The sequence below is a fragment of the Burkholderia sp. COPS genome (assembly GCF_019425585.1).
In the GTDB taxonomy this organism is placed as follows: domain Bacteria; phylum Pseudomonadota; class Gammaproteobacteria; order Burkholderiales; family Burkholderiaceae; genus Burkholderia; species Burkholderia cepacia.
Genome location: NZ_WIXR01000015.1, coordinates 1 through 57671, shown reverse-complemented (window position 1 = coordinate 57671; position 57671 = coordinate 1). Strand labels below are relative to the sequence as shown.

General features: G+C 66.9%; 46 protein-coding genes and 2 tRNA genes (1 of these 48 running past the window's edge). 17 read left to right on the top strand and 31 right to left on the bottom strand.

The genetic code is table 11. The annotated features are described in order from the left end of the window. From recJ to FOZ70_RS13325, 4 genes are all read left to right on the top strand, one after another. Window positions 1-139 carry the 3' portion of a single-stranded-DNA-specific exonuclease RecJ gene (gene recJ / locus FOZ70_RS13340; RefSeq protein ID WP_021157680.1) on the top strand. It extends 1559 nt beyond the left edge of the window, so the window shows 139 of its 1698 coding nt (coding positions 1560-1698); its start codon lies beyond the left edge, outside the window; its stop codon occupies window positions 137-139. A gap of 152 nt (window positions 140-291) precedes the next feature. Next, window positions 292-1396, top strand: a protein-coding gene (prfB, locus tag FOZ70_RS13335; RefSeq protein ID WP_099318679.1) for a peptide chain release factor 2 whose coding sequence is annotated in 2 segments (ribosomal slippage) — window positions 292-372 and window positions 374-1396 — 1104 coding nt in all. Because the reading frame shifts where the segments join, the coding sequence is not laid out codon by codon here. Window positions 1397-1480: 84 nt separating this feature from the next. After that, a complete protein-coding gene (lysS, locus tag FOZ70_RS13330) occupies window positions 1481-3007 on the top strand; it encodes a lysine--tRNA ligase (protein ID WP_021157678.1) in 1527 nt (508 codons plus the stop codon). Window positions 3008-3355: 348 nt separating this feature from the next. Continuing rightward, the gene (locus tag FOZ70_RS13325) at window positions 3356-4099 is read left to right on the top strand and encodes a glycine zipper 2TM domain-containing protein (RefSeq protein WP_021157677.1); all 744 of its coding nucleotides are present in this window, start codon (window positions 3356-3358) and stop codon (window positions 4097-4099) included. Between the two features lie 139 nt (window positions 4100-4238). Here the strand turns inward: FOZ70_RS13325 and iscX are convergent, their stop codons facing one another. From iscX to FOZ70_RS13265, 12 genes are all read right to left on the bottom strand, one after another. Further along, window positions 4239-4448 carry a Fe-S cluster assembly protein IscX gene (gene iscX / locus FOZ70_RS13320; RefSeq protein WP_021157676.1) on the bottom strand — a complete coding sequence of 70 codons (210 nt, stop codon included), beginning with the start codon at window positions 4446-4448 and terminating at the stop codon, window positions 4239-4241. A gap of 19 nt (window positions 4449-4467) precedes the next feature. Beyond that, on the bottom strand, window positions 4468-4809 hold the full coding sequence (gene fdx / locus FOZ70_RS13315) for an ISC system 2Fe-2S type ferredoxin (protein ID WP_011352558.1): 342 nt from the start codon (window positions 4807-4809) through the stop codon (window positions 4468-4470). Window positions 4810-4897: 88 nt separating this feature from the next. After that, window positions 4898-6766 carry a Fe-S protein assembly chaperone HscA gene (gene hscA, locus FOZ70_RS13310; protein ID WP_021157675.1) on the bottom strand — a complete coding sequence of 623 codons (1869 nt, stop codon included), beginning with the start codon at window positions 6764-6766 and terminating at the stop codon, window positions 4898-4900. A 54-nt stretch (window positions 6767-6820) separates the two neighbouring features. Then, window positions 6821-7348, bottom strand: coding sequence for a Fe-S protein assembly co-chaperone HscB (hscB, locus tag FOZ70_RS13305; RefSeq protein ID WP_042973645.1), 528 nt, complete (start codon window positions 7346-7348; stop codon window positions 6821-6823). A gap of 94 nt (window positions 7349-7442) precedes the next feature. Next, entirely contained in the window at window positions 7443-7766 is a 324-nt protein-coding gene (iscA, locus tag FOZ70_RS13300; RefSeq protein ID WP_012492710.1) for an iron-sulfur cluster assembly protein IscA, read from the bottom strand. Between the two features lie 65 nt (window positions 7767-7831). Continuing rightward, on the bottom strand, window positions 7832-8239 hold the full coding sequence (gene iscU / locus FOZ70_RS13295; RefSeq protein ID WP_006481982.1) for a Fe-S cluster assembly scaffold IscU: 408 nt from the start codon (window positions 8237-8239) through the stop codon (window positions 7832-7834). A 68-nt stretch (window positions 8240-8307) separates the two neighbouring features. After that, entirely contained in the window at window positions 8308-9531 is a 1224-nt protein-coding gene (locus FOZ70_RS13290; protein ID WP_021157672.1) for an IscS subfamily cysteine desulfurase, read from the bottom strand. A 65-nt stretch (window positions 9532-9596) separates the two neighbouring features. Then, window positions 9597-10136 carry a Fe-S cluster assembly transcriptional regulator IscR gene (gene iscR, locus FOZ70_RS13285; protein ID WP_009691731.1) on the bottom strand — a complete coding sequence of 180 codons (540 nt, stop codon included), beginning with the start codon at window positions 10134-10136 and terminating at the stop codon, window positions 9597-9599. A gap of 114 nt (window positions 10137-10250) precedes the next feature. Beyond that, complete coding sequence (locus tag FOZ70_RS13280; protein ID WP_219706068.1) at window positions 10251-10733, bottom strand: low molecular weight protein-tyrosine-phosphatase; 483 nt, start codon at window positions 10731-10733, stop codon at window positions 10251-10253. Window positions 10734-10834: 101 nt separating this feature from the next. After that, complete coding sequence (locus FOZ70_RS13275; protein ID WP_027786967.1) at window positions 10835-11062, bottom strand: hypothetical protein; 228 nt, start codon at window positions 11060-11062, stop codon at window positions 10835-10837. A 129-nt stretch (window positions 11063-11191) separates the two neighbouring features. Continuing rightward, window positions 11192-12601, bottom strand: a complete 1410-nt coding sequence (locus FOZ70_RS13270; protein WP_219706067.1) for a lactate utilization protein B — start codon at window positions 12599-12601, stop codon at window positions 11192-11194. 34 nt (window positions 12602-12635) lie between these two features. Beyond that, a complete protein-coding gene (locus FOZ70_RS13265; RefSeq protein ID WP_021157667.1) occupies window positions 12636-13358 on the bottom strand; it encodes a (Fe-S)-binding protein in 723 nt (240 codons plus the stop codon). 183 nt (window positions 13359-13541) lie between these two features. On the opposite strand from FOZ70_RS13265, the gene FOZ70_RS13260 reads away from it, so the two are divergent. Continuing rightward, window positions 13542-14351 (top strand): IclR family transcriptional regulator, encoded by an 810-nt coding sequence (locus tag FOZ70_RS13260; RefSeq protein ID WP_027786965.1) that lies wholly within the window; start codon window positions 13542-13544, stop codon window positions 14349-14351. Window positions 14352-14444: 93 nt separating this feature from the next. Here FOZ70_RS13260 and pbpG read toward each other — a convergent pair whose 3' ends face one another. Next, window positions 14445-15614, bottom strand: coding sequence for a D-alanyl-D-alanine endopeptidase (pbpG, locus tag FOZ70_RS13255; protein ID WP_021157665.1), 1170 nt, complete (start codon window positions 15612-15614; stop codon window positions 14445-14447). Window positions 15615-16267: 653 nt separating this feature from the next. Here pbpG and FOZ70_RS13250 point away from each other — a divergent pair. Then, complete coding sequence (locus FOZ70_RS13250; protein ID WP_006481973.1) at window positions 16268-16834, top strand: phasin family protein; 567 nt, start codon at window positions 16268-16270, stop codon at window positions 16832-16834. Window positions 16835-17032: 198 nt separating this feature from the next. Here the strand turns inward: FOZ70_RS13250 and lpdA are convergent, their stop codons facing one another. From lpdA to aceE, 3 genes are all read right to left on the bottom strand, one after another. After that, window positions 17033-18793, bottom strand: coding sequence for a dihydrolipoyl dehydrogenase (lpdA, locus tag FOZ70_RS13245; protein ID WP_059489161.1), 1761 nt, complete (start codon window positions 18791-18793; stop codon window positions 17033-17035). Window positions 18794-19078: 285 nt separating this feature from the next. Next, window positions 19079-20731 (bottom strand): dihydrolipoyllysine-residue acetyltransferase, encoded by a 1653-nt coding sequence (gene aceF, locus FOZ70_RS13240; protein WP_059493300.1) that lies wholly within the window; start codon window positions 20729-20731, stop codon window positions 19079-19081. Window positions 20732-20799: 68 nt separating this feature from the next. Beyond that, the gene (gene aceE, locus FOZ70_RS13235; protein WP_021157662.1) at window positions 20800-23496 is read right to left on the bottom strand and encodes a pyruvate dehydrogenase (acetyl-transferring), homodimeric type; all 2697 of its coding nucleotides are present in this window, start codon (window positions 23494-23496) and stop codon (window positions 20800-20802) included. Window positions 23497-23769: 273 nt separating this feature from the next. On the opposite strand from aceE, the gene fixL reads away from it, so the two are divergent. The 4 genes from fixL to FOZ70_RS13215 all read left to right on the top strand — a co-directional run bounded on the left by fixL (window position 23770) and on the right by FOZ70_RS13215 (window position 30337). Continuing rightward, on the top strand, window positions 23770-26286 hold the full coding sequence (fixL, locus tag FOZ70_RS13230) for an oxygen sensor histidine kinase FixL (RefSeq protein ID WP_042973631.1): 2517 nt from the start codon (window positions 23770-23772) through the stop codon (window positions 26284-26286). Then, window positions 26283-26921, top strand: coding sequence for an oxygen response regulator transcription factor FixJ (gene fixJ, locus FOZ70_RS13225; protein WP_219706065.1), 639 nt, complete (start codon window positions 26283-26285; stop codon window positions 26919-26921). Before fixL ends, fixJ begins: the two co-directional genes overlap by 4 nt. Before the next feature lie 244 nt (window positions 26922-27165). Next, on the top strand, window positions 27166-28026 hold the full coding sequence (gene folD, locus FOZ70_RS13220) for a bifunctional methylenetetrahydrofolate dehydrogenase/methenyltetrahydrofolate cyclohydrolase FolD (RefSeq protein ID WP_048024084.1): 861 nt from the start codon (window positions 27166-27168) through the stop codon (window positions 28024-28026). Window positions 28027-28249: 223 nt separating this feature from the next. Continuing rightward, window positions 28250-30337 carry a M3 family metallopeptidase gene (locus tag FOZ70_RS13215; RefSeq protein WP_021157659.1) on the top strand — a complete coding sequence of 696 codons (2088 nt, stop codon included), beginning with the start codon at window positions 28250-28252 and terminating at the stop codon, window positions 30335-30337. 60 nt (window positions 30338-30397) lie between these two features. Here FOZ70_RS13215 and dinB read toward each other — a convergent pair whose 3' ends face one another. After that, window positions 30398-31591, bottom strand: coding sequence for a DNA polymerase IV (gene dinB / locus FOZ70_RS13210; protein WP_021157658.1), 1194 nt, complete (start codon window positions 31589-31591; stop codon window positions 30398-30400). Between the two features lie 136 nt (window positions 31592-31727). On the opposite strand from dinB, the gene FOZ70_RS13205 reads away from it, so the two are divergent. After that, window positions 31728-32420, top strand: coding sequence for an aspartate/glutamate racemase family protein (locus FOZ70_RS13205; RefSeq protein WP_059707086.1), 693 nt, complete (start codon window positions 31728-31730; stop codon window positions 32418-32420). A 98-nt stretch (window positions 32421-32518) separates the two neighbouring features. Here the strand turns inward: FOZ70_RS13205 and FOZ70_RS13200 are convergent. After that, window positions 32519-32595: transfer RNA gene (locus FOZ70_RS13200), tRNA-Met, on the bottom strand. A gap of 183 nt (window positions 32596-32778) precedes the next feature. Here FOZ70_RS13200 and xth point away from each other — a divergent pair. Then, entirely contained in the window at window positions 32779-33555 is a 777-nt protein-coding gene (gene xth, locus FOZ70_RS13195; RefSeq protein WP_021157656.1) for an exodeoxyribonuclease III, read from the top strand. A 19-nt stretch (window positions 33556-33574) separates the two neighbouring features. On the opposite strand, the gene FOZ70_RS13190 is transcribed toward xth, so the two are convergent. From FOZ70_RS13190 to glnA, 4 genes are all read right to left on the bottom strand, one after another. Beyond that, a complete protein-coding gene (locus FOZ70_RS13190; protein ID WP_219706064.1) occupies window positions 33575-35683 on the bottom strand; it encodes a prolyl oligopeptidase family serine peptidase in 2109 nt (702 codons plus the stop codon). Window positions 35684-35772: 89 nt separating this feature from the next. Then, entirely contained in the window at window positions 35773-37290 is a 1518-nt protein-coding gene (ntrC, locus tag FOZ70_RS13185) for a nitrogen regulation protein NR(I) (RefSeq protein WP_021157654.1), read from the bottom strand. Between the two features lie 46 nt (window positions 37291-37336). Further along, window positions 37337-38479: a nitrogen regulation protein NR(II) gene (gene glnL / locus FOZ70_RS13180; protein WP_021157653.1), complete on the bottom strand. Its 1143-nt coding sequence runs from the start codon at window positions 38477-38479 to the stop codon at window positions 37337-37339. 160 nt (window positions 38480-38639) lie between these two features. Then, window positions 38640-40055, bottom strand: a complete 1416-nt coding sequence (gene glnA / locus FOZ70_RS13175) for a type I glutamate--ammonia ligase (RefSeq protein WP_017331833.1) — start codon at window positions 40053-40055, stop codon at window positions 38640-38642. 407 nt (window positions 40056-40462) lie between these two features. On the opposite strand from glnA, the gene FOZ70_RS13170 reads away from it, so the two are divergent. Further along, window positions 40463-40927 carry a rhodanese-like domain-containing protein gene (locus FOZ70_RS13170; protein WP_021157651.1) on the top strand — a complete coding sequence of 155 codons (465 nt, stop codon included), beginning with the start codon at window positions 40463-40465 and terminating at the stop codon, window positions 40925-40927. Between the two features lie 115 nt (window positions 40928-41042). Here the strand turns inward: FOZ70_RS13170 and FOZ70_RS13165 are convergent, their stop codons facing one another. The 5 genes from FOZ70_RS13165 to hrpA form a co-directional block, all read right to left on the bottom strand. After that, entirely contained in the window at window positions 41043-41858 is an 816-nt protein-coding gene (locus FOZ70_RS13165) for a molybdopterin-binding protein (RefSeq protein WP_059707090.1), read from the bottom strand. Continuing rightward, window positions 41855-42682, bottom strand: coding sequence for an EI24 domain-containing protein (locus tag FOZ70_RS13160; protein ID WP_059707092.1), 828 nt, complete (start codon window positions 42680-42682; stop codon window positions 41855-41857). The genes FOZ70_RS13165 and FOZ70_RS13160 overlap by 4 nt, the downstream gene beginning before the upstream one ends. 111 nt (window positions 42683-42793) lie before the next feature. Then, on the bottom strand, window positions 42794-43768 hold the full coding sequence (locus FOZ70_RS13155) for a sterol desaturase family protein (protein ID WP_021157648.1): 975 nt from the start codon (window positions 43766-43768) through the stop codon (window positions 42794-42796). 16 nt (window positions 43769-43784) lie between these two features. Beyond that, a complete protein-coding gene (locus tag FOZ70_RS13150) occupies window positions 43785-44774 on the bottom strand; it encodes a beta-propeller fold lactonase family protein (protein ID WP_021157647.1) in 990 nt (329 codons plus the stop codon). 181 nt (window positions 44775-44955) lie between these two features. Further along, window positions 44956-49164 (bottom strand): ATP-dependent RNA helicase HrpA, encoded by a 4209-nt coding sequence (gene hrpA, locus FOZ70_RS13145; protein ID WP_219706062.1) that lies wholly within the window; start codon window positions 49162-49164, stop codon window positions 44956-44958. 23 nt (window positions 49165-49187) lie between these two features. On the opposite strand from hrpA, the gene argA reads away from it, so the two are divergent. Next, entirely contained in the window at window positions 49188-50567 is a 1380-nt protein-coding gene (argA, locus tag FOZ70_RS13140) for an amino-acid N-acetyltransferase (RefSeq protein ID WP_048024097.1), read from the top strand. A gap of 50 nt (window positions 50568-50617) precedes the next feature. Continuing rightward, on the top strand, window positions 50618-50893 hold the full coding sequence (locus FOZ70_RS13135; RefSeq protein WP_006478357.1) for an oxidative damage protection protein: 276 nt from the start codon (window positions 50618-50620) through the stop codon (window positions 50891-50893). 139 nt (window positions 50894-51032) lie between these two features. Here FOZ70_RS13135 and FOZ70_RS13130 read toward each other — a convergent pair whose 3' ends face one another. The 3 genes from FOZ70_RS13130 to FOZ70_RS13120 all read right to left on the bottom strand — a co-directional run bounded on the left by FOZ70_RS13130 (window position 51033) and on the right by FOZ70_RS13120 (window position 55494). After that, window positions 51033-52460 (bottom strand): MFS transporter, encoded by a 1428-nt coding sequence (locus FOZ70_RS13130; protein WP_219706059.1) that lies wholly within the window; start codon window positions 52458-52460, stop codon window positions 51033-51035. Window positions 52461-52549: 89 nt separating this feature from the next. Further along, complete coding sequence (locus FOZ70_RS13125) at window positions 52550-53746, bottom strand: CaiB/BaiF CoA-transferase family protein (RefSeq protein WP_060074627.1); 1197 nt, start codon at window positions 53744-53746, stop codon at window positions 52550-52552. Then, entirely contained in the window at window positions 53743-55494 is a 1752-nt protein-coding gene (locus FOZ70_RS13120; protein WP_219706057.1) for an acyl-CoA dehydrogenase family protein, read from the bottom strand. Before FOZ70_RS13120 ends, FOZ70_RS13125 begins: the two co-directional genes overlap by 4 nt. A 174-nt stretch (window positions 55495-55668) precedes the next feature. On the opposite strand from FOZ70_RS13120, the gene FOZ70_RS13115 reads away from it, so the two are divergent. Together FOZ70_RS13115 and FOZ70_RS13110 are read left to right on the top strand one after the other, a co-directional pair. Further along, window positions 55669-56571, top strand: a complete 903-nt coding sequence (locus tag FOZ70_RS13115; protein WP_219706055.1) for a LysR family transcriptional regulator — start codon at window positions 55669-55671, stop codon at window positions 56569-56571. Between the two features lie 99 nt (window positions 56572-56670). Further along, a tRNA-Val gene (locus tag FOZ70_RS13110) sits at window positions 56671-56745 on the top strand. A gap of 129 nt (window positions 56746-56874) precedes the next feature. Here the strand turns inward: FOZ70_RS13110 and FOZ70_RS13105 are convergent. Further along, window positions 56875-57671, bottom strand: a 797-nt coding sequence (locus FOZ70_RS13105) for an aminotransferase class III-fold pyridoxal phosphate-dependent enzyme (RefSeq protein ID WP_219706053.1), incomplete at its 5' end; no start/stop codon positions are given.

The window sequence follows — 57671 nt, the reverse complement described above, 5'->3', positions numbered from 1 at the left end:
CCGCCAACGCTTCAACGCGATCTGGTTCAACCACACGGAGCCCCTGCCGGAAAGCGCGCTGGTCGCGTACCGGCTCGTCGCCGACACGTGGAACGGCGTCACGCGCGTCCAGCTGATCGTCGAACACGCGGCCGGCTGAGCGCGGGCCGCCCGGCCCGCGGCGCCCGCCGATGCATGCGCGCCGCGCCGGACAGGGCCGCGGTGCGCGTGCGAGCACCGTTTGCGTCACCGGGCAACCCTGCCGATCGGCTATAATTCCGCTTTTTTACGAAGCAAGAATAGCGAGCGATCATGGAAGCGGAACGTCTCAACGCGATCGAAAGCTCCCTGCTCGACCTGCGCAATCGCGCGGGCGAGCTCCGGGGGTATCTTTGACTACGACGCCAAAGCTGCGCGTCTGACCGAAGTCAACAAGGAACTCGAAGACCCGAACGTCTGGAACGATTCGAAGAACGCCCAGGCGCTCGGTCGCGAGAAGAAGCTGCTCGAAGGCGTCGTCACGACGCTCACCGCGCTTGATGGCGACCTGCGCGACGCGCTCGACCTGTTCGAGCTGGCCCGCGAGGAAGGCGACGAAGACACCCTCATCGCGTCGGAAGAAGACGCCGCGAAGCTCGAGGCACGCGTCGGCGACATCGAGTTCCGCCGGATGTTCTCGAACCCGGCCGACCCGAACAACTGCTTCATCGACATTCAGGCCGGCGCCGGCGGTACCGAGGCGTGCGACTGGGCATCGATGCTGCTGCGCCAGTACCTGCGCTACTGCGAGCGCAAGGGCTTCAAGGCCGAAGTGCTCGAAGAGTCCGACGGCGACGTCGCCGGCATCAAGAACGCGACGGTCAAGGTCTCGGGCGAATACGCATACGGCTTCCTGCGCACCGAAACGGGCATCCACCGCCTCGTGCGCAAGTCGCCGTTCGATTCGTCGGGCGGCCGCCACACGTCGTTCTCGTCGGTGTTCGTCTATCCGGAAATCGACGACTCGATCGAGGTCGAGATCAACCCGGCCGACCTGCGCATCGACACGTACCGCGCATCGGGCGCGGGCGGCCAGCACATCAACAAGACCGACTCCGCGGTGCGGATCACGCACATGCCGACCGGTATCGTCGTGCAGTGCCAGAACGACCGCTCGCAGCACCGCAACCGCGCCGAAGCGATGGCAATGCTGAAGTCGCGCCTGTACGAAGTCGAGATGCGCAAGCGCCAGGCCGAACAGGACAAGCTCGAATCGAGCAAGACCGATGTGGGCTGGGGCCATCAGATCCGCTCGTACGTGCTCGACCAGAGCCGCGTGAAGGACCTGCGCACGAACGTCGAAATGAGCAACACGAGAGCCGTCCTCGACGGTGACCTCGACGACTTCATCAGCGCGAGCCTCAAACAGGGCGTGTAAGCGCCGCGGCGCGGCCTGGCCAGGCCGCGCCCCCTTGCCCTTCCCCCGTTTGCGTTGCCGCACCCACTCCGAATTCCGACCATCATGACCGAACCGACCCAAACGCAGCCCGCCGTCACCGCGGACGAAAACCAGATCATCGCGGAGCGCCGCGAGAAGCTGCGCGCCCTGCGCGAGCAAGGCGTCGCCTACCCGAACGATTTCCGGCCCGAGCACCACGCAGCCGACCTGCAGGCGAAATTCGCCGACTCGGACAAGGCCGCGCTCGAAGCGAACCCGGTCGAGGTGTCGGTGGCCGGCCGCATGATGCTCAAGCGCGTGATGGGCAAGGCGAGCTTCGCGACGGTGCAGGACGGGTCGGGCCAGATTCAGTTCTTCGTAACGCCGAACGACGTCGGCGCGGAAACCTACGACGCATTCAAGAAGTGGGACCTCGGCGACATCGTCGCCGCGCGTGGCGTGCTGTTCCGCACCAACAAGGGTGAGCTGTCGGTCCAGTGCAAGGAGCTGCGCCTGCTGTCGAAGGCGCTGCGCCCGCTGCCGGACAAGTTCCACGGCCTGTCCGACCAGGAAATGCGCTACCGCCAGCGCTACGTCGACCTGATCGTCACGCCGGAAACGCGCGACACGTTCCGCGCCCGCACGAAGACGATCGCGTCGATCCGCAAGTTCATGGACAACGCCGAGTTCATGGAAGTCGAAACGCCGATGCTGCACCCGATCCCGGGCGGCGCAGCGGCGAAGCCGTTCGTCACGCATCACAATGCGCTCGACATGCAGATGTTCCTGCGCATCGCGCCGGAACTGTACCTGAAGCGCCTGATCGTCGGCGGCTTCGAACGCGTGTTCGAGATCAACCGTAACTTCCGGAACGAAGGCGTGTCGCCGCGTCACAACCCGGAATTCACGATGATGGAGTTCTACGCCGCGTACACCGACTACCGCTGGCTGATGGACTTCACCGAGCAACTGATCCGCCAGGCGGCAATCGATGCGCTCGGCACCGCGACGATCCAGTACCAGGGCCGCGAGCTCGACCTCGCGAAACCGTTCCATCGCCTGACGATCACGCAGGCGATCCAGAAGTACGCACCGGACTACACCGACGGCCAGCTGTCGGACGACGCGTTCCTGCGCACCGAACTGAAGCGCTTCGGCGTCGACGTGTCGCAGCCGGCGTTCCTGAACGCGGGTACCGGCGCACTGCAGCTCGCGCTGTTCGAGGAAACGGCCGAAGCGCAGCTGTGGGAGCCGACCTTCATCATCGATTACCCGGTCGAAGTGTCGCCGCTCGCACGCGCATCGGATACGGTGCCGGGCATCACCGAGCGTTTCGAGCTGTTCATGACCGGCCGCGAAATCGCGAACGGCTTCTCGGAGCTGAACGATCCGGAAGACCAGGCCGCACGCTTCAAGAAGCAGGTCGAGCAGAAGGACGCAGGTGACGAGGAAGCGATGTTCTTCGACGCCGACTACATCCGCGCGCTCGAATACGGGATGCCTCCGACCGGCGGCTGCGGGATCGGCATCGACCGTCTCGTGATGCTGCTGACCGACAGCCCGACGATCCGCGACGTGCTGCTGTTCCCGCACCTGCGCCGCGAAGACTGATCGCCGCGCCCGCGTGTGCGCCGCGCCCTGCGGCGCGCACGCGTCAGCTTTGTAACGACGCGTAAATCCCTTCAGACGGCGTTCGCCGGCTCTCGATCCTCCCCTGTTTTATTCCCCCGTCGCGACGGCCTTCTCCGGGTTTTCCCTGCCATGGTCGCCAGCGCCCCGCTGCAATTCGTTACACCTTGATACGGCGCGCCGCTTGCCGGTGGACGACACTCCGTTTGCGTCACCACGCATGACCACGGGCCCAGAACGAAGCGCAGGAACGCCAAGTCTGCTCGAGCCCGCAGCGTGGGATCAGGCCCGGCGCCGCAGTGCCGATCCGGATCGACATCGGAGAAAAAAATGGACAACCAGAATCAGACCACGCCGCAAAAGCAACGCCTTCACCCGCTTATCGCCACCGCCGCCGGCGCCGTCATCGTCGCCAGCCTCGCGGCGACGGCTGCGATCACGGGCATCTTCCCGAAGGCCAGCAGCAGCAACGCACAGAACGGCCAGACCCAGGCCGCGCTGATCGCATCGCAGCCGGCCGTCGATACGGCCGCGGCCGCCAGCGCCGCGCTGGCCGCGCAAGCCCAGCAGCAGGCAGCCGAACAGGCCGCCGCGCAGCAGAAGGCGGCCGAACAGAAGGCTGCCATCGCGCAGGCCGAGCCGAAGCCCGCGCCGCGCCCGGCTGCACCGCACCGCCGTCATACAACGGCACCGCAGCCGCCGCAATACGCGCAGCAGCCGTCGGCGCCGGCCCAGACCTACTGCCAGAGCTGCGGCACGGTCGTCGCGATCACGCAGACGCGCACGCCGGGCCAGAGCTCGGGGATCGGCGCCGTGGGCGGAGCCGCCGCCGGCGGCCTGCTCGGCAACCAGTTCGGCCACGGTAACGGCCGCACCGCGATGACGATCATCGGCGCGCTGGGCGGTGGTCTCGCCGGCAACCAGGTCGAAAAGCAGGTGCGCGCGGAAACCGACTATCAGGTGCAAGTGCAGATGGAGAGCGGCGCGACGCGCACGTTCACGTACCACAACCCGCCGCCTTTCGGCCAGGGCCAGCGCGTGCGGATCGAGAACGGCACGCTGGTCGGCGCGTGATCGCCTGATCGCATCGGTGCCCCCTGCCCGCGTGTCGTGCGCGGGCAAGCGGCCTGAAAACGAAAACGGCTCGTGAGCGATTGCTCACGAGCCGTTTTTTCATGACCGGCCGTCTGCGCCGTTGCGGCGCACGCGGTGTTCAGTCTTCGTCGTCGAAATCCGATTCGTCGATCCAGTGGGCCTGGATCGCTTCGAGGATCTTCTCGCCCGAATGCTTGGGATCGTCGTCGAAACCGTCGAGTTCGAGCACCCACTGGCGCAGGTCGACGAAGTTGATCCGCTGCGGGTCGATGTCGGGGTGCTTGTCCGCCAGCGCAATGGCTATTTCACGCGAATCGGTCCATTTCATCGCCTGCCTCCGGTTCCTGTCAGTGATTTTCCTTCGCGTGGTTGATCGAGTACTTCGGAATCTCGACCACCAGGTCCGAATCTTCCTTCACGATCGCCTGGCACGACAGGCGCGACGTCGGCTCGAGGCCCCACGCCTTGTCCAGCAGATCGTCCTCGTCCTCCTCGGACGGTGTCAGATCGTTGAAGCCTTCGCGGATCACCACGTGGCAGGTCGTGCACGCGCACGACTTCTCGCATGCATGCTCGATCTCGATCCCGTGTTCGAGCAGGTTGTCGCAGATACTCTTGCCGGGCGTCGCGTCGATCACCGCGCCGTCCGGGCACAGTTCGACGTGAGGCAGCACCACCAGTTGAGGCATGTCCGTTCCGTCAGTCAGGGTGCGGCGCCAGGCGCCGCACGGTTCAATATCGCGCGGGCCGTTACCGGCCGATGCGCAGTTCGTGAGTTCAGATCTCGTCGAGCCGGCGGCCCGACAACGCGCGCTTGATGCTCTTGTCCATCCGGCGCGCCGCGAATTCGTCGGTGCCGTCGGCCAGCGCCTTGGTCGCGGTTTCGATCGCGTCCGTGTCGTCGCCCTGCGCGATCGTGCGCAGCGCCGCGGCCAACGCATCGACCTGCGCGCGCTCGTCCGTGTCGAGCAGCTCGCCGTCGGCCGCCAGCGCAGCCTGCGTCGCCTCGAGCATCCGCTCGGCCTCGACCTGCGCTTCGCGCAGCGCGCGGGCGCGCATGTCGATTTCGGCAGTCTTGAAACTGTCCTCGAGCATCTTCGCGATGTCGTCGTCGGCGAGACCGTACGACGGCTTCACGACGACCGACGCCTCGACGCCCGAATGCTGCTCACGCGCGAACACCGACAGCAGCCCGTCCGCATCGACCTGGTAGGTCACGCGAATGCGCGCCGCACCGGCCGTCATCGGCGGAATGCCGCGCAGCTCGAAGCGCGCGAGCGAGCGGCAGTCGGCGACGAGCTCGCGCTCGCCCTGCACGACGTGGATCGCCATCGCGGTCTGGCCGTCCTTGAAGGTCGTGAATTCCTGTGCGCGCGCGATCGGAATCGTCGAGTTGCGCGGGATGATCTTCTCGACGAGGCCGCCCATCGTCTCGACACCGAGCGACAGCGGAATCACGTCGAGCAGCAGCCAGTCGTCGCCGGTGCCGCGATTGCCTGCGAGCAGGTCGGCCTGGATCGCCGCACCGAGCGCGACGACCTGGTCCGGATCGAGGTTCACGAGCGGCGGCTGGCCGAAATACTTCGCGACCGCGTCGCGGATCACCGGCATGCGCGTCGCGCCGCCGACGAGCACGACGCCCTTGATGTCGGCCGGCGTGACCTGCGCGTCGCGCAGCGCCTTGCGGGTCGGCGTGAGCGTGCGCTGCACGAGCGGCTCGACGAGCGACGCGAACGTATCGTGCGAGATCGTCTGCACGAGATGCGCACCGCCCGACAGCGTGACGTCGAGCGACGCCTGCGGCGCGGACGACAGCGCTTCCTTCAGCACGCGCACACGGTCGAGCAGCAGGCGCACGTCCTCGGGCGCGAGCGTCTTCGCATCGATGCCGGCCTGCGCGAGCACGTGACCGAACAGCGCGTGGTCGAAATCGTCGCCGCCGAGCGCGGAATCGCCGCCCGCGGCCAGCACTTCGAACACACCTTTCGTCAGCTTCAGGATCGACAGGTCGAACGTGCCGCCGCCGAGGTCATACACCGCGTAGAGGCCTTCGGCCCCGTTGTCGAGGCCATAGGCAATCGCCGCGGCGGTCGGTTCGTTCAGCAGGCGCAACACGTTGAGGCCCGCGAGGCGCGCGGCGTCCTTGGTCGCCTGGCGCTGTGCGTCGTCGAAATACGCGGGCACCGTGATCACCGCGCCGACGAGGTCGTCGCCAAGCGAATCTTCCGCGCGATAGCGCAGCGTCGCGAGAATCTCGGCCGACACTTCGACCGGGCTCTTCACGCCGTCGACGGTGCGGATCTGCACCATGCCCGGCGCGTCGACGAATTCGTACGGCGCGTTCGCCGCGCCTTCGACCTCGGCCTTGCCGCGGCCCATGAAGCGCTTGACCGACACGATCGTGTTACGCGGATCGGTCGCGGCCTGCTCCTTCGCTTCGTGGCCGATACGCCGGCCGCCCTTCTCGAGATAGCGGACCACCGACGGCAGCAGCACACGGCCCGCTTCGTCCGGCAGCACCTCCGGCACGCTGTTACGCACGGCCGCGACGAGCGAATTCGTCGTGCCGAGATCGATCCCGACGGCGAGTCGCCGCTGATGCGGCGCCGGCGCCATGCCCGGTTCGGAAATTTGCAGTAAAGCCATCTTGGTTCGTTCGGGCGCTCGGCCCGTTTGCTGCGCGTGCCGCGAGGCACGCGGTTAAGTTTCGAGGCGTTCGATCTGCGCGCCCACTTCCGACGCGACCCGTTCGATGAACATCAGCTGGCGCACGGCCTCGGCGGCCGCCTGATCCGCGCCGCTGTCGAGCAGCGTGCCGAGACGCTCCACACGCACGCGCCGCTCTTCGCGCAACTCGGCGAGCAGCGCGTCGAGCGCGTCGACATTGCGGGCGGCCGCGGCATCCTCGATGCCCTCGCGCCACTCCATCTGCTGCATCAGGAACGCGGGCTCCATCGCGGTGTTGTTTTCCGCACCGATGTCGACACCACGCAGGGACAGCAGATACGACGCGCGCTTCAGCGGATCGCGCAGCGTGCGGTACGCCTCGTTCGCGCGGGTTGCCCATTGCATCGCGATGCGTTTCTGCGCATCGCCGGCCGCCGCGAAGCGGTCCGGATGCACCTGCGTCTGCACCGTCCGATAGGCGGCGTCGAGCGCCGTCTCGTCGAGCGCGAATTGCGCCGGCAGGTGAAACAGGTCGAAGTGGCTGTCTTTCAGCGAGACCATCGTCGCGTTCAATTCCGGTTCGTCGCACGGCAAACGCCGCACATTAAAAAGGCGGCCCGTGCCGCCTCTTGCCCGCATCGCGCGGAGATCCGCGTCACACGCGGAACGATTCGCCGCAACCGCACTCGTCCTTCACGTTCGGGTTGTTGAACTTGAACCCTTCGTTCAGGCCTTCGCGGGCGAAGTCGAGCTCGGTGCCGTCGATGTACGCAAGACTCTTCGGATCGACGATCACCTTCACGCCATGGCTCTCGAACACCTGATCCTCGGGAGCCAGCTCGTCGACATACTCGAGCTTGTACGCGAGCCCCGAGCACCCGGTCGTGCGAACGCCAAGCCGCAGGCCCATACCCTTGCCGCGACGGACGAGGTATTTCTGGACGTGCTGTGCTGCTTTTTCGGTCAGTGTAATTGCCATGATGTCCTTGCCGCGGCGCGCCACCGGGGCCCGCCGCGTTTCCTTCTCTAGCCGCTCGATGCCGCTCAGGCTGCTGCCTGATCGCCTTCCTTGGTGTCGTGGCGCTTCTTGTAGTCGGCCACGGCTGCCTTGATTGCGTCTTCCGCGAGGATCGAGCAGTGAATCTTCACCGGCGGCAGCGCGAGTTCTTCGGCGATCTGCGTGTTCTTGATCGACAGTGCTTCGTCGAGCGTCTTGCCCTTCACCCACTCGGTGACGAGCGAGCTCGACGCGATCGCCGAACCGCAACCATACGTCTTGAACTTCGCGTCTTCGATCACGCCGTCCGCGCCGACGCGGATCTGCAGCTTCATCACGTCGCCGCAGGCCGGCGCGCCGACCATGCCCGTGCCGACCGTGTCGTCGTCCTTCGCGAACGAACCGACGTTGCGCGGGTTTTCGTAGTGATCCAGAACCTTGTTGCTGTAAGACATGACTCAGACTCCTTGACTCGTTACGTCTGCGTGCGCGAATCCGCCCGCGGGTATGTTCAATCCGGCGCTCAGTGTGCGGCCCATTCGATCGTCGACAGATCGATGCCTTCCTGGTGCATTTCCCAGAGCGGCGACAGTTCGCGCAGTTTCGCGATCTTGCTGTTCAGCAGGTTGATCACGAAGTCGACTTCCTGCTCCGTCGTGAAACGGCCGACCGTAAAGCGGATCGAGCTGTGCGCCAGCTCGTCGTTGCGGCCGAGCGCACGCAGCACGTACGACGGCTCCAGCGACGCCGACGTGCACGCGGAGCCCGACGACACCGCGACGTCCTTGATCGCCATGATCAGCGACTCGCCTTCGACGAAGTTGAAACTGATGTTGAGGTTGTGCGGGACACGGCGTTCCATGTCGCCGTTCACGTACGTTTCCTCGATCTGCGACAGGCCGCGCAGCAGCTTGTCTCGCAGCATGCGGACGCGCTCGTTTTCCGTCGCCATTTCTTCACGTGCGATGCGGAACGCTTCGCCCATGCCGACGATCTGGTGCGTCGGCAGCGTGCCCGAACGCATCCCGCGCTCGTGGCCGCCGCCGTGCATCTGCGCTTCGATGCGCACACGCGGCTTGCGGCGCACGTACAGCGCGCCGATGCCCTTCGGGCCGTACGTCTTGTGTGCCGAGAACGACATCAGGTCGACCTTCAGCTTCGCGAGATCGATCCCGACCTTGCCGGTCGACTGTGCGGCGTCGACGTGGAACACGATGCCCTTCTCGCGGCAGATCTCGCCGATCGTCTCGATGTCCTGGATTACGCCGATCTCGTTGTTCACGTGCATCACCGACACGAGGATCGTGTCCGGACGCAGCGCGGCCTTGAACACGTCGAGGTCGATCAGGCCGTCATCCTTGACGTCGAGGTAGGTGACTTCGAAGCCATCGCGCTCGAGCTCGCGGCACGTGTCGAGCACGGCCTTGTGCTCGGTCTTCACCGTGACGATGTGCTTGCCCTTGCCCTTGTAGAAGTTCGCGGCACCCTTGATCGCGAGGTTGTCCGACTCCGTTGCGCCGGACGTCCAGATGATCTCGCGCGGATCCGCGTTCACGAGCGCGGCCACCTGTTCGCGCGCTTCCTCGACCGCACGCTCGGCATCCCAGCCGTACGCGTGGCTGCGCGATGCCGGGTTGCCGAACTGCTCGCGCAGGTACGGCACCATCTTGTCGACCACACGCGGGTCGACCGGTGTCGTCGCGCTGTAATCCATGTAGATGGGCAGGTGGAGAGTCTCTTGGGTCATCTGTCGCTCCGGGAATTCTGTGCAGGGACTATGTGCGTTATGGGGTATGGCGGGCGCCTTCGCGCTCACGAACTCGCGATGTTGAACACCGAATTGGGACCGAGCGGCATCGTGCGCACCGGTTCGGCCGGTGCAGCGACGGGCTCCGGCGTGCGGCGATCGCGCAGCACCGCAGGGGCGCCCTCGCGTGCGCGCTGCTGATCGACGAGATCCTGCAGCGACACGGAGTCGAGGTATTCGACCATCTTCTGGTTCAGCGTCGACCACAGCTCGTGCGTCATGCAATGGCCGTCGGGTTGCTTCGAGCCGTCGCACGTGCCTTTGCCGCCGCACTGCGTGGCGTCGAGCGGTTCATCGACCGCGATGATGATGTCGGCAACGGTGACGTCCTGCGCGCGACGCGCGAGGTTGTAGCCGCCGCCCGGGCCGCGCACGGATTCGACGATTTCATGCCTGCGCAGCTTGCCGAACAGCTGTTCGAGATACGAGAGCGAAATCCGCTGGCGCTGGCTGATGCCTGCAAGCGTCACCGGGCCCTGCTCCTGGCGCAGTGCCAAGTCAATCATCGCCGTGACGGCGAAACGGCCTTTGGTGGTGAGTCTCATGGTGTCTAGGGGACTGCAATCTTGACGATTTTGGTCAAGTATAAATATTTGACGTTTTTAGTCAAGTATCCATGTCTTTGAAAGGGTATTCGCAGACCGCTGAATACCGCGCGATCAGCGCTCCGTGCGAGCCCGGAGCGTCTCGAGCAGGCCCGCGCACGCGCGCTCGACCTGGTCGAGCACCTGCTCGAAACCCTGCGCGCCGCCGAAATACGGATCGGCCACTTCGGTTTCAGTCGAATCCGGCGCGAATTCCATCAGCAGGCGCACCTTGCCCAGATGCTGCGGCGGACAGCGGCGGCGCAACTCCGCGAGATTCGCGTCGTCCATCGCGAGCAGCAGGTCGAAGCGCTCGAAATCCGCCGCGCTCACCTGTCGTGCGCGCAGCGCCGACAGGTCGTAGCCGCGGCCGCGAGCGGCCGCCTGCGCACGCGTATCGGGCGGCTCGCCGACATGCCAGTCGCCGGTGCCGGCCGAATCGATCGCGATCCGGTCCGCCAGCGCGGCCGCATCGACCTGATGACGCATCACGCCTTCCGCGGTGGGCGAACGGCAGATGTTGCCGAGACAGACGAAACAGATCGAAACGCGGGTCATCGCACTATCGGAAAGCCGCGGCGAACCGCGCGGGAGAAGAACACGCCATTATACAAAGGCGACCGGAATCGCGCCGTCCGGCAAAGCGACGGCGCCGTGCATTACAGCGCCTTCGGCGCGACGAGCGCGACGTCGCCGGATGCCGCCGGCAGCGGCTTCGCCGCGTCGTCGACCAGCCCGAACGACACCGCACGCGCCAGTTCGGCAGATGCCTGGTGAACTGCGAGCGGGCCACGCGACGGCGCATCGGCCATCGCATGCAGATAGGCAGCCGCAGCCAGCGGAACGACGATTGCCAGCGGCCAGTACATCGATATTGTCTTTTTCATGATGCGGACCTCCTTGACCTCGTACCCCGAAACCCAATTCCGGGGACTACACACGAGATTCTATAGGCCGCATCTATCGAGATAAATATCCAAATAGCGAACGCAGTGTTGTCGCCGGATGAACAGTCGTCAGCCGAGGTGGCTTTGCGACGCCGCGTACAGTTCGCGGAACGTGCGCCCGGTCGGGGTCGGCATGTCGCGCGTGTCCATCCAGCCGCCCATCATCGGCAGGCGCCGCAGCGTGCCGCCGGCGCCCAGCCGCTCGAGGATGCGCACCGCGACCTTCGTCGTCAGCGCGTACAGCATCGGCCGCCGCGCGACGAAACCCCATGCAGCGAGCGCCGCCCGCTCGCGCCACGGCCGCAGGTGCCGCTCGACCTGCTTCTCGCGCAGCGTGCGCAACAGGTGCGACAACGGAATCCCGGCCGGGCAGACGCTGTCGCATTCCCCGCAAAGCGTCGCGGCCTGCGGCAGATCCAGCGCGCGATCGAGCCCGACGTAACTCGGCGTCAGCACGGAACCCATCGGCCCCGGGTAGACCCAGCCGTACGCATGGCCGCCGACCTTCTGGTAAACCGGGCAATGGTTCATGCATGCGCCGCAGCGGATGCAACGCAGCATCTCCTGGAACTCGCCGCCGATCAGCCCCGTGCGGCCGCCGTCGACGAGCACCACGTAATTGTGCTCGGGGCCGTCCTCGTCGCCCGGCCCGCGCGGCCCGGTCAGCAGCGAGAAATAGTTCGACGTCTTCTGCCCCGTCGCGGAACGCGGCAGCAGGCGCATCGCGGTCGCGAGGTCCTCGAGGGTCGGCAGCACCTTCTCGATGCCCGTCACTGCCACATGCACGCGCGGCATCACCGTGCACATCCCCTCGTTCCCTTCGTTCGTCACGATCGCGACCGACCCGGTCTCGGCGATCACGAAGTTGCCGCCGGTCACGCCCATGTCGGCCGACATGAAATGCGGGCGCAGCACCTCGCGCGCCTCCCGCGTCATGTCCGGAATCTCGGTGAGCCGCTCGCGGTGGTGCGTGCGCGCGAACAGGTCGGCGATCTCGTCCTTGTCCTTGTGGACGACGGGCGCGATGATGTGGCTCGGCGGCTCGTTGTCGTTGATCTGCAGGATGTATTCGCCGAGGTCCGTCTCGATCGATTGCACGCCCATTTCCGCGAGCACCGCGTTCAGGCGCATTTCCTCCGACACCATCGACTTGGTCTTGATGACCTTCTTCACGTCGTGACGGCGCGCGATGTCGGCCACGAGCCGCGCGGCGTCCGCCGTCGTCTCGGCGAACAGCACGGTCGTGCCGCGCCGCGTCGCCTCCTGCTCGAAGGCCTCGAGCCAAACGTCGAGATTCTCCAGCGCGCGGTTGCGGCGCGCCTTGAGCGCGGCCCGCGTGGCCGGGAAGTCGATCGCGGTCATCGCGTCGGCACGCGCGGACACGAACTTCGTCGACAGCTTCTTCAGGTTCTGCTGCAGGCGCTGGTCGGCCAGCTTCTGGCCGGCGCGCGCCTTGAAATGCATCGATTGGACTTGCATCGCGGTATCGGGGAAAAGTGAGCGGAACCGGGCGTCAGACGTCGCCCGCCAGCACCTGCGCGACGTGCAGCACGCGCGTGTCGCGGTCGCCGGTGCGGCGCAACCGCCCTTCGATGTTCAGCATGCAGCCGAGATCGCCGAGCACGACGGCGCCCGCGCCCGACGCGCGCACGTTCGCGCACTTCTCGTCCGCGATGGCCGCCGAGATGTCGCCGTACTTCACCGCAAACGTGCCGCCGAAGCCGCAGCAGTGCTCGCAGTCCTTCATCTCGGTAACCGCGATGCCGCGCTGCGCGAGCAGCGCGCGCGGCTGCGCCTTTACGCCGAGTTCGCGCAGGCCCGAGCATGAATCGTGATAGGTGACGGGCCCCGTGAATTCACCCGGCGCGAGCGAGACCTTCGCGACATTCGCCAGGAAATCGGTCAGTTCGTAGACCTTCTGCTGGAACCGCGTGTAGCGCCCCATCAGCTCGGGGTCGTCGCGGAACAGGTCGCCGTAGTGCGCGCGGATCATCCCGCCGCACGAACCCGACGGCGCGACGACGTAATCGAACTGCTCGAACTCGCGCAGCGTCTTTTCCGCGAGATCGCGGGCGAGCGCGCGGTCGCCCGAGTTGTAGGCCGGCTGGCCGCAGCAAGTCTGCGCGGGCGGCACGATCACCTCGTAGCCGGCGTCGCGAATCAGCTTGAGCGCCGAAAAACCGATTTCCGGACGCATCAGATCGACCAGGCAGGTCACGAACAAACCGACTCGCATACGCGCTCCTTCGAGAAAACGGCTCTCATTATCCGCCGTTTGGCCGGCGAGACCAACGCCGGCTCGCGCGCGAGCCCGCACTGCGCGAAACGAGGACTTCCTCGAACGGCGTTCGCTTTTTTCACGATACGAGATACAATCGTTGCAACACCGCTTGCCGCGTCAACCGATTTCTCCCCCGACATGAGCCAACCCACCCCGGATTCCAAAACGTCGATCCAGGTGATCGAACGCATGATGCGGTTGCTGGACGCGCTCGCCGCGCACAGTGACCCCGTGAGCCTGAAGGAACTTGCGCAGCGCACGGAGCTGCACCCGTCTACGGCGCACCGCATCCTCAACGACATGGTGACCTGCCGCCTCGTCGACCGCTCCGATCCCGGCACGTATCGCCTCGGCATGCGGCTGCTGGAGCTCGGCAACCTCGTGAAGGCACGCCTGTCGGTACGCGACGCGGCGCTGATGCCGATGCGCGAGCTGCACCGCCTCACCGGGCAGACCGTGAACCTGTCGGTGCGCCAGGGCGACGAGATCGTCTACATCGAGCGCGCGTATTCGGAGCGCTCGGGGATGCAGGTCGTCCGTGCGATCGGTGGCCGCGCGCCGCTGCACCTCACGTCGGTCGGCAAGCTGTTCCTTGCAGCCGACGAAACGTCGCGCGTGCGCGCCTATGCGACGCGCACGGGGCTGTCCGGCCATACGCAGAACAGCATCACCGACATCGCGAAGCTCGAGCGCGAGCTGACGATCGTCCGCCAGCAATCGTGCGCACGCGACAACGAGGAACTGGAGCTCGGCGTGCGCTGCATCGCGGCCGGGATCTACGACGATTCGGGCAAGCTCGTCGCGGGCCTGTCGCTGTCGGCGCCGGCCGATCGCCTTCAGGATGCGTGGCTCGGCCAGTTGAGCCGTACTGCCCTCACCATTTCGGAATCGCTCGGCTACCGGCCGGCGCCCACGAAGGATGCGGACGGGCTGCAGCGGCAGGCGTAAGCCGCTCCGCGCGCCCGCAGTAAAAAAGCCCCGCGATTGCGGGGCTTTTTTTCGGCCATCGGCGCGGCGGCGAATCGTCACGCCGCCGTGCGATCAGGTCCCGCCGTTCGGCGTGTTGGCCGCCGTCAGGCGCTCGCCGCCGCCTGCATCGAGCCAGTTGCGCAGGCGCGCAGCGTCGGCGAAGCGCGAATACTTGCCGAACGAATCGAGCAGCACCATCACCATCGGCCGGCCGTGGATCGTCGCCTGCATCACGAGGCATTCGCCCGCTTCGTTGATGAAGCCCGTCTTCTGCAGACCGATGTCCCACGAGCCGTTGCCGCGGATCAGCGCGTTCGTGCTGTTGTAGGCGAGATTGCGCTTGCCCGTGTACACCTCGTAGCTGCGATCGGTCGAGAACTGACGGATCATCGGGTACTGGTACGCCGCATTGACCATCTTCACCAGATCGCGCGCGCTCGACACGTTCGAGCTCGACAGGCCGGTCGAATTCTCGAAATGGGTATCGGTCATGCCGAGCGACTTCGCCTTCGCGTTCATCGCGGCGATGAACGCCGGACGACCGCCCGGGTAATAACGCGACAACGCGGCGGCCGCGCGGTTTTCCGACGCCATCAGCGCGATGTGCAGCATGTCTTCACGCGACAGCACCGAGCCGACCGACAGGCGCGAGCCCGTGCCCTTCTCGTAGTCGCGGTCTTCGTCGGTGACTTCGATCTGGTCGGCCATCGGCGCCTTCGAGTCGAGCACGACCATCGCCGTCATCAGCTTCGAGATCGACGCGATCGGCACGACGGCGTGCGAATTCTTGTCGAACAGCGGCTCGCCGGTGTTCTGGTCGACGACGTACGCGACGCTCGAACGCAGCGCGAGCGCGTCCGGCGTATCGTGCAGGCCGAACGCCTGGCCGACGCTCTGCCGGCGCGGCTGGAACGCGACCTTGCGAACCGCGCCGTGATGGCCGGCACGCACGCTGTTCGCCGCGAGCGTCACGCGCTTGCGCGACGCCTTTGCGCGCGGCGCATCGGCCGCGGCGACCTTGGCGGATTTGTCGGAGGTGGCCTTGGCCGACTTCTTCTTCGCGGACGAAGCAGGAGCGACAGCCTTTTTCTTGGCGGCTTGTTGGGTCTTCGCAGTGGCGGCAAAGGCGTCAGCGGGCGTGACGGACGCGGTGGTCGCCAGCAAGGCGACAGCGACCGACACAGCCGTGCCGAGCGTCATGCTCTGCAACAATCTGCGCGGTGAAAACGATTCGGCTTTCATTGGGGTCTGGACAAAGCGGGCGGGAGGTTTCCGCAAGTGTAGTTAAAGCTGAAAAAAAGAGCAATATTAGGCACTTACCGATCGTCGTTAAACCGGAATGTAAGGGTTGGCCAACCTCTGACCAATGAACCCTCCCGCTCCCATCGAAAAAATTCATGGGATGCGCTGCCCGACAGTACCCGTCTCCCGATTACACACGGTTAATTGAGATAACGTCACTTCGGAGGCGATTTAAAGCGGGGAAACTACGTATCCGGCGCTCGGGGTGCCTTGGGAGCCGGTCTCGGCCGTGGCGGCGGCACGTCGCCACGGTACGCGCATCGAAACGGCGCGATTTCGACAGGAACAGAAGGATAACGTTCCATGACCCTGTCAGGTTTACCTGTGCATGATCATGGTGCGCCGCGTGCGCCCCGCGCCCGTGCGCACCATCTGGGAGACGCGCATGAAACCGATTCCGAACGGGCACGATAACTTGTTGTTTTATCGATAATTTGTCGCGATTGTGCAACGCACAAAAAATACTTGACATCCGTTTTCGCTGCCCTAAAATAGGCCTCATTGCTGCGTTGCACAAAGCACGCGCATCCGAGGTTCCCCGTCGTAGTGCCCTTTACCCTGCGATCGACGCGATCGCTTTTCAGGAGCTGGACATGTCCTTGCTGACCCCCGAGCAAATCGCCGCTGCACAGAAAGCCAACCTCGAAAGCCTGTTCGGTCTGACGACCAAGGCGTTCGAAGGCGTCGAGAAGCTGATCGAACTCAACCTGCAGGTCGTGAAGTCGACGCTGGCCGAAGGCCAGGAAAACGCACAGCGCCTGCTGTCGGTGAAGGACGCACAGGAACTGATCGCACTGCAAGCCAGCCTGTCGCAGCCGGTCGCGGAAAAGGTGCTGTCGTACGGCCGTCACCTGTACGAAATCGCATCGTCGACGCAAGCCGAGTTCGCGAAGGTTGCAGAAGCGCAATTCGAAGAGCAGAACAAGAAGGTCCAGGCACTCGTCGACAACGTCGCGAAGAACGCCCCGGCCGGTTCGGAAACGGCTGTCGCCGCACTGAAGTCGGCACTGAACGCTGCGAACACCACGTACGAAACGGTTCAGAAGGCCACGAAGCAAGCCGTCGAAATCGCTGAAACGAACTTCAACGCTGCTGCTGCCGTCGCAACGAAGGCTGCTACCGCCGCTGCCGCACGTCGTTCGAGCAAGCCGGCCGCGTAAGCGTCCCCTGCTCCTGAAAGAGCCGCGCACTGCGCGGCTTTTTCGTTTCTGGCGCCGCACCACGCCGGACTCGCCAAGCCGCCTGCCTTGCCCGAACGGTCGTTTGAGCATCGGCCGCCAGCAAAAGAAAACGCCGCCGCCCGGATTGCCCGGGAGGCGGCGTTTTTTGTGGCCGGCAACATGCCGGCTCCGCTCGCGTTACTTCTTGCGCTGCGGCGGCAGGTCCGTGCACACGCCTTCGTACAGTTCGGCGGCCATGCCGACCGATTCGCCGAGCGTCGGGTGCGGATGGATCGTCTTGCCGATGTCTTCCGCGTCCGCGCCCATCTCGACGGCGAGGCACACTTCGCTGATCAGGTCGCCCGCGTTCAGGCCGACGATCGCGCCGCCGATCACCCGATGGGTTTCCTCGTCGAAGATCAGCTTCGTGAAGCCTTCGTCGCGGCCGTTCGCGATCGCGCGGCCCGATGCGGCCCACGGGAACACGGCCTTGCCGTACTTGATGCCTTCGGCCTTGCACTGGTCTTCCGTCTTGCCGGCCCACGCCACTTCCGGATCGGTGTACGCCACCGACGGGATCTGCAGTGCGTCGAAGTACGCCTTCTCGCCGTGCGCGGCTTCCGCTGCGACGTGGCCTTCATGCACGGCCTTGTGCGCGAGCATCGGCTGGCCGACGATGTCGCCGATCGCGAAGATGTGCGGGACGTTCGTGCGCATCTGCTTGTCGACGTCGATGAAGCCGCGATCCGTGACGGCAACGCCCGCCTTGTCGGCGCCGATCTTCTTGCCGTTCGGGCTGCGGCCCACCGCGACGAGCACGAGGTCGTAGCGCTGCGCTTCCGCAGGCGCCTTCTCGCCCTCGAACTTCACGTAGATGCCGTCTTCCTTCGCTTCCGCGCCGACCGTCTTGGTCTTCAGCATCACGTTGCCGAAGCGCTTCGCGTTGTACTTTTCCCAGACCTTCACGAGATCGCGGTCCGCGCCCATCATCAGGCCGTCCATCATTTCGACCACGTCGATCTCGGCGCCGAGCGTCGAGTACACCGTCGCCATTTCGAGGCCGATGATGCCGCCGCCGATCACGAGCATGCGCTTCGGCAGCTGGCGCAGTTCGAGTGCCCCGGTCGAATCGACGACGCGCGGGTCTTCCGGCATGAACGGCAGCTTCACGGCCTGCGAGCCCGCCGCGATGATCGCCTGCTTGAACTTGACGACCTTCTTGCCGTTTTCGCCCTGCACTTCCATGTGGAACGGATCGACGAATGCGCCGACGCCCGTGACTACTTCGACCTTGCGCGCCTTGGCCATGCCGGCGAGGCCCGTCGTCAGTTTCTTGACGACGCCGCCCTTGAAGTCGCGCAGCTTGTCGAGATCGACTTCCGGCTTGCCGAACGTGATGCCGTGCGACGCGAGCGCCGCGGCTTCCTCGACGACGAGCGACGTATGCAGCAGTGCTTTCGACGGGATGCAGCCGACGTTCAGGCACACGCCGCCGAGCGTCGAGTAGCGTTCGACGAGCACGGTCTTCATGCCGAGGTCCGCTGCGCGGAACGCGGCCGAGTAGCCGCCGGGGCCGGCGCCGAGCACGAGCATGTCGCATTCGATGTCGGCGGCACCGCTGTAGCTGCCGGCTTGCGGCGCGGGTGCCGGGGCGGCCGGTGCCGGAGCAGCCGCTGCGGGCTTGGCCGGTTCGGGTGCTTTCGCGGGCGCGGCGGCGCCTGCGGATGCTTCGACGATGGCGATGACGGTGCCTTGCGAGACTTTCTCGCCGGCCTTGACCTTGACTTCCTTGACGGTGCCGGCGACGTCGCTGGGCACTTCCATGGAGGCTTTGTCGGATTCGAGCGTGATGAGCGTCTGCTCTTTTTCGATCACGTCGCCGGGTTTCACGTTGACTTCGATGACATCGACGCCGCTGAAATCGCCGATATCCGGAACCTTGACTTCGATGAGACTCATGACTGTCCCCTTCTTGATTAGCTGCAGACAGAGGGGGAGAAACTCGCGGAAGAACCCACTACTGCGACTACGGCCTGACAAGAGAACGCGACGCTGGGCAGGACCACCTTTGCCGTCCGCCCAAGGACGCGCCTTTCTTTTGGTTACTTTTCTTTGGAAGACAAAGAAAAGTGACCGCCGCCCCGCGCAGGGGCGACGCTAATAGACCGTTAGCGCAACAGGTTCAACGACAAGAGCGTGGAGAACCAACCAAAAACCACGCCCCCGCGAGCCCCACCCCGCTCATCAAAGGATGATGCGACGGAAATCCGCGAGCAACGCGCCGAGATACGCATTGAACCGCGCGGCTTCCGCGCCATCGATCACGCGATGGTCATACGACAGCGACAGCGGCAGCGTCAGACGCGGCACGAACTGCTTGCCGTCCCACACCGGCTTCATCTGGCCGCGCGACAACCCGAGGATCGCGACTTCCGGCGCATTGATGATCGGCGTGAAGTGGGTGCCGCCGATCCCGCCGAGCGACGAGATCGAGAAGCAACCGCCCTGCATCTGGTCCGGCTTCAGCTTGCCGTCGCGTGCGGCCTTCGACAGCTCGGCCATTTCCTTCGCGATATCGACGAGCCCCTTCTTGTCCGCATCGCGGATCACCGGTACGACGAGGCCGTTCGGCGTGTCCGCGGCAAAACCGATGTGGTAGTACTGCTTGAACACCAGGTTGTCGCCGTCGAGGCTCGCGTTGAAGGTCGGGAATTTCTTCAGCGCGGCGACGACCGCCTTGATCACGAACGCGAGCATCGTGAACTTCACGCCCGCCTTTTCGTGCTCCTTGTTCAGCTGCACGCGCAGCGCTTCGAGCTCGGTGATGTCCGCTTCGTCGTTGTTCGTGACGTGCGGGATCATCACCCAGTTGCGATGCAGGTTCGCGCCCGAGATTTTCTTGATGCGCGACAGCGGCTTCGCCTCGAACGGGCCGAACTTCGAGAAGTCGACCTTCGGCCACGGCAGCAGGTTCAGCTCGCCGCCGCCTGCCGGCGCGGCTGCCGCGCCCGGTGCCGCGCGCTGACCGGTCATCACGCCCTTCACGAAGCCCGTGACGTCTTCCTTCGTGATGCGGCCCTTCGGACCCGAGCCCTGCACGCGCGCGACTTCGACGCCGAGTTCGCGCGCGAACTTGCGTACCGACGGCGATGCGTGGCTGGCGCGGTATTCGCCCGACGGTGCCGCGGCCGGAGCCGGCGCAGCAGCGGCCGGTGCGGCCTTCGCGGGTGCCGGTGCGGGTGCTGCCGGCGCTGGCGCCGGCGCTGCAGCGGCGGGCGCCGGTGCGCTCGCCTGCGGTGCGGCAGCCGCTGCACCTGCGGCTTCGAGCAGCACGATCAGCGTGCCTTCCGACACCGAATCGCCCACCTTGACCTTGATTTCCTTCACGACGCCCGCTGCCGGGCTCGGCACGTCCATCGTCGCCTTGTCCGACTCGAGCGTGACGAGCGACTGTTCCTTCTCGACCGTGTCGCCGACCTTCACGCCGATCTCGATCACCGGCACGTCCTTGTAGTCGCCGATGTCCGGTACCTTCACTTCGAGCGTGCCGCCGGCGGCTGCCGGTGCGGCAGCCGGTGCCGCTGCGGCCGGCGCAGGCGCGGCCGCCGGAGCCGGTGCTGCGGCCGGCGCGGCCGCGCCGTTGGCCTGCGCCGCGGCGCCGCCTTCGAGCAGGATGATCAGCGAGCCTTCCGACACGGAATCGCCCACCTTGACCTTGATTTCCTTCACGACGCCGCCTACCGGGCTCGGCACGTCCATCGTCGCCTTGTCCGACTCGAGCGTGACGAGCGACTGCTCCGGCTCGACCGTGTCGCCGACCTTCACGCCGATCTCGATCACCGGCACGTCCTTGTAATCGCCGATATCCGGCACCTTCACTTCGATCGCTTGACTCATCTGTTTCTGTCTCCATGGCCGCGCGCGCTTCTCGCGGAAGCGGCGCGCGGCATCACACGGCGTGTGCGTTAAACGGTCATCGGGTTGGGCTTCGACGGATCGAGGTTGTACTTGGCGATCGCGTCCGCGACCACCTTGCGCTCGATCGTGCCTTCGTCGGCCAGCGCGTTGAGCGCGGCGACGGTGACCCAGTGACGGTCGACTTCGAAGAAGTGACGCAGCTTCTCGCGGGTATCCGAGCGGCCGAAACCGTCGGTGCCCAGCACGACGAAGCGGCGATCGATCTGGCCGCGGATCTGGTCGACCAGCGCGCGGACGTAGTCGGTCGACGCGATGACCGGGCCCTGCGTGTCCTTCAGGCACTTCTGCACGTGCGACAGGCGACGCTCCTCGGTCGGATGGAGCAGGTTCCAGCGCTCGACCTGGTGGCCTTCACGCGCCAGCTCGGTGAAGCTCGGCACGCTCCACAGGTCGGCGGCGACGCCCCAGTCATTCTTCAGCAGGTCGGCGGCAGCGATCACTTCGTTGAAGATCGTGCCCGCGCCGAGCAGCTGGACGCGCGGCGCCTTCTTGTCGGCGTCGGCCTTCCTGAACGCGTACATGCCCTTGATGATGTCGGCCGCCACGTGCTCGCCCTGCGGAATCGCCGGGTGCTCGTAGTTCTCGTTCATCACCGTGATGTAGTAGTACACGTCTTCCTGGTCCTGCACCATGCGGCGCAGGCCGTCCTGGACGATCACCGCGAGTTCGTAGCCGAAGGTCGGGTCGTAGCTCACGCAGTTCGGCACCGATGCCGCCCACAGGAGCGAGTGGCCGTCTTCGTGCTGCAGGCCTTCGCCGTTCAGCGTCGTGCGGCCCGCGGTCCCGCCGAGCAGGAAGCCGCGCGAACGCATGTCGCCCGCGGCCCATGCCAGATCGCCGATCCGCTGGAAGCCGAACATCGAATAGAAGATGTAGAACGGCACCATGATCTCGCCGTGCGTCGAATACGACGTCGCCGCCGCGATCCAGTCGCACATGCCGCCCGCTTCGTTGATGCCTTCCTGCAGGATCTGGCCGGTCTGCGATTCCTTGTAGAACATCAGCTGGTCGGAATCTTCCGGCACGTACTTCTGGCCTTCCTGGTTCCAGATACCGATCTGGCGGAACAGGCCTTCCATGCCGAACGTACGCGATTCGTCCGGGACGATCGGCACGACGCGCTTGCCGAGCGCCTTGTCCTTCAGCAGGATGTTCAGGATCCGCACGAACGCCATCGTCGTCGAGATCTCGCGGCCCTCGCCCGTGCCCTTCAGCAGCGGTTCGAACGCGTCGAGCGCCGGCACCGGCAGCGACGTCGCCTTCTCGCGGCGATGCGGCAGGTAGCCGCCGAGATCCATGCGCTGCTTGCGCATGTATTCGAGTTCCTTCGAGCCTTCCTCGAACTTCAGGTACGGCACGTCGGCGATCTGCTCGTCGGTGATCGGCAGGCGGAACTGGTCACGGAACTTCTTCAGTTGCTCGACCGGCAGCTTCTTCTGCTGGTGCGTGATGTTCATCGCCTGGCCCGACTCGCCCATCCCGTAGCCCTTGATGGTCTTCGCGAGAATGACGGTCGGCGCACCCTTCGTGTTCGTGGCTTCGTGGAAAGCCGCGTAGATCTTGTGCGGATCGTGGCCGCCGCGGTTCAGCGCCCAGATGTCGTCGTCGGACCAGTCGGCGACGAGCGCCTTCAGTTCAGGCGTGTTGAAGAAGTGCTCGCGCACGAACGCGCCCGACTCCGACTTGTACGTCTGGTACTCGCCGTCGACGACTTCCATCATGCGGCGCATCAGCGCGCCCGTCTTGTCGCGCGCGAACAGCGCGTCCCAGCGGCTGCCCCAGATGACCTTGATCACGTTCCAGCCGGCACCGCGGAATTCCGATTCCAGTTCCTGGATGATCTTGCCGTTGCCGCGCACCGGGCCGTCGAGACGCTGCAGGTTGCAGTTGATCACGAACACGAGGTTGTCGAGCTTTTCGCGGCTCGCCATCCCGATCGCGCCGAGCGATTCCGGCTCGTCCGTCTCGCCGTCGCCGAGGAATGCCCACACCTTGCGGCCTTCCGTCTTCGCGATGCCGCGCGCTTCCAGATACTTCATGAAACGTGCCTGGTAGATCGCCATGATCGGGCCGAGGCCCATCGACACGGTCGGGAACTGCCAGAAGTCCGGCATCAGCCACGGGTGCGGGTACGACGAAATGCCGTTGCCGTCGACTTCCTGGCGGAAGTTGTCGAGCTGCTCTTCCTTCAGGCGGCCGAGCAGGAATGCGCGCGAGTAGACGCCCGGCGACGAGTGGCCCTGCACGAACACGAGATCGCCGCCGTGCTGCTCGGACGCTGCGTGCCAGAAGTGGTTGTAGCCGACGTCATAGAGCGTCGCGGCCGACGCGAACGACGCGATATGGCCGCCGACGTTCGTGTCCTTGCCGGCACGCAGCACCATCGCCAGCGCGTTCCAGCGCGTGTACGAACGGATGCGGTGCTCGATGTCCTGGTCGCCCGGGATCTTCGCCTGGGCTTCGACCGGGATCGTGTTGATGTACGGGGTATTGGCGGAGAACGGCAGGTGTTCGCCGTGCATGCGGGCGAACTCGATCTGCTTTTCGATCAGGTAATGCGCGCGGCCGGTGCCCACGGAGGAGATCACGCCATCGAGCGACTCCAGCCACTCGACGGTTTCTTGCGGGTCGTCGTCACGTTCGGCGGCGACATATTTCATCACTTCGTTCGGTACAGCGGACATTCTCGTCTCCTGGGTCCTGGAATGTGAGGATCGCTCTCGTGCAGACGACGCGACGCGACCGGCTGCGGGCAAGCTCCAGCGGATTGTAATGAGCGTGCGCGGGCCTGCGCAACAAAATTTTCGAATTGTGAGATCTTTTCTCGCAATACGAAATATTGCTGCGCTGCACCCATATTTCGGGGCTCTCCGGCGCGTCCCGGCGGAACAAATCCGTTTCCGTTCAACATATCCGGTATAGGTTTTCCATGTATTGCGCTGCGCTACAATCCTGCCATGTTGACCGATCGGCTTTTCGCACGCTCGGCGCGACCGTCGGGCCCGCCGGCGGAGTCGCAGCCGTCCCGTTGGCACCACGGACCGTGGTGGTCCAATTCCTATTTGCTGACGCCACTGCTGTCGATCCTCGTGTTCCTGGTGGTGATGAGCCTCATCCTGTGGAGCCTCAACCGCCGCGAACAGCAGCAGCAGGAAGACACCCTCTTCCGGAACGTCGCGTGGGCGCAGCAGCAGATCCGCCTGTCGATGACGGGCGCGCAGGAACAGCTCCAGGCAGTATCGCGCGACCTCGCGTCCGGCCGTCTCGACCAGAACGCGTTCCAGATGGCCGTCGCGGACGTGATGCAGACGCACCCGGAAATCCTCTACCTGAACTGGTACACATCGCCCGGCGTACAGCGCTGGCCGACCGTGCATCCGCCGCTGCTCGGCCAGCGGCTCGCGAAGCCCGGCGAAGCGCAGATGCAGGACGCCGTGCGCGGCGCGTACGACGAGGCGCGCAGCACGCGGCGCCAGGCCTATTCGCCGCTGATCTACGACGACTTCGGCAACGGCTTCATCACGCTGCAGACGCCCGTCATGCGCGGCGACCGCGAGTACCTCGGCTCGATCGCCGCGGTGTTCTCGGTCGAAGGCATCCTGAAGCACGACATTCCGCAGGAACTGTCGTCGAAGTACAAGATCTCGATCACCGACGCGAACAACCGCGAGCTGTCGTCCACGTCGACACGCCCGCGCCTGCCGCGCGACTCGCACTACGACCTGCCGCTCGATCCGCCCGGCCAGGGGCTGACCGTGCGCGTGTACGCATTCCCGCAGCTCACGAACCTCACCAACAACACGCTCGTGTGGCTCGTGGCGGGCCTGTCGTGCTTCGTGCTGTGGAGCCTCTGGAGCCTGTGGAAGCACACGCGCCAGCGCTTCGAGGCGCAGCAGGCGCTGTACGCGGAGGCGTTCTTCCGCCGCGCGATGGAGAATTCGGTGTTGATCGGCATGCGCGTGCTCGACATGCACGGCCGCATCACGCACGTGAACCCCGCGTTCTGCCGGATGACGGGCTGGGACGAAACCGACCTCGTCGGCAAGGTCGCGCCGTTCCCGTACTGGCCGCGCGACGCTTACCCGGAAATGCAGCGCCAGCTCGACATGACGCTGCGCGGCAAGGCGCCGAGCTCGGGCTTCGAGCTGCGCGTGCGGCGCAAGAACGGCACGCTGTTCCATGCGCGCCTGTACGTGTCGCCGCTGATCGACAGTTCGGGCCGCCAGACCGGCTGGATGTCGTCGATGACCGACATCACCGAGCCGAAGCGCGCGCGCGAGGAACTCGCGGCCGCGCACGAGCGCTTCACGACGGTGCTCGAAAGCCTCGACGCCGCGGTGTCGGTGCTGGCCGCCGACGAAGCCGAGCTGCTGTTCGCGAACCGCTACTACCGCCACCTGTTCGGCATTCGCCCGGACGGCCATCTCGAGCTGTCGGGCGGCGGCTTCGACCGCGCGCAGGCATCGTCCGACTCGATCGACATGGTCGACGCGTTCGCGGGCCTGCCGGCCGCCGCGCTGACGAGCAGCACGGCCGATGCGCAGGAGGTGTACGTCGAGAGCATCCAGAAGTGGTTCGAGGTGCGCCGCCAGTACATCCAGTGGGTGGACGGCCACCTCGCGCAGATGCAGATCGCGACCGACATCACGACCCGCAAGAAGGCGCAGGAGCTCGCGCACCAGCAGGAAGAGAAGCTGCAGTTCACGAGCCGATTGATGACGATGGGTGAAATGGCGTCGTCGATTGCTCACGAATTGAACCAGCCGCTCGCCGCGATCAACAACTACTGCTCGGGCACGCTCGCGCTCGTCAAGAGTGGCCGCGGCACGCCCGAGACGCTGCAGCCCGCGCTGGAAAAGACCGCGCAGCAGGCGCTGCGCGCCGGGATGATCGTCAAGCGGATCCGCGAATTCGTGAAGCGCAGCGAGCCGAAGCGCCAGCCGGCCCGGGTCGCGGACATCGTCGCCGACGCGGTCGGGCTCGCTGAAATCGAGGCCAGGAAGCGCAGGATCCGGATCGTCACGGAAATCCTCGCAAGAATGCCTATTATTTATGTCGACCCCGTGCTGATCGAGCAGGTGCTCGTGAACCTGATGAAGAACGCGGCCGAGGCGATGGCCGACGTGAAGCCGGCGTCGGCGGACGGCGTGATCCGCGTCATCGCCGACATCGAGGCGGGATTCGTCGACATCCGCGTGATCGACCAGGGCCCGGGCGTCGACGAAGCGACCGCCGAGCGCCTGTTCGAACCGTTTTACAGCACCAAGTCCGATGGCATGGGCATGGGGCTGAACATCTGCCGTTCGATCATCGAATCGCATCGGGGGCGTCTGTGGGTGGTCAACAACGTCGAGCCGGATGGCCGCATTTCCGGCGCGACGTTCCACTGCAGCCTGCCCATTGGGGAACCCGCTGATCTCGGCCAAGGGGGGCGCGAGGCATCGGCATCACATACCGTTACGGGAGAACTATGAATAGCCCTGTCACCACCACTCAGGAAACCGTCTTCGTCGTCGACGACGACGAGGCCGTACGGGACTCGCTGCGCTGGCTGCTGGAGGCGAACGGCTATCGCGTGCAATGCTTCTCGAGCGCCGAGCAGTTCCTCGATGCGTACCAGCCGGCGCAGCAGGTCGGCCAGATCGCGTGCCTGATCCTCGACGTGCGGATGTCGGGCATGAGCGGTCTCGAGCTGCAGGAACGCCTGATCGCCGACAATGCCGCGCTGCCGATCATCTTCGTCACGGGTCACGGCGACGTGCCGATGGCCGTGTCGACGATGAAAAAGGGTGCGATGGACTTTATCGAGAAACCGTTCGACGAAGCCGAGCTGCGCAAGCTCGTCGAGCGGATGCTCGACAAGGCCCGAAGCGAAAGCAAGAGCGTCCAGGAGCAGCGTGCCGCGAGCGAACGCCTGTCGAAGCTGACCGCGCGCGAGCAGCAGGTGCTCGAACGGATCATCGCGGGCCGCCTGAACAAGCAGATCGCCGACGATCTCGGCATCAGCATCAAGACGGTCGAAGCGCACCGCGCGAACATCATGGAAAAGCTCAACGTCAATACGGTGGCCGACCTGCTGCGCCTCGCGCTGTCGAAGAAGCAGGCCTGAGCGGCGCGCGCGGCTACGGGCAGCCCTGCCCGGCCGGCCGCACCACCGGCTACCGCGCCGCGCGATGCGGCCCACTCGCGCGGCATGGCCCGGCGCTTCCTCCCGGAGCGCCGGCACCGGCGCCATGACGCTTTCCTTGTATTCACTGTCGGACGACGGCAGGCGACCGGTATAATTGCGTGCTTTGCTGCGGCGCTTCGCGTGCCGCACGCCCGCATTCCAACTTCCCGGCAGGACCACCACCATGACAGCCCTCCTCATCGACGGCAACGCCCTCTCGAAGACCTTGCGCGCGCAGGCCGCCGAACGCGCCGCCGCCCTGACCGCACGCGGCCACCAGCCCGGTCTCGCGGTGATCCTCGTCGGCGCCAACCCGGCGAGCGAAGTCTACGTGCGCAACAAGATCAAGGCGTGCGAGGACAACGGCTTCTTCTCGCTGAAGGATGCGTACCCGGCCACGCTGTCGGAAGCCGACCTGCTCGCGCGCATCGACGAGCTGAACCGCGACCCGAAGATTCACGGCATCCTCGTCCAGCTGCCGCTGCCCGCGCACATCGACAGCCACAAGGTGATCGAGGCGATCGCGCCGGAGAAGGACGTCGACGGCTTCCACATCGCGAACGCCGGCGCGCTGATGACCGGCAAGCCGCTGTTCCGGCCGTGCACGCCGTACGGCGTGATGAAGATGTTCGAGGCGCACGGCATCCCGCTGCAGGGTGCGAACGCGGTCGTGATCGGCCGCTCGAACATCGTCGGCAAGCCGATGGCGATGATGCTGCTCGACGCCGGCGCGACCGTGACGATCTGCCACAGCAAGACGCGTGACCTCGCCGCGCATACGCGGCAGGCCGATGTCGTGGTCGCCGCGGTCGGCAAGCGCAACATCCTGACCGCCGACATGGTCAAGCCCGGCGCGACGGTGATCGACGTCGGCATGAACCGCGACGATGCCGGCAAGCTGTGCGGCGACGTCGACTTCGCGGGCGTGAAGGAAGTGGCCGGCCACATCACGCCGGTGCCGGGCGGCGTCGGCCCGATGACCATCACGATGCTGCTGATCAACACGATCGAGGCCGCCGAGCGCGCGGCCGACGCAGCAGCCTGACCCTGCCCGTTCAGCCGGCGTGCGGTTCCGCGCGCCGGCGCCTCGCCGGCCGCACCTGGCCGGCCACCCCATCCCGCATTCGACCCCGCGCCAATCGCGTCGTTAGAAACTAACGATTGGAAAGCGCGCAATGCGCCCCAATAATGTCGATATCGGGCGCCGCGCTGTCGTGCGCGCCTTACCCTTTTCACTCCGGTTCATCCGGCAACAGACAGGGAGTCTTATGTCCGCCAGCGCCAACACCAACCCGCTTCTCGACTTCTCGGGCCTGCCCCGCTTCGGCGAGATCCGCCCGGAACACGTGACGCCCGCGCTCGACACGTTGCTCGATGCCGCCAGCCGCGCGGTCGAGACCGCAAGCGCCGCCGCGACGCCGGCAACCTGGGCGGATGTCGTCGAGACGGTCGAGCACGCGACGGAGCCGCTCGGTCGCGCGTGGGGCATCGTCGGCCACCTGAACGCGGTCGCCGATACCCCCGAACTGCGGGCCGCCTACGGCGAAAACCTGCCGCGCGTGACCGAATTCTGGTCGAGCGTCGGCCAGAACCTCGCGCTGTACGAGAAGTACAAGGCAATCGCCGCGAGTGCCGAATACGCAACGCTATCCACCGAACGCAAAAAGATCCTCGACAACGCGCTGCGCGATTTCCGCCTGTCGGGCGCCGAGCTACCCGAGGACCAGAAGCCGCGTTTCGCCGAACTGCAGGAACAGCAGGCCGCGCTGTCGAAGGCCTTCTCCGATCACGTGCTCGACGCGACCAATGCGTACGCGTACATCGTGCAGGACGACGCCGAACTGGCCGGCCTGCCCGGCGACGCGATCGAGGCCGCCCGCGAAGCCGCGCAGAAGGACGGCAAGGAAGGCTGGAAATTCACGCTGCACTTCCCGTCGTACTTCCCGGTGCTGCAATACGCCGACAACCGCGCGCTGCGCGAGACGCTCTACCGCGCCTATGCGACGCGCGCGTCGGAACTCGGGCCGCAGTACGGCGACGGCAAGGCCGAATGGGACAACACGGCGATCGTCGCCGATGCGCTGAAGCTGCGCCGCGAAGAGGCGCAGATGCTCGGCTACCGCAACTTCGCCGAAGTGTCGCTCGCGCCGAAGATGGCCGAATCGCCGCAGCAGGTGATCGCGTTCCTCGAGGATCTCGCAACGCGCGCACGCCCGCACGCGGACAAGGACTGGGACGAGCTGCGCACGTTCGCCGCGAAGGAACTCGGCCTCGCCGAACTCGCGCCGTGGGACGTCGCATACGCGGCCGAGAAGCTGCGCCAGCAGCGCTACGCGTTCTCGGAAAACGAGGTCAAGCAGTACTTCCCGGAGCCGGCCGCGCTGAAGGGCCTGTTCACCGTCACCGAGACGCTGTTCGGCGTCCAGATCAAGCCGGACGATGCGCCGGTGTGGCACAAGGACGTGCGCTTCTTCCGCGTCGAGAACCGCGACGGCTCGCTCGTCGCGCAGTTCTATCTCGACCTGTACGCGCGCGAAGGCAAGCGCGGCGGTGCGTGGATGGACGACGCGCGGTCGCGCGCGAAGCGCGGCAGCACCGTGCAGACGCCGGTCGCGTACCTGACCTGCAACTTCTCGGCACCGGTCGGCGGCAAGCCCGCATGCTTCACGCACGACGAAGTCATCACGCTGTTCCATGAATTCGGTCACGGGCTGCACCACATGCTCACGCGCGTCGACGAGCTCGGCGTGTCGGGCATCAACGGCGTCGAATGGGATGCCGTCGAGCTGCCGTCGCAGTTCATGGAAAACTTCTGCTGGGAATGGGACGTGCTGTCGTCGATGTCGTCGCACGTCGATACGGGCGCCGCGCTGCCGCGCGAGCTGTTCGACAAGATGATCGCCGCGAAGAACTTCCAGAGCGGGCTCGGCACGCTGCGCCAGATCGTGTTCTCGATGTTCGACATGCTGCTGCACGTCGACTTCGACCCGGCAGGCGCCACCGGCGTGACCGCATTCGCGCGCGAGATCAACGAACGCTATCACGTGATCCCGCAAGCCGCGTTCTCGCGCTGGCCGAACACGTTCAGCCACATCTTCGCGGGCGGCTACGCGGCCGGCTACTACAGCTACAAGTGGGCCGAGGTGCTGTCGGCCGATGCGTACGCGGCGTTCGAGGAAGCGGCCGCCGCGAGCGGCAGCGTGCTCGACGCAGCGACCGGCACGCGCTATCGACGCGAAATCCTCGAGGTCGGCGGCAGCCGTCCGGCGATGGACTCGTTCAAGGCGTTCCGCGGCCGCGAACCGCAGATCGATGCGCTGCTGCGCCACAACGGGATGGCCGCACCCGCGCACTGAGCGCCCGCTGTCCGGCTCGTCCGGCTGCATCGAAAGGCACCGCCGCGGCGGTGCCTTTTTTCATGGTGCCGGGGGTTCGTCGGCTGCGTCGCCGGCGTGTCCGGTTTCGTCGTCGAACAGCGAGAACTGCCCGTGGCGCTCGGCGGTATCCTCGTCGATGCGCACGCCGACGCCGAGCAGCCGCACCGCCTGCGCACGCCGTTGCAGCCCCTTCGCGAGCAGCGTGACGGCCGTATCCGCATGCGTCGCGTCGGCCACGCACTCGACCGTCGTCCGCTGGAAATCGGCGAAGCGGATCTTCACGTACAGCTTGCGGATCGACCGCGCGGCGCCCGCCCGCGCGATACGCGCGTCGAGCTGCACGACGAGCCGGCGGATTTCTTCCGCGCACTGCTCGAGCGTCGTCAGATCGGTGACGTAGGTCGTCTCGACGCTGACCGACTTGCGCTCCTGGTCGGCCTGCACCGGCCGCTCGTCGATCCCGCGCGACAATTCGTACAGCCGCCGCCCGAACGCGCCGAATTCGCGGTGCAGGTCGATCAGCGGCCAGTCGCGCAATTGCGCGCAGGTCTGGATGCCGAGCCGGTCGAGCCGCGAGGCCGTCACCTTGCCGACGCCGTGCAGCTTGCGCACCGGCAGCGCCGCGACGAATGCGTCGATCTCGTGCGGCCGCACGACGAACAACCCGTCGGGCTTGTTCCAGTCGGACGCGATCTTCGCGATGAACTTGTTCGGCGCGACGCCGGCCGACACGGTCACGCCGACCGTATCGTGCACGCGCTGGCGGATCTCCCGCGCAATCAGCGTCGCACTGCCCTGGCATCGCTCCGACCCGCTGACGTCGAGGTACGCCTCGTCGAGCGACAGCGGCTCGACGTCGGGCGTGTAGTCGCGATAGATCGCCATGATCTGCCGCGATGCCGCGCGGTACTTGTCCATCGCGGACGGCAGGATCAGCAGGTCCGGACACTTGCGCATCGCCAGCGCCGACGACATCGCCGAATGCACGCCGTAGCGCCGCGCCTCGTAGTTGCAGGTCGCGATCACGCCGCGCTGGTCGGGCCGGCCGCCGACCGCGAGCGGCCGGTTGCGCAGCGACGGGTCGTCGCGCATCTCGACCGACGCGTAGAAGCAGTCGCAATCGCAATGAATGATCTTGCGCATGCGCGGCAGCACGTCGCCCGGTGGTGGCGCGTGCGGATCGGCAGGCGGAATGATGGTCGGGTTCACGGTGCCGATACTGTACAAAAACACAGTGCCGGTTTCAACTGTCGCGTGCGGTCGCGCCCGGCTGTGCCGTACCGGCCCGCTTTGCACGGATCGTACCGGCCGGCGCGGGCAGCGGCGCCTATACTCGTCTGCCGCAATACACGAAACGCAAAGGTGACGAATGAAGACGATCGGATTGATCGGCGGGATGAGCTGGGAATCGTCGGCCGAGTACTACCGGATGATCAATCGTCATTCGAAGGCGCTGCACGGCGGGCATCACAACGCGAAAAGCGTGCTGGTCACGGTCGATTTCGCGGAGATCGAAGCGCTGCAGCGCACGCACGACTGGGCCGCGCTCGGCGAACGGATGGCCGGCGCCGCGCGGCAGCTCGAAGCGGCCGGCGCCGATCTCGTCGTGCTGACGACCAATACGATGCATCGCGTCCACGCCGCGATCGAAGCCGCGGTGACGCTGCCGTTCCTGCACATCGCCGACCCGACCGGCGCCGCGCTGCGCGATGCGGGCATCGAGCGCGTCGCGCTGCTGGGCACGCGCTACACGATGGAGTTGCCGTTCTACGCGGAGCGGTTGCGCGACAGGTTCGGCATGGAGGTACTCGTGCCGGACGAACGCGGGCGCGACGACGTGCACCGGATCATCTACGACGAGCTGTGCCACGGCATCATCGCGCCGCAATCGCGCGCGACGTACGTGACGATCATCGAGGAACTGGCGACACGCGGCGCCCGGGCGGTGATCCTCGGCTGCACGGAAATCACGCTGCTGATCGGCGCGGACGACTCGCCGCTGCCGGTGTTCGATACGACCGCGCTGCATGCGAAGGCGGCGGTCGAGTGGGCGGCGCAATAGCGGCGCCGCGCGCAGAAAACAAAAAACCCGGCACGGAGCCGGGTTCCTGTCGACGAAGCGCGCATCGGTCACTTGCGCTGCACATCGTCTGGTGTGCTTGGTTGCGGGGGTAGGATTTGAACCTACGACCTTCGGGTTATGAGCCCGACGAGCTGCCAGACTGCTCCACCCCGCGTCAGAGAAATAAATTATAGGGTGAGGAAGTACTCACGTCAATACTTTTGTCACAATTTCTTCCCGATTCCCCGTGACGGCGGTGCGAGGCACCGCCCCCACCCCGCACGACGGGCGCGTTCGCACCGCGTGCTCGCGGTAAGATGGCGGCCTTCGCATTTACCCCGCACGCACACTCCCGTTCATGAAAATCGCCACCTGGAACGTCAACTCGCTCAACGTCCGCAAGCAGCACGTACTCGACTGGCTCGCGCAAAGCGGCACCGACGTACTGTGCCTGCAGGAACTGAAGCTGCCGGACGAGAAATTCCCGCGCGCCGATCTTGAAGCCGCCGGCTACCGCAGCTGGTTCACGGGCCAGAAGACCTACAACGGCGTCGCGATCCTCGCGCGCGACACGCTGTCCGTCGACGAATCGGACATCGTGCGCAACATTCCGGGCTTCGACGATCCCCAGCAGCGCGTGATCGCCGCGACGGTCGACGGCGTGCGCATCGTATCCGCGTATTTCCCGAACGGCCAGGCGCCCGACTCGGACAAGTTCGTCTACAAGATGCAATGGCTCGACGCGCTGCAGGCGTGGCTGCGCACCGAGCTGCAGCGCTACCCGAAGCTCGCGCTGCTCGGCGACTACAACATCGCGCCGGAAGACCGCGACGTGCACGACCCCGCGAAATGGGAAGGCCAGAACCTCGTGTCGCCGCAGGAGCGCGCCCACTTCGCGCAACTGATCGAACTCGGCTTCGTCGATGCGTTCCGCCGCTTCGAACAGCCGGAGAAGACCTTCACGTGGTGGGACTACCGGATGATGGCGTTCCGCCGCAACGCGGGGCTGCGCATCGACCACGTGCTGCTGTCGCCGGCGCTTGCGCAAACCTGCACGTCGTGCGAGGTCGATCGCACGCCGCGCACGTGGGAACAGCCGTCCGACCACACGCCCGTGGTCGCGGTCGTCGGCTGACCGGGCCGCCCGCGCGCGTTCAGCGCCGCGCGGGCGCCGGCCCGAGATGGGCCCACAGGAACCCGAATTCCGCCGCGTCGGCTTCCGCGCGTTCCAGATCGTCGGCACTGCCGTGGCCGCCGTCGGTGTTCTCCCAATACCACACCCGTTCATGACCGAGCGCATGCATGCGCGCGGCCATCTTGCGCGCATGCGCGGGATGCACGCGGTCGTCGCGCGTCGACGTCGTCAGCAGTAACGGCGGATACGCGACGCCTTCGCGCACGCGGTGATACGGCGAATACGCGGCCAGCGCCGCACCTTCGTGCGGATCCTCCGGGTCGCCGTATTCGTCGAGCCACGCGGCGCCCGCGTGCAGCTTCGGATAACGCCGCATGTCGAGCAGCGGAACGCGACAGAGCACCGCGCCGAACAGCTCCGGCCGCTGCACCATGCACGCGGCAACCAGCAGCCCGCCGTTGCTGCCGCCCTCGATGCCGAGCTGAGCGGCGCTCGTCACGCCGGTCGCGGCCAGATCCTCGGCCACCGCGATGAAATCGTCGAACGAGCGCTGGCGGTGTTCGCGCTGCGCGTCGACGTGCCAGCGCGGCCCGAACTCGCCGCCGCCGCGGATGTGCGCGAACGCCATCACGCCGCCGCGCTCGAGCCATCCGATGCCGAACGCGTCGCTGTAGCCCGGCAGGTTCGGGATCGCAAAACCGCCGTAGCCCGACAGCAAACACGGCCGCGCGACGCGCGCGGTGCCTTCGGCCGGATCGAGTGCATCGCGCGGCCCGATCAGCGTGTACGGCACCATCGTGCCGTCTCGCGAGCGCGCGCTCGCGCGGCGCACGACGAGCCCCGTCGCGTCGAACTGCACCGGCGGCCGGTCGAGCAGCACGCGACGCGACGACGCATCGTCCGCGCGGTCGGCCAGATCCGCCAGCCAGCATTCGGGCGGATCGAGATAGGTGTCGACGTCGACGTACACCTCGTCGTTCAGCGTCGCCTCGACGGGCTCGACGTCGATCTGCGCGTCGCCCGCCCACTCGAACGGCCGCGCATCCCATGTCCACGTACCGTCGTCGACCTGTCGCGGTTGCCACAGCAGCGTGCGGTTGTGCACGTCGTCGAGCCAGCTCGCGATCAGCGTCGTGCGCGTGTGCGTCCACGTGCACGCGGACGTCGTCGGCTGCGGCGCGAACAGCGTCGTGAGTTCGCGCGACCCCGCCAGGAACGCCTGCTCGCGGATCGCCAGCAGCGAGCCGCCCGCATGGCGCACACCGCCGCAATCCCAGTCGAGGCGCGGCTCCAGCATGAGCCAGCCTTCCCAGAACCCGACCTCGACATGGGGCGGCACGTCGTAGCGCGTCCACTCGCCCGCATCGGTCAGCCGGTACGCATGCGCGTCGAAGAAGTCGACGCTGCGCCACGCGACGTGGCGGTTGTCGATCGGATCGAACCCCGCGCCCGCGCTGATGTCGTCGGGTTCGCCGCTGAAGACGACGGGCGCATCGGCAAGCGCGGTGCCGCGCACCCAGCGCCGCGCTTCATACGGATAGCCGGCCGCGGTGGCATGCGCGTCGCCGCGATCCCAGCTCACGTAGACGGTATCGCGATCGATCCAGCCGACCGTGTGATGCCCCGGCTCGTCGATCGTGAAGCCGCCGTCGACGAAACGACGTTCGACGAGATCGAATTCGCGCACGACGACCGCGTCGGCACCGCCCGGCGACAGCGACAGCAGCGCGCGATCGCCGTCCGGATACAGGATCGCGTCCTGCTCGAACACCCACGATTCGCCCTCCTCCGCGCCGAGCGCATCGACGTCGAGCAGCGTTTCCCACGCCGGCCGGCCTGCACGCCAGTCGTCCCAGCGCGTGCGGCGCCACAGCCCCTTCGGATGGAGATCGTCCTGCCACAGGTCGTAGGCCCAGTCGCGCCAGCGGGTTGGAATCACCGGGCGTTCGCGCGGCAGGTACGCTTTCGCGAGGCGCGCCGTGAGCGCGCGATAGGCATCGTCGTCACGCAGCGCGGCGCGCGTGCGCGCGTTCTGCTCGTCGACCCACGTGCGGGCACGCTTGCTGTCGAGCGCTTCGAGGAAACGGAACGGGTCGGCCCCGGCGGGCCAGCGGAAGGAATCGGACATTGCGGATGGGCGGAATGGCAAACGGCGTGCAAACCGCGATTATGTCCGATCGCGGCATGCGCGATGCCCGCGCATGCCGCAAATCGTGCTCAGGGCTCCAGATGGAGTTCCTGGATCTTGCGCGTGATCGTGTTGCGGCCGATGCCGAGGCGCTCCGCGGCCTCGACCTTGCGACCGCGCGTGAAGTCGAGCGCCTCGCGGATCACGGCCGCCTCGAAGCGGCGTGCGAGTTCGTCCATCACGTCGGCCGAGTTCTCGCGCAACAGGCGTGCAACCTCGGTGCGCAAACCATGCTCCCACACCGGATAGCCGGCCGGCGCGCTGCCGTTCGGCGCGGCCGCGACCGGCGCGGACGCCACCGGCGCCGTGCCCGTCACCGGTGCCGAGAGTGCCGTATCGCCACCACCGACGTGCGTGCCCGCACCTTCGCCCGCAGCGACGACCGGCGCGCCGGCCGGCACGAGGTCGGGCGGCAGGTCCTTGATCTCGACCGTCTGCGCGGGCGCCATCACGGTCAGCCAGTTCGCGAGGTTCTCGAGCTGGCGCACGTTGCCGGGAAACGCGAGCGACGTCAGGTAGGCCAGCGCCTCGTCGGACACGCGTTTCGGCTCGACGCCGAGATCGCGCGCGCTCTTCTGCAGGAAGTGGCGCGTGAGCAGCGCGATGTCCTCGCTGCGCTCGCGCAGCGGCGGCAGCCGCAGCCGGATCACGTTGAGCCGGTGGTAAAGGTCTTCGCGGAACAGGCCCTGCCGCACGCGCGATTCGAGATTCTGGTGCGTCGCGGCGATCACGCGCACGTTCGCGCGCAGCGGGTTGTGCCCGCCGACCCGATAGAACTGCCCGTCCGACAGCACGCGCAACAGGCGCGTCTGCAGGTCGAACGGCATGTCGCCGATTTCGTCGAGGAACAGCGTGCCGTTCTCGGCCTGCTCGAAGCGGCCCTGCCGCGTCGACTGCGCGCCGGTGAACGCGCCGCGCTCATGGCCGAACAGCTCGGATTCGAGCAGGTCCTTCGGAATCGCCGCGGTGTTCAGCGCGATGAACGGCCCGTTCGCGCGCGGGCTGTGACGGTGCAGCGCACGCGCGACGAGCTCCTTGCCGGTGCCCGATTCGCCGGTGATCAGCACGGTCGCGGCCGAGTGCGACAGGCGGCCGATCGCGCGGAACATGTCCTGCATCGCGGGCGCCTGGCCGAGCATCTCGGGCGCCTCGGCCACGCGCTCGTCCTGCGGCACGCCGCCGCGCAGGCTTTCCTCGACGGCGCGGCGGATCAGTTCGACCGCCTTGTCGACGTCGAACGGCTTCGCGAGATATTCGAACGCGCCGCCCTGGAACGCCGCGACGGCGCTGTCGAGATCGGAGAACGCCGTCATGATGATGACGGGCAGGCCCGGCAGGCGCTCGTGCATCGCCTGCAGCAACTCGAGGCCCGAGCCGCCCGGCATCCGGATGTCGGATACGAGCACCTGCGGCGTCTCGTGGTCGAGCGCGGCCAGCGCGTCGCGCACGTTCGCGAAGCTCTTCGTCGCGAAGCTGTCCCGGGCGAGCGCCTTTTCAAGCACCCAGCGGATCGATTGGTCGTCGTCTACTATCCAGATCGGCTTCATAGGTCGGTCAGATATTGGTGAATCCGGTGAATCGCCATGCTGCCGCTCAATGATCGAGCGGCAGCAGGATCTGAAATTCGGTACGTCCGGGCCGGCTTTCGACCTCGATCGTCCCGTCGTGCTGCTGCACGAACGTCTGCGCGAGCGTCAGGCCGAGGCCGCTGCCGTCGTCGCGCCCGGACACGAGCGGGTAGAAGATCCGGTCGCGGATGTCTTCCGGGATGCCGGGCCCGTTGTCGATCACGTGCAAGTCCAGTGCCAGCCGGTACAGGCGCTTCGCGATCGTCACCTTGCGCGCGATGCGCGTGCGCAACTCGATCTTCGCGTCGCCCTGCGCGATCCGCTCGCGCAGCGCCTGCGCCGCGTTGCGCACGATGTTGAGCAGCGCCTGGATCAGTTGTTCCTTGTCGCCGCGCAGGTCCGGCACGCTCACGTCGTAGTCGCGCTCGATCGTGAGCCCGCGCGGGAATTCCGCGAGCATCACCGCGCGCACGCGTTCGCACACTTCATGAATGTTCACGTCGCCGACGATGTGCGGATGCCGGTGCGGCTCCAGCAACCGGTCGACGAGCGTCTGCAGGCGGTCGGACTCCTTGATGATCACCTGCGTGTATTCGCGCAACTCGCCGCGCTCGCGCTCGCCGAGTTCGAATTCGAGCAGCTGGGCTGCGCCGCGAATGCCGCCGAGCGGATTCTTGATCTCGTGCGCGAGGTTGCGGATCAGCTGCTTGTTGACCGCGGTCAGGTCGTGGATGCGCTCCTCGCGATCGGTGCGCGACTGCCGTTCGTTCTCGAACAGCTCGACGAGCACGAAATCGGGCGCGGTCTCGAGGAAGCCGACGATCGCGTGCACGTGCAGCGGTTCGCGGCCGGGCCGGTCGAGCACGGTATCGAGGTGCGTCGCGTGAAAGCGTTCCTCGCCGATCGCGGTGATCGTCGACGCCAGTTCGTTCGCATTAGGAAAGATCTCGCCCCACGGCCGCTGCGCGAGCTGCCGGCGCGAGATGTCGAGCATCGCCTCCGCGGACGGGTTCGCGAACGCGATCCGCAGCGTCTTGCGGTCGAGCACGAGCACGACCGTCGGCAGCGCTTCCAGCCCCGCCAGCAGGCCCGAGCGTGCGAGCCGCTCGTCGTCCGTCAGTCGCTCGGGCTGCCCCGTTTTCGCCTTGATCAGATTCTTCAGAACCATCTGCGTGCTTGTCGCGCCTCAACGGGCCAGAAAAGGAAAATCACCGGAACAAAAAAGGGACGGCTGAACGCCGCCCCTTTCAGGCTCCGCCGCCCCCGCCGCCAACCGCGCGGCGGGAACGAACCGGCAAAACGGCGCTGAATCGAAGCGCCATCGCCGATTACAGCGAGTAGTACATCTCGAACTCGATCGGGTGCGTCGTCATGCGGAACTTCGCCAGCTCCTGCTCCTTCAGCGCGAGGTACGCGTCGATCATGCCGTCCGTGAACACGCCGCCGCGCGTCAGGAACTCGCGATCCTTGTCGAGCGCTTCGAGTGCCTGGTCGAGGCCCGCGCAGACGGTCGGGATCTTTGCATCTTCTTCCGGCGGCAGGTCGTACAGGTTCTTGTCCGCTGCTTCGCCCGGATGGATCTTGTTCTGGATCCCGTCGAGGCCGGCCATCATCAGCGCCGTGAAGCACAGGTACGGGTTCGCCATCGGATCCGGGAAGCGCGTTTCGATACGGCGGCCCTTCGGGTTCGACACGTGCGGAATGCGGATCGATGCCGAACGGTTGCGCGCCGAATACGCGAGCTTGACCGGTGCTTCGAAGTGCGGGACCAGACGCTTGTACGAGTTCGTCGTCGGGTTCGTGATCGCGTTCAGTGCACGGGCGTGCTTGATGATGCCGCCGATGTAGAACAGCGCCAGTTCCGACAGGCCGGCGTAGCCGTTGCCCGCGAACAGGTTCTGGCCGTCCTTCCAGATCGACTGGTGAACGTGCATGCCCGAACCGTTGTCGCCGACGACCGGCTTCGGCATGAACGTCGCCGTCTTGCCGTACGAGTGCGCGACGTTGTGGATGATGTACTTCGACCATTGCGTCCAGTCGGCGCGCTGAACCAGCGTCGAGAACTTCGTGCCGATTTCGTTCTGGCCCTGGCCCGCCACTTCGTGGTGGTGCACTTCGACCGGGATGCCGAGCTGTTCGAGCAGCAGGCACATTTCCGAACGCATGTCCTGGAACGTGTCGACCGGTGCGACCGGGAAGTAGCCGCCCTTCGTGCCCGGACGGTGGCCCGTGTTGCCGCCTTCGAATTCCTTGCCTGCCGACCACGGCGCTTCTTCCGAGTTGATCTTCACGAAGCAGCCCGACATGTCCGTGTTCCACTGGACCGAGTCGAAAATGAAGAATTCCGGTTCCGGACCGAAGTAGGCCGTGTCGCCGATGCCCGTGCTCTTCAGGTACGCTTCGCCGCGCTTCGCGAGCGAACGCGGATCGCGCTCGTAGCCCTTGCCGTCGGCCGGCTCGACCACGTCGCAGGTCAGCACGAGGGTCGACTCTTCGTAGAACGGGTCGACGAAAGCGGCGCTCGGGTCCGGCATGAGCAGCATGTCCGACGCCTCGATGCCCTTCCAGCCGGCGATCGACGAGCCGTCGAATGCATGGCCGCTTTCGAACTTGTCTTCGTCAAACGCCGAAACCGGCACCGACACGTGCTGCTCCTTGCCGCGCGTATCCGTGAAGCGGAAATCGACAAACTTGACGTCCTCGTCCTTCACGAGCTGCATGACGTCGGCGACGGTTTTACTCATAACCTCTTCTCCTGATTAGAACAATTCCGGCGGACTGGGAACCGCCTCGTTTATCGAGCTGACCGGGGTCTTGCTTTGGCGCAGCGCGCCCCGATTCGACCGAATTCTATATAGCAGCTTCCGTGCCACCTTTGCGAACGACGGGCGCAAATCGCGCCGGGGCTCGCCACGTCAGGGCCGGGCTGCGCGATTCCGGGGCCTTGCGCCGCACCGGTCGCTTGCCGAAAGCACTGTGATGGTGCAATTCCGGCGACCCGCCGCAGCCAAGGAATCATTCTGGTGCATGCGTGCCATTCTGCACTTTTTTGGTGAACGCGTGGGCCATGCGTGCACCGCACCGCACGCGGCCATCCGTGCCGCGACGCCGCGCTAGAATGCTCGTTTGACCGATACGGAGACTCCCTGCCATGAGTACGCTCGACCAGCTTTACGCGAAGGCCGACGAACGCCGCGCCCAAGGCGCGCTCAACTACGCCGGGGCGCTGCTGCCGGCCGAAGCCTTCGAACTGCTGCAGCTCGATCCGTCGGCGCGCCTCGTCGACGTGCGCACCCGCGCCGAACTCGACTGGATCGGCCGCCCGCTCGTCGGCGACGGCCAGTACCTGCACCTCGAATGGACGCGCTACCCGGGCGGCGTGCCGAACGCCGAATTCGTCAACGAACTGAAGGCGGCCCTCCCGCCCGATACCCCCATCCTGTTCCTGTGCCGCAGCGCCGCGCGCTCGAAGCTCGCCGCGGTCGCCTCGGCGCAGGCCGGCTTCACGAAGGCGTTCGACCTGCTCGAAGGCTTCGAGGGCGCGAAGGACGCCGAAGGCCACCGCAAGACCGTCGATGGCTGGTGCTTCCGGAAACTGCCGTGGATCGGCGCCTGACGGCGCGCGGCGCACGCCGGTGACGACAGCCTCATCGTCGAGCCGGGCGATGACATGCCGATGACGGGCCGCGTTGCGCGGCCCGTGGTTTTTGTGCGGCCGGCCGGTACGCCGCTCAGGCGCGCGACGCCTCGGCTTCGACGACGTCGCCGCCGAGCAGGTGCACGCCCTCGCGCAGCTTCACGTACGCGGCTGCGACCGCTTCCGGCTCGCCCTTCACGCCGAGGTCGATGTGACGGCGCGCGAAGATCCCGCCACGCTCCGCATCGCCCACGCTCGGCAGGCTGAACACGCGTACGCCCGGGAAATCGCGCTCGATGCGCTCCATCAACGGCGTGAGCGTCGATTCCGGCAGCTCGAACACGTACAGCGAACGCTCCGCGTGCGGCGTCGCGTGATGCAGGTGCGCGTACTTCGTATCGAGCACCCATTCGATCATCGGCCACGCCATCACCGGGAAGCCCGGCACGAAGTGCAGGTCGCCGACCGAGAAACCGGGAATCCGGTTGTAGCCGTTCGGGATGATCGTCGCGCCCACCGGAAACACGCCCATGTTGAAGCGGTGCTGGTTCTCCGGGGAATCGAAATCGACCGGCGTGGCCGGGTCGGTGTGGGTTTCGCGGATCCGCTCCGAAATCAGCGCCTTCGCTTCCGGGTGCAGCTCGAGCGTCACGCCGAGCGCGGCGGCCGCGCACTGGCGCGTGTGGTCGTCCGGCGTCGCGCCGATCCCGCCCGTCGAGAACACGATGTCGCCCGACGCGATCGCGCGCGCGAGCGTCGCCGTGATGCGCGCGGGATCGTCGCCGACGTATTCGGCCCAGCCGAGCGCGAGGCCGCGTGCGCCGAGCAGCTCGATGACCTTCGCCAGATGCTTGTCCTGCCGGCGGCCCGAAAGGATTTCGTCGCCGATGATGATGATGCCGATGCTCATGCCTGCCCCATGTCGATTGCGGTGGCGCGCGAACTCGCACGCAGGTCCTCCAGCGCGCGCAGGCAATAATGCCCGAACCACAGCGCCGAGAAGACGAGGATGAAAGCGTAAACCCAGATCATGGCCGCCGCGACGAACGGGAACAGCACCATCATCCAGACCGACGATACCCACACGAAGGTCGGCACGGTGCCGAGCAGCCCGGTCGCGACGCCGATGGCGATCAGCGGCCAGCGGTGCCGGCGCACGAGCGCCCGGCGCTCGTCGCGGCTCGCGTGCAGCGCGAGTGCGTCGTAGGTCATCACGCGGTACGTGAGCCAGCCCCAGATCACGGGCGGCAGCAGCGCGAAGAACGGTGGAATCAGCCACAGCGGGATCGTGACGACCAGCACGACGACGCCGGCCAGCGCCGCCCACAGCGAATTGAACACGCTGCCGAAGAAGGTGCCGCCCCGCTTCGGCTCGAGCGCCGCGAACTGCCGGTTCGACAGGTGCTTGATCACGACCGGCATCGAAATCGTCGCGATCAGCAACAGCACGGTCAGCACGATCAGCGGAATCGCGAGCGACACGACCACGAACGGCGCGACGACCGCATGCAGCTGCGACATGCCGATCGCGTCGAACGCGCGGTACAGCAGGGCCGTCAGCACGAAGCCGTCGAGCGCGCCGCGTGCGAGGTCCAGCAGCGTCTGCCACGAGAACCACAGCACGACGCCCCACAGGACGGCCGAGACGAGAAACGGCATCAGGGTGAGCCAGAGCATGCGCGGATGCAGTGCGCTCGCCAATGCCCGGACGAAGGAACGCAGCAAGTCGTTCATGCGAGCCTGTATCGACGGAGAAAAACGGGGAAAGGATAAACCACGCGGCCCGCATGCGCCAAAGCACATGCGGGCCGCGTGGGAGAGCCGCTCAACGTGGGAATGGCCGGATCAGGCCGACGCCGCGCCGCGCTTGGCGGGAAACAGGCGCCGGAAGATCCGCACGAACGCGAGGCCGTGCTGCGCCCAGAAGCCTTCGCCGTAGGACACGCCCTCGACCTGGTCGCGGATGCCGGTCGGCTCGACCGTGCGGTTCCACGACGCGGTGCCGAACATCATGTCCCACCACGGGAACAGCACGCCGAAGTTGCAGCCGTACTTCGTGCCTTCGTGGCCGTAGCCGACCGCGTGGTGGCGCCGGTGGAAGATCGGGCTCACGAACAGGCGCTCGCCGAGCCAGCCGAACGACAGGCGCGCATTCGTGTGCTGAATGCTCTGCATGAAGTTGGTGAACGCGGTCAGCACGACGAACTGCGACGGCGTCACGCCGATCACGAGCGCGATCGCCGCGAAGAAGCACGACTGGATCACGTCGTCGAGCACGTGGTTGCGGTCGTCGCACCACAGCGACATCTGGCGCTGGCTGTGATGCACGGCGTGCAGTTCCCACCAGACGCCGAACTTGTGCTGCCAGCGGTGATACCAGTAGCCGGCGAAATCGAGCACGACGAGATAGATCGCGAACGCGACGATCGGCTTCGAGGTCACGCCCGGCCACAGGTAGTCGAGGTTGACGTTCGCGACCCCGTGCAGGCGCAGCCACGCCTGGAAGTTGTCGAACAGCGGCTGCAGCGCGAAGAAGAAGAACAGCGAATAGATGCCGAGCTTCGCGATCGCGGTGTAGATCACGTCGACCCGCACGGCACGGCGGTTCGTCCAGCGCTCGACGGGCCGCAGCGCCTCGAGCGGACGCAGCAGCACGAACATCAGTACCATCTGCAGCGCGCCGACGATCACCCAGTACAGCGCGTCGTAGGTGTCCTCGTCGTAGTCCATCAGGTTGAACTTGAAGAGGAGCGGCTGCACGACGTCGACGTACAGCCAGGTCTGGATGTCCGATACGAACGCATCGATCAGGTGCAGCATCGTTCTCCCCCGCCCGTCACGCGCCGTTCGCGGCGCGCCACGGCGCGCGGTCGTAGAAGTAGATCCCGTGCGGCGAACGGCCGACGGCGATCGTCTGCACCAGCTTGCGCGACGCCAGGTCGATGATCCCGACCTTCTTCGCGAAGCGGAACGTCACCCACAGCGTCTTCTTGTCGGCGGACAGCTCCATGTCGTCCGGGCCCGGCAGCAGGCCGGTGATGTCGCCGACGTTGGTGAGCGTGTTCTCGTCGATGATGCTGATCGTGTTCGCGACCCGGTTCGTCACCGCGACGTGGGTGCCGTCGGCGAGCGAACGGAAGTTGTGCGCGCCCTTGCCGGTGTAGATCTGCTTGACGACCTTCTGGTTGCGCCAGTCGACCACCGCGACGTAATCCGCGCCCGTCATGCCGACGAGCAGGTACTTGTCGTCCGGCGTGAGCCACAGGCCGGCCGGCACCTTGCCGACCTTCATCTTCCACTTGACCGTCTGCGTCGGCAGGTCGATCGCCGCGATCTCGCCGGACACCTGCAGCGACACGAGCAGCGTCTTGCTGTCCTTCGTGAACGCGAGGTGGCTCGGCATGACTTCGAGCGGCACGCGCTTCACGAGCTTCAGGTCGCGGCCGTCGTAGCCGTAGATGTCGACGCGGTCGAGGCGCAGGCCGGCGGCCGCGAACCACTTGCGGTCGGGCGAGAAACCGAGCTGGTAAGGATCGTCGATCCCTTCGACGGTGCGCTGCAGCTTGCCCGTCTTCGGATCGAGGAACATCAGGCTGTTCGAGACCGAATTTGCAACGATCAGCGACGAATTGTCGGGCGTTGCCATCAGGTGGTGCGGTTCCTTGCCGGTCGGCATCGTGCCGACGACCTCACGGGTCTGCTGGTCGATCAGGGAAAGCGTCGCTTCGGCCGAATTGAGGATGATCACGTTATTCGCGTGGGCGGCGGGCGCCAGCACGGCGGCGGCCAGCGCGAGCGTGCGGCCGAGGGAAAGGAAAGTGCGCATGAAGACTCACGTCGTGGAACAACCGTCATTGTAAAACGTTCAACCGGCCCGGCCGGTTGACCTGGGCCGGCATTGCGCCACTTCGACGCACGCGGCGGCGGCCCGGCCGGGCGGCGCGGCAAGCGCCGCGCGGCCGGCCGGGGCCCGGTGCCGGCGCGAAGCCCGGGAAGCCGATGTTGCGCTAGCGCTGCATCGACTCCCAGACCTTGTGCAGACGCTTGACAGAGACAGGCATCGGCGTGCGCAGTTCCTGCGCGAACAGCGAAATCCGCAATTCCTCGAGCAGCCAGCGGAATTCCGCGAGCCGCGGATCGGCGACGCCGCCGCGCTGCGACACCGCGCGCTGGTACTGCTGGGCGAGCGGCAGCAGGTCGGCCGACTGCTTCGCGTCGCGCGCCGGATCGGCCTTCAGCTTGTCGATCCGCAGCGCGATGCCCTTCAGGTAGCGCGGGAAGTGCGCGAGTTGCGCGTAGGGCGTATCGATCACGAAGCGCTTGCCGACCAGCGCGGCGAGCTGCTGCTGCAGGTCCGCATGCGCCTGCGCGAACGGCTTCGCCTGCGCGAGCTTCTTCACGAGACCCGCGTATTCGGCCAGGACCTGCCCGACCAGCCGCGCGATTTCCTGCGCGAGCAGGTTCAGGCGGCTTCGGCCCTCGTCACGGCGCGCGTGAAAGCTCGCGTCGTCGTCGGGCAGCGGGTCCTGCAGGCACGCGCGGTCGAGCGCCGTGTCGATCAGCTGGTCGCGCAATTCGTCCTGCGTGCCGAGCGACATGTACTGCATCGCCATCTCGCGCAGGCCCGGCAGGTTCTTCTCGAGGAACTTGATCGGCTCCTTCAGCTGCAGCGCGAACAGCCGCCGCAAGCCGGCCCGGTGGATGCGCGCGGCCTCCTCCGGCGAATCGAACACCTCGACGTCGCAATGCGTGCCGCGATCGACGAGCGCCGGGTAGCCGTACAGCGTCTGACCGCGCCGGCGGATTTCCAGCAGTTCGGGGAGCTTGCCGAAATTCCACGTCGTCAGGTTCTCGTACAGCGCCGTCGCGCCGGCTTCCGCCGGAGCGGACGTCTGCGGCGCCGCGCCCTTCGCGGGCTTCGGGCCGCGGCCGGGTGCGCCGGCCGTACTGGCCGCCGCCGGCGCCTGGCCGACCGGCTGACCCGCATCGGCATCGCCGCCAGCCGCGATCGTCGACGCCGCCGCGATCTTCTGGAACTGCTGCTGCGCCTGCGCGCCCAGCTCCTGGCGAAGCTGCGCGAGATTGCGCCCCATCGCGAGCTGGCGGCCGTGCTCGTCGATCACCTTGAAGTTCATGAACAGGTGCGCGGGCAGCGTCTCGAGCTTGAAATCGGCCGTTTTCATCGCGACCTGCGTCTCGCCGCGCACGTCGGCGATCAGCGCCTCGACGAGCCCGCCCGCGCCGAAGCGCTCGCGGCCCATCCGCTCGACGAAGCCGGCCGCGTATTCGGGCAACGGCACGCAGTGCCGGCGCAGCTTCTGCGGCAGCGACTTCAGCAGCAACTGCACCTTTTCCTTCAGCATCCCCGGCACGAGCCACTCGCAGCGGCGCGCGTCGACCTGGTTCAGCGCATACAGCGGCACCGCGAGCGTCACGCCGTCGCGCGGCGTGCCCGGCTCGAAGTGATACGTGAGCGCCATCTCCACGCCGGCCATCGTCGCGCGCTTCGGGAACAGCTCGGTCGTCACGCCGGCCGCCTCGTGGCGCATCAGGTCGTCGCGCGACAGGTACAGCAGCCGCTGCTTGTCCTCGGGCTGGCCGCCCTTCTTCACCTCGTCGCGATACCAGCGCTCGAATGCGGCGCCCGTGTGGATGCCCGCCGGAATCGCCTGGTCGTAGTACGCGTAGATCAGCTCGTCGTCGACCAGCACGTCCTGCCGGCGCGACTTGTGCTCGAGCTGCTCGATGTCGGCGAGCAGCTTGCGGTTGTGCGCGAAGAACGGCAGCTTCGTGTCGAATTCGCCTTCGACCAGCGCGCCGCGGATGAACAGCTCGCGCGCCCGCGCCGGATCCTGCTTGCCGAATGCGACGCGCCGGCGGTGGTAGATCGGCAGCCCGTACAGCGTCGCGCGCTCGAACGCGCTGACCTGCGCCGGGCGCTTCTCCCAGTGCGGCTCCGACAGCGATTTCTTCAGCAGGTGCGCGCCGATCTTCTCGACCCACTCCGGCTCGATCTTCGCGAGGCAGCGCGCGTACAGCCGGCTCGTCTCGACGAGCTCCGCCGCCATCACCCAGCGGCCGGCCTTCTTCGCGAGCACGGAGCCCGGCCACAGGTAGAACTTGATCCCGCGCGCGCCGAGATAGTGCGGATCGTCATCGGCCTTCAGGCCGAGGTTGCCGAGCAGGCCCGTCAGCAGGGCCAGATGGACCTGTTCGTACGTCGCCTCGGCTTCGTTGAGCCGCCAGCCGTGCTCGCGCACGACGGTCAGCAGCTGCGAGTGGACGTCGCGCCACTCGCGCAGCCGCAGGTGCGACAGGAAGTTCTGCCGGCATGCGTCGACGAGCTGGCGGTTCGACTTCTTGTGCGCGACCGCCTCTTCGAACCACGCCCAGATCTTCAGCCACTGCAGGAACTCGGAACGCTCGTCGGCGAACCGGCGGTGCGCCTGGTCGGCCTGCTCCTGCGCTTCGATCGGGCGGTCGCGCGGGTCCTGCACGGACAGCGCGCTCGCGATGATCAGCACCTCGCGCAGCGACTGCTGGTCGCGCGCGGCGAGAATCATCCGGCCGACGCGCGGGTCGAGCGGCAGCCGCGCGAGTTCGCGGCCGAGCGGCGTCAGCGCGTTGTCGTCGTCGACCGCGCCGAGCTCGTTGAGCAGCTGGTAGCCGTCCGCGATCGCGCGGCCGGGCGGCGGCTCGAGGAACGGGAACGATTCGATCGCCGTCAGGTGCAGCGACTTCATCCGCAGGATCACCGACGCGAGCGACGAGCGCAGGATTTCCGGGTCGGTGAAGCGTGCGCGCGCCTGGTAGTCGCTTTCCTCGTACAAGCGAATGCACACGCCGTCGGCCACGCGGCCGCAGCGGCCCGCGCGCTGGTTTGCGGCCGCCTGCGAGATCGACTCGACCTGCAGCTGCTCGACCTTGTTCCGGTACGAATAGCGCTTCACGCGCGCGAGGCCGGTATCGACGACGTAGCGGATGCCCGGCACCGTCAGCGAGGTTTCGGCCACGTTGGTCGCGAGCACGATCCGGCGCGCGTTCGATGCCTTGAACACCTTGTCCTGGTCGGCCGCCGACAGCCGCGCGAACAGCGGCAGGATCTCGGTATGCGGCGGATGATGCTTGCGCAGCGCCTCGGCCGCCTCGCGGATCTCGCGCTCGCCGGGCAGGAACACCAGCACGTCGCCGGGGCCTTCGCGGCACAGTTCGTCGACCGCGTCGACGATCGCGTCCATCAGGTCGCGCTCGGCTTCGCGCGCGGTCTTCACGCGATCGCGGCCGCCCGTGCCTTCGGCATTTTTCACGGCCGGGCGATCCTCGGCCACCGGCCGGTAGCGCATCTCGACCGGATACAGCCGCCCGCTCACCTCGATCACGGGCGCAGGACGCTCGTCGGTGCCGAAATGGCGCGCGAAGCGATCGGCGTCGATCGTCGCGGACGTGACGATCAGCTTCAGGTCCGGCCGCCGCGGCAGGATTTCCTTCAGATAGCCGAGCAGGAAGTCGATGTTCAGGCTGCGCTCGTGCGCCTCGTCGATGATCAGCGTGTCGTACGCCTTCAGCAGCGGATCGGTCTGCGTCTCGGCGAGCAGGATCCCGTCCGTCATCAGCTTCACGGACGCGCCCGGCGCGAGATTGTCGGTAAAGCGCACCTTGTAGCCGACCACCTCGCCGAACGGCGTGCCGAGTTCCTCGGCGATCCGCCGGCCGGTCGACGATGCAGCCAGACGGCGCGGCTGCGTATGGCCGATCAGGCCCGTGCCGCCGGCGCCGAGGCCGCGGCCGAGATCGAGACAGATCTTCGGCAGCTGCGTGGTCTTGCCCGAGCCGGTTTCGCCGCAGACGATGACAACCTGATGACCGGCGATCGCGCGCGCGATTTCGTCGCGCTTGCCCGACACCGGCAGGCTTTCAGGGTACGTGATCGGCGGGACGGGGTTCGGTGCGACGACGGCGCGCGGCGGCCGCTCGCGGCGCGGCGGGCGCTCGCCCGTTGCCTGGGGTGCGCCCTTCGCGGCCGGCTGGCGCGCATCGCCGCGCCGTTCGTCACCGCGCGGTGCGCGCGGCGCGTCTGCCGGTTTGCCCGCCTGCTTTTCCTGCTGCTGGCGCGCTGGCTGGCCCTGCTGCTCGCGTGCGTCGGCCGCACCATCCGGGTGCCGGGCCGACGGCGTATTGGCCCGCGTCGGCGCGGGACTTTTAGAAACATTCGACATGGGGGCGCATTATAATCCCGCCCATGAATTCCCAAACCGACCTCCCCCCCGCCCAGACCGGCGCCGCGACGCCGCCGGCCGCCGACGATTCGGCCGCCAGTCACGCGCAGTTCGTCGACTGGATGCGCTCCGTCGCGCCCTATATCCACAAGTTCCGCAACAGCACGTTCGTCGTGGGGTTTGGCGGTGAGGTGGTGCAGCAGGGGCTCCTGAACGCGCTCGTGTCCGACATCGCGCTGCTGCAGGCAATGGGTATCCAGATCGTGCTGGTGCACGGTTCGCGCCCGCAGGTCGAGGAGCAGCTGAGCCTGCACGGTGTCGAATCCGAGTTTTCGCACGGCCTGCGCATCACCGATGCGCGCGCGCTCGAATCCGCGAAGGAAGCGGCCGGCGAAGTGCGTCTCGACATCGAGGCCGCGATCAGCCAGGGTCTGCCGAACTCGCCGATGGCGCACGCGCACATCAGCGTCGTGTCGGGCAACTTCGTGACCGCGCGGCCGGTGGGGATTCTCGACGGGGTCGATTTCGCGCATACGGGCATCGTGCGCAAGATCGACGCCGAGTCGATCCGTCATTCTCTCGCGAGCCGCAAGCTCGTGCTGCTGTCGCCGCTCGGCTTCTCGCCGACCGGCGAAGCGTTCAACCTGTCGATGGAAGACGTCGCGTCGGCCGCCGCGATCGCACTGCGCGCCGACAAGATCATCTTCCTGACCGAAGGGCCCGGCATCGTCGACGACGAAGGCGAGCTGGTGCGAGAAATGTCGCTCGACGCGGCGGCCGAGCTGCTCGACTCCGGCAACATCCAGGGCGACGACGGGTTCTTCCTCAAGCACTCGATCCGCGCATGCCGCGGCGGCGTGACCCGGGCCCACCTGATCCCGCAGTCGCTCGACGGCAGCATGCTGCTCGAACTGTTCCTGCACGACGGCGTCGGCACGATGATCTCGTACGAGAACCTCGAGAGCCTGCGCGAAGCGACGCCGGACGACGTCGGCGGCATCCTGTCGCTGATCGAGCCGCTCGAGTCGGACGGCACGCTGGTGCGCCGCGGCCGCCACCAGATCGAACGCGACATCGACCACTTCTCGGTGATCGAGCACGATGGCGTGTTGTTCGGCTGCGCGGCGCTGTATCCGTACCAGCAGGAGAAGATCGGCGAGATGGCGTGCCTGACGGTCGCGCCGGAAGCGCAGGGCTCGGGCGACGGCGAACGCCTGCTCAAGCGCATCGAGCAGCGCGCCCGTGCACGCGGCCTCACGCACATCTTCGTGCTCACGACGCGCACCGAGCACTGGTTCCTCAAGCGCGGCTTCGTCAAGGTCAGCGTCGACGACCTCCCCGAAGACCGCCGCAAACTCTATAACTGGCAGCGCAAGTCGCTCGTGCTGATGAAGCAGCTCTGAGCGCAGGCACGACTGCCCTCCCCCCAGTTCGATTACAGGAGAAGTACACGATGGCTCGAATGATTCAATGCGCGAAGCTCGGCAAGGAAGCCGAAGGCCTCGATTTCCCGCCGCTGCCGGGCGAACTCGGCAAGCGCATTTACGAGAGCGTCTCGAAGGAAGCGTGGCAGGGCTGGCTCAAGCAGCAGACGATGCTGATCAACGAGAACCGCCTGAACATGGCCGACCCGCGCGCGCGCCAGTACCTGATGAAGCAGACCGAGAAGTACTTCTTCGGCGACGGCGCGGACCAGGCGTCCGGCTACGTGCCGCCGACGGAAGGCTGATGATGCGATGCGCGCGGCCGGCAGCCTGCCGGCCGCGTGCTCCGGGAAAGACGGCACCGTGTTTCGCACGGTGCCGTTTTCTTTTGGCGACATGCGCTCGGGGCGTTCCCGCCTCCCGCGCGGCGGCATGGCATGCCGCTCAGCCGGCCGGCTTCAGCGCGCCGCCGTCGCCCGGCTGCGCGCTCCCGTCGGCCGCGGGTGCCGCGCTGCCGCCTTCGGTGCCCCATTCGGCCGCATCGCTGCGTTCGGCCGTCGACAGTTCGTCCGCGCGATACCCGGTGCGATTCAGCAGCGCGAGCATGCAGACGAGCGACACGAGCGCGTAAAGCCCCGACGCAACCGCGACGCCGACGATGCTGCCGGTCGTGTTGAGGATCGCCTGCGCGAGCACGGGCGTGCCGCCGCCGACGACGAGCGCGCTCAGCTGATACGCGAGCGACAGGCCCGTGTAGCGGATGTTCGCCGGAAACACGCGCGCGAGCACGCCGCCGACCGCACCGTAGAACATCGCCGACGGAATCGTCGAGATGCACATGCCCGCGACGGCGATCCAATACGAACGCGTCGCGAGCGCATGGAACATCACCGGCATCAGCACGATTTCCGGAATCAGGATCCAGCACATCGCGCGGCGCATGTCGACCTTCGACACGAACCACGCGCCGACCGGCTGCATCAGGAACTGCACGACGAGCGAGATCGACAGGATGCCGAGGAACGTGCCCTGCGCGTAGCCGAGCTCCTTCGTCGCCCACGACAGTGCGAACGTGCTGCGGAAGTACGTGACGTTGATCACCGGCAGCGTGCCGGCCGCGAGCAGCACGACGACCCGGTGATCGCGCACGACGTCGCGCAGCGGCAGCTTCACGGTGCGCTTGCGCGCGAGCACGCGCTGCATGTCGGCCGACTCCTCGAGCTTCAGCCGGATCACCATGCCGATGATCACCAGCACGGCCGACAGCAGGAACGGAATGCGCCAGCCCCACATCAGGAACGACGGTGTCGGCAGCGCGCTCAGCGCGAAAAACGCGGCCGTGGCCAGCAGGTTGCCGGTGGGCGAACCCTGCTGCGCGAACGCCGCGTACAGGATGCTGCGATGCTTCGGCGCGTTCTCGCTCGCGATCAGCACCGCGCCGCCCCACTCGCCGCCGACCGCGATGCCCTGCAGCACGCGCAGCGCGACGAGGCCGGCCGGCGCCCATACACCGATCTGCGCATAACCGGGCAGCAGGCCGATGCCGGTCGTCGCGAGCCCCATCATCACCAGCGTGATCACGAGCGCGGTCTTGCGGCCGACACGATCGCCGAGATGCCCGAACACGATGCCGCCGAGCGGCCGCGCGGCGAAGCCGGCCCAGAACGTGACGAACGCAAGCAGCGTCGCGACGCCGGGATCCATCCTGCTCGAAAAGAACACCTTGCCGAACACGAGTGCCGCGGCGGTGCCGTAGATGTAGAAGTCGTACCACTCGATCGTGGTGCCGACGAACGCCGCGAAGGCGGCACGGCCGGGCCGCGGCTGCGGCTGCGGTTGCGGCTCGGCGGGCGGGGATGGCTGACGGCTCATCGATGTCTCCATGTTTATGTTTCCGGGGCGCGACTGCCGCGCGCCTTTCCCGGGTGGCCGGCATGGCGCCGCCGGCCGGCGGCGTCGTGTCAGCCGGGGGCTTCCCTCAGCACGCCGGCGTCAAGCAGTTGCTGCTGGAGCGCGGGATCGATGCCGAGGCGATCGAGCACCGCGCGCGTGTCGCCGCCCAGCGCGGGCGGTGGCGAACGATAGGTAGCCGGCGTGCGCGACAGCTTCACCGGCGACGCGGTGCCGCGATACGCGCCGATCTCGACGAACAGGTTCCGGTGCAGCGCATGCGGATCGTGCGCGACGTCGGCCACCGTTCGCACCGGCCCGCACGGCACGCCGGCCGCCATCAGGTCGCGCGCGAGCGGCTCGCATGCGTGCGCGGCGAGCCGCGCTTCCAGTTCGGCCTTCAGCTCGGGACGGTGCGCGCAGCGGTTGCGGTTGTCGACGAAGCGTGGATCCCCCGCGAGCGCCGGCACGCCGAGATGCGCGACGAGCCGCGCGAACTGCCGGTCGTTGCCGATCGCGAGGAAGATCGGCACAGTCGCCGTGCGGTAGCTGTCGTATGGCGCGATGTTCGGATGCGCGTTGCCGCTGCGCGCCGGCACGCGCCCCGAACCGAAGAAGTTCGGCAGGTGCGGATGCAGCAGCGACACGCCGCAGTCGTACAGCGCGATGTCGATCGACTGTCCGCGCCCGCTCTTCTCGCGCTCCGCGAGCGCCAGCAGGATGCCCGCGAGCGCATTGAGGCCCGTGACCATGTCGACGATCGGCAGACCGATGCGCGTCGCGTCGCCGTCGCGCTCGCCGTTGACGCTCATCAGCCCCGCCATCGCCTGGATCACCGCGTCGTAGCCGGGCAGCCCGCCGAGCGGGCCCGTTTCGCCGAAGCCCGTCACCGCGCAGTGGATCAGGCGCGGGAAGCGCGGCTGCAAGTCGCGCGCGTAATCCATCCCCCAGCGCGCGAGCGTGCCGGGCTTGAAGTTCTCGACGAGCACGTCCGCCTCTTCGAGCAGGCGCCACAGGATCGCGCGCCCCTCGTCGCGCGACAGGTCGAGCGCGAGCCCTTCCTTGTTGCGGTTGACGCCCATGAAGTACCACGCGGTGTCGCCGAGGAACGGTGGCCCCCAGCCGCGCGTCTCGTCGCCGTCCGGCGGCTCGATCTTGACCACCGTCGCCCCGTGGTCGGCGAGTGCCTGCGTGCAGTACGGGCCGCCGAGCACGCGGCTCAGGTCGACGACCTTCAGGCCGTCCAGTGCGCCACGCGAGGCGGTCATCGTTCGACCTCCGGCAGCAGGTCGAGCGCGGTATCGAGCGCGATGGGCGCGCCGCGCAGCAGCGCGCCGCAGGCGGCCGATTCGTCGTCGCGCGATGCCGGCGCAAGCGGGTCGACCGGCAGCAGCTTGTGGCGCACGACCAGGTGCGCGAGCGCGAGACGCCGGAAATCCGGCGCGAGCCGCGCGCTCTCGCACGCCATCAGCACGGCCGCGCTTGCGTAGTACAGCGCGGACGCGGCCTGCCGCACGCGCGCGTCGTCGCCTTCCGCCGCGACCCGCGCAAGCCCGTCGCACGCGCGCGCGAGGATGCGCCGCAACGCCGCGCGGCTCGCGTCGGGCAGCGGCGCCGCGCCGAGGCGGTCGCCGAGAAAGGTACGCAGCGCATCGAGCGCCTGCTCGCGCTGCGCGGCCCGCGCGACGTCCAGCGCGACGATGTTGCTCGTGCCTTCCCAGATCGAGCCGAGATGCGCATCGCGCACGATGCGCGCGTCGCTCCATTCCTCGATGTAACCGGTGCCGCCGCGCACTTCCATCGCATCGCCCGTCACGCGCCGCGCATCGCGGCACGCGCGGAACTTGATCAGCGGCGTCAGGATCCGCACGCAGCGCGCGGCCTGCTCGTCGCCGGCATCGGCCTGCGGCAGCAGCAGCGCGATCTGCATGAACATCGCGCGCGCGGCCTCGGCCGGCAGCAGCATCTTCAACAACTGGCGCTGCATCAGCGGCATCTCGATCAGCTTGCGGCCGAACGCCTCGCGGTGCGCGGCGACGTGCAGCGCCTCGTTCAGCGCGCGCCGCATCAGCCCCGCCGCGCGCACGCCGTTCGACAGCCGCGACATGTTGATCATGTCGGCCATCTGGTGGAAACCGCGGCCGATCTCGCCGATCAGAAACGCCTGCGCGCCTTCGAGCGCGATCTCGCCGCTCGCCATCGACCGGCTGCCGAGCTTGTCCTTCAGGCGCACGATCCGGTAGCGGTTGCGCGTGCCGTCCGGCAGCGTCTTCGGCAGCAGGAACAACGCGAGGCCCTTGATGCCGTCCGGCGCGCCGTCTGGCCGCGCGAGCACCATCGCGAGATCGGCGTCCGCGTTCGAGCAGAACCACTTGTCGCCGGTCAGGCGCCAGACGGTCTCGCCGTGCGCGTCCGTCTCGCGCGTCGCCCGCGTGGTGATCCGGCCGACATCGGAACCTGCCGCCTGCTCGGTCATGAACATCGCGCCCTGGTACAGCGTGTCGAAGTCGCGCGACGCGAGCTTCGGCAGGTAGCGCGCGACGAGCGCCGGATCGCCGAAGCGGCGCATCGTACGCGTCAGCGAATCGGTCATGCTGACCGGGCAGCACAGCCCGAATTCGGCCTGCACGAACAGGAACGTCAGCGCGTACTTGACGAGCGGCGCAACGGATTCCGCCCCGTGGCTCAGCGACGCGAGCCCGAGCTCGGCATACGCGACACGTTCGAGCGCGACATACGCGGGATCCTTGTCGATCCGCTGCACGGCCTCGCCTCGCCGATTGCGGTGTTCGAGCACGGGCGGGTGCTTGTCCGCGCGCGACGCCCATTCGTCGAGTTCGCCCGACACGCGTGCGCCGAGCGCGCGCAGCCGAGGCTCCAGTTCCGCATAGTGCGCGTCGCCGAGATGCAGCTTCAGCAACGCGCCGAGATCGGGATCGACCGTGAAGAAATTGAGGCCCCGGCTGTCGGGGATGTTGGATGCGCCGGCGTCCGGCGTGAGAGCGGTGTCGTTCATGCGTGCGTCTCCTGGGTTGCCTGCACATCGGCCGGCGGGGGGCGCCGCGGCGCCCGGCCAGTCCCGTGCAAAGCCTTCCGCAGAGCGTAGGCGCGCGATCGATAAGCGTCCAATACAGGATTTGTCCGGTACGATAGATACCGCTTATCGATGCCGACGCCGCGAGGAGACACCATGGAACTGAGGCAGTTGCGCTACTTCGTGGCGGTCGCCGAGGAACTGCATTTCGGGCGCGCGGCAAAGCGCCTGTTCATCTCGCAGCCGGCGCTGAGTTTCGATATCCGCAAGTTCGAGGACGCGCTCGGCGTCCAGCTGTTCTCGCGCACCAACAAGACCGTCGCGCTGACCAACGCGGGCGAGGTGCTGCTCGGCGAAGCGCGCCGGCTGCTGCTGCAGGCGGCCGAGGCCGAACGCCTGACGGTGCGCTCCGCGTCGGGCCTCGCGGGCCGGCTGCGGATCGGCTTCGTTCATTCGATGCTGTATCGCGGGCTGCCCGATGCGGTGCGGCGATTCGAGGCCGACTACCCGGGCGTCGAGGTCGTGCTGAGCGAGATGAACACGCACGCGCAGGTGCAGGCGATCCAGCGCGGCCAGATCGATCTTGGCTACGCGCACTGGGGCCACTTCCCGCCCGAGGTCGAATCGGTACCCGTCTATGCGGAACCGTTCGTGTGCTGCCTGCCGGCCGCACATCCGCTCGCGCGGCGCAGGCAGGTCGCGCTTGCCGCGCTGGCCGCGGAACCGTTCATCCTGTTCCCGCGCGAAGCGGCGCCGCACTATCACGACCTGATCATCGCGCAATGCGTGAACGCCGGCTTCAGCCCGCTGATTCGCCACGAAGCGCGGCTGTGGCAGACGATCCTGTCGATGATCGAGTTCGGGATGGGCGTCGCGCTGGTGCCGCGCGTGCTGCAGCAGGCGAAGAGCGACCGGCTCGCGTTCCGGCCGCTGAAGGATGCGTCGCTCGAATCGCGCACGCTCGCGCTGAAGCGCAGCGGCACCGCCGAGCCGGTTGCGCTGCGCTTCGCCGACTACGTGCGCGCGTCGATCGACGCAATGCCCGCGCTCGCGGGCTGAGTGCACGGCCGGCTGGCAGGTATTTGCGTGTATCTGAAAAATATTTGCAGAAAGGGCTTTACGAACCCCAAAAGCTCTGACATAATTTGATTCTTCTTTGGGCGGTTAGCTCAGCGGTAGAGCACTGCCTTCACACGGCAGGGGTCACTGGTTCGATCCCAGTACCGCCCACCAAAGAATTCAAGGGCCTGCGTCTCACGACGCAGGCCCTTTTCGTTTTGGCGTCGCGCGTGCTCCGGGCGACGCGGGCGCCATGTCATTCGACGCCCGCGTCCGCACGCAGCTAGCTACCGAGATACCGGCTTACCGTGCGTGCCCCACCTGCTGCGCCGTCGCATCGAACGCCCGTTTCGCCTTGTCGACGATCTCGTCGACCTCCGCCTCGCGAATCACGAGCGGCGGCGACAGCAGCATCCGGTCGCCGGTCGCACGCATGATCAGGTTGCCGTTGAAGCAGAAGTCGCGGCAGATCGTCCCGATATCGACATTCGCACCGAACCGCTCGCGCCGGTTCCGGTCGCGCGCAAGCTGAACGCCTGCCACGAGCCCCGCTCCCGAAATCTCCCCGACGATCGGATGGTCGCCCAGCGCATCGCGCAGCCGGCGCTGGAAGTACGGCCCGATGTCGTTCTTCACGCGCTCGACGATCCCTTCGTCGCGCAGCAGCTTCAGGTTCGCGACCGCGACGGCTGCCGCGACCGGGTGGCCCGAGTACGTGAGGCCGTGATTGAATTCGCCGTTGTCGATGATCGGCCGCGCCACCCGCTCGTGAATGCCGACGGCGCCCATCGGCACGTAGCCCGACGTGAGGCCCTTGGCCATTGTGATCAGGTCCGGCTCGAAGCCGAAGTGCTGGTGCGCGAACCATTCGCCGGTACGGCCGAAGCCGCCGATCACTTCGTCGGCCACCAGCAGGATGTCGTACTTGCGGCAGATCCGCTGGATTTCCGGCCAGTACGTCGACGGCGGGAAGATCACGCCGCCCGCGCCCTGGAACGGCTCGCCGATGAACGCCGCGACGTTTTCCGCGCCGAGTTCGAGGATCTTCGCCTCGAGCTGCTGCGCGCGGGCCAGGCCGAACGCTTCCGGCGTTTCGCCGG

Coding starts and splice junctions, on each gene's coding strand:
- hscA (WP_021157675.1), bottom strand. CDS start 6,766: ATGGCTTTACTGCAAATTTCCGAACCGGGCATGGCGCCGGCGCCGCAT.
- aceF (WP_059493300.1), bottom strand. CDS start 20,731: ATGAGTCAAGCGATCGAAGTGAAGGTGCCGGATATCGGCGATTACAAG.
- xth (WP_021157656.1), top strand. CDS start 32,779: ATGAAAATCGCCACCTGGAACGTCAACTCGCTCAACGTCCGCAAGCAG.
- aceE (WP_021157662.1), bottom strand. CDS start 23,496: ATGTCCGCTGTACCGAACGAAGTGATGAAATATGTCGCCGCCGAACGT.
- FOZ70_RS13190 (WP_219706064.1), bottom strand. CDS start 35,683: ATGTCCGATTCCTTCCGCTGGCCCGCCGGGGCCGACCCGTTCCGTTTC.
- FOZ70_RS13115 (WP_219706055.1), top strand. CDS start 55,669: ATGGAACTGAGGCAGTTGCGCTACTTCGTGGCGGTCGCCGAGGAACTG.
- FOZ70_RS13135 (WP_006478357.1), top strand. CDS start 50,618: ATGGCTCGAATGATTCAATGCGCGAAGCTCGGCAAGGAAGCCGAAGGC.
- glnL (WP_021157653.1), bottom strand. CDS start 38,479: ATGGTTCTGAAGAATCTGATCAAGGCGAAAACGGGGCAGCCCGAGCGA.
- iscU (WP_006481982.1), bottom strand. CDS start 8,239: ATGTCTTACAGCAACAAGGTTCTGGATCACTACGAAAACCCGCGCAAC.
- FOZ70_RS13260 (WP_027786965.1), top strand. CDS start 13,542: ATGAGCCAACCCACCCCGGATTCCAAAACGTCGATCCAGGTGATCGAA.
- FOZ70_RS13155 (WP_021157648.1), bottom strand. CDS start 43,768: ATGCTGCACCTGATCGATGCGTTCGTATCGGACATCCAGACCTGGCTG.
- FOZ70_RS13150 (WP_021157647.1), bottom strand. CDS start 44,774: ATGCGCACTTTCCTTTCCCTCGGCCGCACGCTCGCGCTGGCCGCCGCC.
- FOZ70_RS13120 (WP_219706057.1), bottom strand. CDS start 55,494: ATGAACGACACCGCTCTCACGCCGGACGCCGGCGCATCCAACATCCCC.
- hrpA (WP_219706062.1), bottom strand. CDS start 49,164: ATGTCGAATGTTTCTAAAAGTCCCGCGCCGACGCGGGCCAATACGCCG.
- FOZ70_RS13290 (WP_021157672.1), bottom strand. CDS start 9,531: ATGACCCAAGAGACTCTCCACCTGCCCATCTACATGGATTACAGCGCG.
- FOZ70_RS13275 (WP_027786967.1), bottom strand. CDS start 11,062: ATGAAAAAGACAATATCGATGTACTGGCCGCTGGCAATCGTCGTTCCG.
- FOZ70_RS13160 (WP_059707092.1), bottom strand. CDS start 42,682: ATGAACGACTTGCTGCGTTCCTTCGTCCGGGCATTGGCGAGCGCACTG.
- fdx (WP_011352558.1), bottom strand. CDS start 4,809: ATGCCTCAACTGGTGGTGCTGCCTCACGTCGAACTGTGCCCGGACGGC.
- FOZ70_RS13280 (WP_219706068.1), bottom strand. CDS start 10,733: ATGACCCGCGTTTCGATCTGTTTCGTCTGTCTCGGCAACATCTGCCGT.
- glnA (WP_017331833.1), bottom strand. CDS start 40,055: ATGAGTAAAACCGTCGCCGACGTCATGCAGCTCGTGAAGGACGAGGAC.
- folD (WP_048024084.1), top strand. CDS start 27,166: ATGACAGCCCTCCTCATCGACGGCAACGCCCTCTCGAAGACCTTGCGC.
- fixL (WP_042973631.1), top strand. CDS start 23,770: ATGTTGACCGATCGGCTTTTCGCACGCTCGGCGCGACCGTCGGGCCCG.
- FOZ70_RS13325 (WP_021157677.1), top strand. CDS start 3,356: ATGGACAACCAGAATCAGACCACGCCGCAAAAGCAACGCCTTCACCCG.
- FOZ70_RS13250 (WP_006481973.1), top strand. CDS start 16,268: ATGTCCTTGCTGACCCCCGAGCAAATCGCCGCTGCACAGAAAGCCAAC.
- pbpG (WP_021157665.1), bottom strand. CDS start 15,614: ATGAAAGCCGAATCGTTTTCACCGCGCAGATTGTTGCAGAGCATGACG.
- fixJ (WP_219706065.1), top strand. CDS start 26,283: ATGAATAGCCCTGTCACCACCACTCAGGAAACCGTCTTCGTCGTCGAC.
- FOZ70_RS13205 (WP_059707086.1), top strand. CDS start 31,728: ATGAAGACGATCGGATTGATCGGCGGGATGAGCTGGGAATCGTCGGCC.
- FOZ70_RS13125 (WP_060074627.1), bottom strand. CDS start 53,746: ATGACCGCCTCGCGTGGCGCACTGGACGGCCTGAAGGTCGTCGACCTG.
- argA (WP_048024097.1), top strand. CDS start 49,188: ATGAATTCCCAAACCGACCTCCCCCCCGCCCAGACCGGCGCCGCGACG.
- FOZ70_RS13130 (WP_219706059.1), bottom strand. CDS start 52,460: ATGAGCCGTCAGCCATCCCCGCCCGCCGAGCCGCAACCGCAGCCGCAG.
- FOZ70_RS13265 (WP_021157667.1), bottom strand. CDS start 13,358: ATGCGAGTCGGTTTGTTCGTGACCTGCCTGGTCGATCTGATGCGTCCG.
- lysS (WP_021157678.1), top strand. CDS start 1,481: ATGACCGAACCGACCCAAACGCAGCCCGCCGTCACCGCGGACGAAAAC.
- FOZ70_RS13270 (WP_219706067.1), bottom strand. CDS start 12,601: ATGCAAGTCCAATCGATGCATTTCAAGGCGCGCGCCGGCCAGAAGCTG.
- lpdA (WP_059489161.1), bottom strand. CDS start 18,793: ATGAGTCTCATCGAAGTCAAGGTTCCGGATATCGGCGATTTCAGCGGC.
- iscX (WP_021157676.1), bottom strand. CDS start 4,448: ATGAAATGGACCGATTCGCGTGAAATAGCCATTGCGCTGGCGGACAAG.
- iscA (WP_012492710.1), bottom strand. CDS start 7,766: ATGGCAATTACACTGACCGAAAAAGCAGCACAGCACGTCCAGAAATAC.
- FOZ70_RS13165 (WP_059707090.1), bottom strand. CDS start 41,858: ATGAGCATCGGCATCATCATCATCGGCGACGAAATCCTTTCGGGCCGC.
- ntrC (WP_021157654.1), bottom strand. CDS start 37,290: ATGAAGCCGATCTGGATAGTAGACGACGACCAATCGATCCGCTGGGTG.
- FOZ70_RS13170 (WP_021157651.1), top strand. CDS start 40,463: ATGAGTACGCTCGACCAGCTTTACGCGAAGGCCGACGAACGCCGCGCC.
- FOZ70_RS13215 (WP_021157659.1), top strand. CDS start 28,250: ATGTCCGCCAGCGCCAACACCAACCCGCTTCTCGACTTCTCGGGCCTG.
- hscB (WP_042973645.1), bottom strand. CDS start 7,348: ATGGTCTCGCTGAAAGACAGCCACTTCGACCTGTTTCACCTGCCGGCG.
- iscR (WP_009691731.1), bottom strand. CDS start 10,136: ATGAGACTCACCACCAAAGGCCGTTTCGCCGTCACGGCGATGATTGAC.